The sequence below is a fragment of the Pseudomonas sp. 10B238 genome, from assembly GCF_000970615.1.
Lineage (GTDB): Bacteria > Pseudomonadota > Gammaproteobacteria > Pseudomonadales > Pseudomonadaceae > Stutzerimonas.
The window spans coordinates 1-42,069 of the sequence record NZ_KQ033946.1; the positions used below are offsets into that span (position 1 = coordinate 1).

General features: G+C 61.0%; 33 protein-coding genes. 12 read left to right on the forward strand and 21 right to left on the reverse strand.

The genetic code is table 11. From position 1 onward, the window contains the following. Both RT21_RS21470 and RT21_RS21475 read right to left on the reverse strand, forming a co-directional pair. The coding region (locus RT21_RS21470; protein ID WP_046164341.1) for an OprD family outer membrane porin at positions 1-662 on the reverse strand (662 nt) is incomplete at its 3' end. 293 nt (positions 663-955) lie between these two features. After that, a complete protein-coding gene (locus tag RT21_RS21475) occupies positions 956-2,683 on the reverse strand; it encodes a tannase/feruloyl esterase family alpha/beta hydrolase (protein WP_046164342.1) in 1,728 nt (575 codons plus the stop codon). Between the two features lie 514 nt (positions 2,684-3,197). On the opposite strand from RT21_RS21475, the gene RT21_RS21485 reads away from it, so the two are divergent. Then, a complete protein-coding gene (locus RT21_RS21485; protein WP_046164344.1) occupies positions 3,198-4,838 on the forward strand; it encodes a Na+/H+ antiporter in 1,641 nt (546 codons plus the stop codon). On the opposite strand, the gene RT21_RS21490 is transcribed toward RT21_RS21485, so the two are convergent. Both RT21_RS21490 and RT21_RS21495 read right to left on the reverse strand, forming a co-directional pair. After that, entirely contained in the window at positions 4,835-5,251 is a 417-nt protein-coding gene (locus RT21_RS21490) for a hypothetical protein (RefSeq protein WP_045426839.1), read from the reverse strand. The two genes, RT21_RS21485 and RT21_RS21490, sit on opposite strands and share 4 nt — an antisense overlap. Before the next feature lie 296 nt (positions 5,252-5,547). Beyond that, complete coding sequence (locus RT21_RS21495; protein WP_046164345.1) at positions 5,548-6,348, reverse strand: alpha/beta fold hydrolase; 801 nt, start codon at positions 6,346-6,348, stop codon at positions 5,548-5,550. Between the two features lie 211 nt (positions 6,349-6,559). On the opposite strand from RT21_RS21495, the gene RT21_RS21500 reads away from it, so the two are divergent. Then, complete coding sequence (locus tag RT21_RS21500) at positions 6,560-7,384, forward strand: AraC family transcriptional regulator (RefSeq protein WP_046164346.1); 825 nt, start codon at positions 6,560-6,562, stop codon at positions 7,382-7,384. A gap of 78 nt (positions 7,385-7,462) precedes the next feature. Here the strand turns inward: RT21_RS21500 and RT21_RS21505 are convergent, their stop codons facing one another. After that, positions 7,463-7,888 (reverse strand): VOC family protein, encoded by a 426-nt coding sequence (locus RT21_RS21505; protein ID WP_046164347.1) that lies wholly within the window; start codon positions 7,886-7,888, stop codon positions 7,463-7,465. 114 nt (positions 7,889-8,002) lie between these two features. Between RT21_RS21505 and RT21_RS21510 the strand changes: the two genes are divergently transcribed. The 3 genes from RT21_RS21510 (at position 8,003) to RT21_RS21520 (ending at position 14,081) form a co-directional block, all read left to right on the forward strand. Next, a complete protein-coding gene (locus RT21_RS21510; RefSeq protein ID WP_046164348.1) occupies positions 8,003-8,893 on the forward strand; it encodes a LysR family transcriptional regulator in 891 nt (296 codons plus the stop codon). A gap of 200 nt (positions 8,894-9,093) precedes the next feature. Continuing rightward, complete coding sequence (locus RT21_RS21515) at positions 9,094-11,679, forward strand: bifunctional diguanylate cyclase/phosphodiesterase (RefSeq protein ID WP_046164349.1); 2,586 nt, start codon at positions 9,094-9,096, stop codon at positions 11,677-11,679. Positions 11,680-11,969: 290 nt separating this feature from the next. After that, a complete protein-coding gene (locus RT21_RS21520) occupies positions 11,970-14,081 on the forward strand; it encodes a response regulator (protein WP_256203913.1) in 2,112 nt (703 codons plus the stop codon). A 54-nt stretch (positions 14,082-14,135) separates the two neighbouring features. On the opposite strand, the gene RT21_RS21525 is transcribed toward RT21_RS21520, so the two are convergent. Further along, positions 14,136-16,712 carry a bifunctional diguanylate cyclase/phosphodiesterase gene (locus RT21_RS21525; RefSeq protein WP_046164350.1) on the reverse strand — a complete coding sequence of 859 codons (2,577 nt, stop codon included), beginning with the start codon at positions 16,710-16,712 and terminating at the stop codon, positions 14,136-14,138. Between the two features lie 397 nt (positions 16,713-17,109). Here RT21_RS21525 and pgm point away from each other — a divergent pair, with 397 nt between their 5' ends. Further along, positions 17,110-18,774, forward strand: a complete 1,665-nt coding sequence (gene pgm / locus RT21_RS21530) for a phosphoglucomutase (alpha-D-glucose-1,6-bisphosphate-dependent) (RefSeq protein ID WP_046164351.1) — start codon at positions 17,110-17,112, stop codon at positions 18,772-18,774. Between the two features lie 114 nt (positions 18,775-18,888). Here pgm and RT21_RS21535 read toward each other — a convergent pair whose 3' ends face one another. Then, positions 18,889-19,293 carry a RidA family protein gene (locus tag RT21_RS21535; RefSeq protein WP_046164352.1) on the reverse strand — a complete coding sequence of 135 codons (405 nt, stop codon included), beginning with the start codon at positions 19,291-19,293 and terminating at the stop codon, positions 18,889-18,891. Positions 19,294-19,432: 139 nt separating this feature from the next. Here RT21_RS21535 and RT21_RS21540 point away from each other — a divergent pair, with 139 nt between their 5' ends. Continuing rightward, positions 19,433-20,350: a LysR family transcriptional regulator gene (locus RT21_RS21540; protein ID WP_046164353.1), complete on the forward strand. Its 918-nt coding sequence runs from the start codon at positions 19,433-19,435 to the stop codon at positions 20,348-20,350. A gap of 37 nt (positions 20,351-20,387) precedes the next feature. Here RT21_RS21540 and RT21_RS21545 read toward each other — a convergent pair whose 3' ends face one another. Further along, positions 20,388-20,996 carry a glutathione S-transferase N-terminal domain-containing protein gene (locus RT21_RS21545; RefSeq protein ID WP_046164366.1) on the reverse strand — a complete coding sequence of 203 codons (609 nt, stop codon included), beginning with the start codon at positions 20,994-20,996 and terminating at the stop codon, positions 20,388-20,390. 570 nt (positions 20,997-21,566) lie between these two features. Here RT21_RS21545 and RT21_RS21550 point away from each other — a divergent pair. Continuing rightward, on the forward strand, positions 21,567-22,337 hold the full coding sequence (locus RT21_RS21550) for a 3-hydroxybutyrate dehydrogenase (RefSeq protein ID WP_046164354.1): 771 nt from the start codon (positions 21,567-21,569) through the stop codon (positions 22,335-22,337). A 65-nt stretch (positions 22,338-22,402) separates the two neighbouring features. Here the strand turns inward: RT21_RS21550 and RT21_RS21555 are convergent, their stop codons facing one another. From RT21_RS21555 to RT21_RS21595, 9 genes are all read right to left on the reverse strand, one after another. Then, positions 22,403-22,894 carry a GNAT family N-acetyltransferase gene (locus RT21_RS21555; protein ID WP_046164355.1) on the reverse strand — a complete coding sequence of 164 codons (492 nt, stop codon included), beginning with the start codon at positions 22,892-22,894 and terminating at the stop codon, positions 22,403-22,405. Positions 22,895-22,995: 101 nt separating this feature from the next. Beyond that, on the reverse strand, positions 22,996-24,486 hold the full coding sequence (locus RT21_RS21560; RefSeq protein WP_046164367.1) for a sigma-54 interaction domain-containing protein: 1,491 nt from the start codon (positions 24,484-24,486) through the stop codon (positions 22,996-22,998). 77 nt (positions 24,487-24,563) lie between these two features. Further along, on the reverse strand, positions 24,564-25,931 hold the full coding sequence (locus RT21_RS21565; protein WP_046164356.1) for a TRAP transporter large permease: 1,368 nt from the start codon (positions 25,929-25,931) through the stop codon (positions 24,564-24,566). Positions 25,932-25,947: 16 nt separating this feature from the next. Beyond that, positions 25,948-26,562, reverse strand: a complete 615-nt coding sequence (locus tag RT21_RS21570; protein WP_046164368.1) for a TRAP transporter small permease subunit — start codon at positions 26,560-26,562, stop codon at positions 25,948-25,950. Between the two features lie 210 nt (positions 26,563-26,772). Continuing rightward, positions 26,773-27,858, reverse strand: coding sequence for a TRAP transporter substrate-binding protein (locus tag RT21_RS21575; protein ID WP_045426866.1), 1,086 nt, complete (start codon positions 27,856-27,858; stop codon positions 26,773-26,775). 406 nt (positions 27,859-28,264) lie between these two features. Continuing rightward, positions 28,265-28,660 (reverse strand): MerR family transcriptional regulator, encoded by a 396-nt coding sequence (locus RT21_RS21580; RefSeq protein ID WP_045426869.1) that lies wholly within the window; start codon positions 28,658-28,660, stop codon positions 28,265-28,267. A 132-nt stretch (positions 28,661-28,792) separates the two neighbouring features. Beyond that, positions 28,793-29,419, reverse strand: a complete 627-nt coding sequence (locus RT21_RS21585; RefSeq protein ID WP_045426872.1) for a CoA transferase subunit B — start codon at positions 29,417-29,419, stop codon at positions 28,793-28,795. 2 nt (positions 29,420-29,421) lie between these two features. Next, on the reverse strand, positions 29,422-30,117 hold the full coding sequence (locus RT21_RS21590; protein WP_046164357.1) for a CoA transferase subunit A: 696 nt from the start codon (positions 30,115-30,117) through the stop codon (positions 29,422-29,424). 40 nt (positions 30,118-30,157) lie between these two features. Further along, positions 30,158-31,054 (reverse strand): hydroxymethylglutaryl-CoA lyase, encoded by an 897-nt coding sequence (locus tag RT21_RS21595; RefSeq protein WP_046164369.1) that lies wholly within the window; start codon positions 31,052-31,054, stop codon positions 30,158-30,160. A gap of 170 nt (positions 31,055-31,224) precedes the next feature. On the opposite strand from RT21_RS21595, the gene RT21_RS21600 reads away from it, so the two are divergent. Next, positions 31,225-32,847, forward strand: a complete 1,623-nt coding sequence (locus tag RT21_RS21600; protein WP_046164358.1) for a methyl-accepting chemotaxis protein — start codon at positions 31,225-31,227, stop codon at positions 32,845-32,847. Positions 32,848-33,026: 179 nt separating this feature from the next. On the opposite strand, the gene RT21_RS21605 is transcribed toward RT21_RS21600, so the two are convergent. The 4 genes from RT21_RS21605 to RT21_RS21620 all read right to left on the reverse strand — a co-directional run bounded on the left by RT21_RS21605 (position 33,027) and on the right by RT21_RS21620 (position 38,736). After that, complete coding sequence (locus tag RT21_RS21605) at positions 33,027-34,940, reverse strand: acetyl/propionyl/methylcrotonyl-CoA carboxylase subunit alpha (RefSeq protein WP_046164359.1); 1,914 nt, start codon at positions 34,938-34,940, stop codon at positions 33,027-33,029. Beyond that, complete coding sequence (locus RT21_RS21610; RefSeq protein WP_046164360.1) at positions 34,937-35,740, reverse strand: gamma-carboxygeranoyl-CoA hydratase; 804 nt, start codon at positions 35,738-35,740, stop codon at positions 34,937-34,939. The genes RT21_RS21605 and RT21_RS21610 overlap by 4 nt, the downstream gene beginning before the upstream one ends. A gap of 86 nt (positions 35,741-35,826) precedes the next feature. Further along, complete coding sequence (locus RT21_RS21615; protein ID WP_046164361.1) at positions 35,827-37,434, reverse strand: carboxyl transferase domain-containing protein; 1,608 nt, start codon at positions 37,432-37,434, stop codon at positions 35,827-35,829. A gap of 138 nt (positions 37,435-37,572) precedes the next feature. Further along, complete coding sequence (locus tag RT21_RS21620; protein WP_046164362.1) at positions 37,573-38,736, reverse strand: isovaleryl-CoA dehydrogenase; 1,164 nt, start codon at positions 38,734-38,736, stop codon at positions 37,573-37,575. A gap of 232 nt (positions 38,737-38,968) precedes the next feature. Here RT21_RS21620 and RT21_RS21625 point away from each other — a divergent pair, with 232 nt between their 5' ends. From RT21_RS21625 to RT21_RS21635, 3 genes are all read left to right on the forward strand, one after another. Next, entirely contained in the window at positions 38,969-40,645 is a 1,677-nt protein-coding gene (locus tag RT21_RS21625) for an AMP-binding protein (protein ID WP_046164363.1), read from the forward strand. A gap of 58 nt (positions 40,646-40,703) precedes the next feature. Further along, positions 40,704-41,297 carry a peroxidase-related enzyme gene (locus tag RT21_RS21630; RefSeq protein WP_046164364.1) on the forward strand — a complete coding sequence of 198 codons (594 nt, stop codon included), beginning with the start codon at positions 40,704-40,706 and terminating at the stop codon, positions 41,295-41,297. A gap of 104 nt (positions 41,298-41,401) precedes the next feature. Beyond that, positions 41,402-42,069, forward strand: a 668-nt coding sequence (locus RT21_RS21635) for an OprD family outer membrane porin (RefSeq protein ID WP_046164370.1), incomplete at its 3' end; no start/stop codon positions are given.

Here is a 42,069-nt window from a genome sequence, read left to right on the forward strand (position 1 = left end):
GGCATGAACTGGTATTTGCCGCCGGCGAACATGAACTCGTCGCTGGTCTTGGCATTGCCCAAAACGATGTTGCGTGCTCCCGCGGTGAATACGGTCATCTCTTCGTAGTCCGAGGAGTCACGGTAGCTGGTGCGGTCGAGCATGCCGAGGTCGAGCGTAAGCCCGTCGACTTCCTTGCTCTGCAACCAGGCACCGCGATAGACGTTGGGCAGCAGACGACTGTCGTTACGCATCACCACCGGCATGATCGGCTGCAGGGTGCCAACGTGCAGGGTCGTGTTGGACATCTTCGCTTTCGCGGTCAGGCCGGCAGTGCCGTAGTCATCAGACGGCTGACCGGACGAATCGCGCCGCAGGATGCCAGTGCCGGAACGATCCGGGCTGGAGTCGAGCTTGACGCCCAACAGGCCGATCGCATCGACGCCGAAACCGACTGGTCCGTCGGTGTAACCCGACTCGATCTTCATGATGAAGCCTTGGGCCCACTCGTTCGCCTCAGACTGCGGTGCGCCACTCTGGCGGAAATCACGGTTCATGTAGAAGTTGCGCAGCTCGACGCTGGCTTTGCTGTCATCGAGGAACGCAGCGCTGGCCGGGCCGGTGATGCTCAGTGCAACGCTGGCACAGAGCAGGTTGCGGGAGAAATTGCGGAGGTCTTTCATGGTGCTTCCTTTTGTTGTTATTGGTTCGGTGTCGCCAGGTTTCCCTTCAGCGAATAGCGAATGCCGTGCCAGGCGCACCGGCGGTGCCGGCATTCCACCGGTATCGGGCGCGGAGCTCTAGCCAGAGCCCTGCAGCCACTACCTCAAGGACCGCACGGCCACAAAACCGGTAGGGCAGCACTGTCTGTCTGGCTGGACATGTTCGCCAGGGCAGGCCAAACGCTGTCCAATCGGCTGGAAGCCGGTCGCCGCGCACCACCAGGTGCTGCGTGGGGCGCGGCGTTGATGCGGCTCTAGTTGAGGCCTATGTGGCTCTTCACGCAGACAAAGCTGGAGGCATCGTTAACATCGCCGCGCCGCTTGTACTTCGGCCAGCCCGGGTATTCGCAAAGTGGGCGGGTGCGACCGGGTACGGCGACGGTGTCGGTGACGACCTGGCGCTTGGGTGTCACGCCGCGTTCGACCCAGTTCTCTAGCGCGGTCAGCGAATCCCAGGCGGCATTGAAGACGGTGCTGGCCGCGTGTGCGTAGCCGGGAATTTCGTAGTAGCGCATGAACCGGCGGGTCTGCCCGACGCCCATGTCCTGCTGCAGGCGCCGGTAATATTCAGCCGTGGCGCGGGTGCTGACCAGCTGATCCGAGGTGCCATGGGCCATCAGAATCTTGCCGCCGTTGGCAACGAACGCCGACAGATCGGTCTGGTTAACGTCCTGACGCAGCGACAGTGCATCGACTCGCGACTGCCACGGACCGAGGTCGGTCGGGTCCAGCGTCAGGGAGTTGAATGCCGGGTTGCGGGTCACGAAGTAGCGCACCCACTCGTCCCAGAACCCTGAATGGTAGGGCGCGCCTTCGGCGAAGCCGGTGCCATGCACGGGCATCGGATAATCGGGTTGCAGGGTATTCAACCCCAGCCGATTGACCACCAATTGCAGGCCTTCGCCGGGACGGCCCAGGTCGGTGCCCCAGGTATTGAAGCCGGGATAGCCGCGTTCACCACTGGCCAATGGTTGGCTGAAACGAATCGGCGTATCGAACACTTTGAGCGCGTTGATCTGTGCATCGGACAAGCAGCTGTTACCTGTGTCAGCCCCGTCACGGCAGCGCAAGGGACGGCCGTTGAGCTTGGCTGTTGCTGGATCGAATTGGGCATTGCATGCCGCCTGATGACTGATCACCCGATCGCGCACGCCATCGAGCCCGTCACAGGCCTGCATCGAGGCTTCCAGTAGCGCGGCGCGCTTTTCCAGGCTGGGATAGGCGCCTGGCGCAGCCAACGCGCGCGTAATGCGGCCAAACTGCAAATCCAGTGCGGCGGCGTTGTAGGCCGGGTAGAGCACGATTGCACCGTGAAAATCCTTCGGCCATTGCTGCACCACCGCCAGCGCCTCTCGGCCACCGGTGGAGCCACCGGCAAAATAGCTGCGAACCGGCGGCTGACCGTAACGTTGCTCGATCAGATACATCGCCGTATCTCGGGTTTTCTTCAGGGCGTCGTGGCCGTAGTTGGCCAAGGCTTCCTCGTTCCAGGCGAAGTCACCCGGATGAACCGGGTTGGCGACATGGCCCGAGTCGCTGGCAAATACCGCATAGCCGCGGCCCAGTGGCGTCGGCTGGTCGATCGGCCCGGCCGGGACGTTGCCGGCAACATTGGGAACGGTGCCGTTGTAGCCGCCACCGCCATACATCATCGCTTTGCTGTTCCATTGGTCAGGCAGGACGATGCGCATCTTGATGCTGGGTGCGCTTGGGTCGACCGGAGCGATGTCCACGCTCAGATCGCAATGTGGGCCAAACGTCTGTGGCGCGCTGCCACCGCCTGGGTTCAGGGTCGCGGCTGTGACCCTCGCGCCTGATGTGGGTAGAGCGATCGCCGAAGCAGGGATTTGCGCACCGGATAATTCGCTGCAGCTAGCGGCTAGGGTTGGCTCGGCAATTACCAACGCCAGCAGGGCGGGCGATGCCAACAGCAGCCGCGGAGAGGCTGCGCTGCGAAAACGCTTTGCACGGGATGCTTTCATGTGGGTTTCCTTGTTCTTGTTGTCATGCCTTCATGACTGACGCCACGAGGTGATGCCCGAGAACCACTGGCCGGGCGTAGTGGCTGAGCCAAAGCTGTGCCAGCTCAACAGAGCAAGGTTCAGCCGCCGATGACCGGTCACGAGATTGCAGCCGGACCGCTCTAGCATGAAGACGATCAGGCTGAACGCAGCGCTGCGACGAAGTTGTTTTCTGTCCAGTCCACGGGACATAGGTAGCCGCGTTGTCGTAGCGGCTGGACACTCTGTATGGCAGCTTGGACTTATTCGACGGGCGGTCCGGCCGTTGACTGAGAAATGCCGCCCCGAGGCGTGACGGGGTGCCGGCACGGTGACGTCTGTGCTTTAGCACCCGGGGAGTGGCGGTCGCAGCGTTTAGTTCGGACGGATCTGAACACCGAAGCGGATATTCCAAAACCTCCTGACTATACTTTCGTCGTATGTGCGCAACGGTCGCACGCCCCGCCTATTTTTCCTGTCGAGACCAGCCCGCCCCATGGAAACGCTTTACCTCATCTTCCTGCTGCTGCTTGCAGTCGGTGCAAGCCGCATTCTGGCCAATGTCGTTCCGCTGCCACTGCCAATTTTGCAGATCATCATGGGTAGCCTGCTGGCGCTTCCACCGTTCGGTATGGGCGTCGAGCTACGGCCTGAGATATTCATGCTGCTGTTCATCCCACCGTTGCTGTTTTATGACGGCTGGAAGATACCCAAGCGCGAGTTCACCGAGCACGGCGCGGAAATGACCGCCATGGCGCTGGTGCTCGTGCTGATCATTCTGGTGGTGGTGGGCTATTTCATTCACTGGCTGCTGCCAGCTATTCCACTCGGGGCGAGCTTCGCTCTGGCCGCCATCCTGTCGCCGACCGATGCGCTGGCGGTGATCGCCATTGCCCAGGGACGGCTGCCGCGGCATATGTCTCACCAGTTGGAAGGTGAGGCGATGATGAACGATGCCACCGGCCTGGTTTCCTTCAAGTTCGCGTTGGCTGCGGCTATCACCGGCTCTTTCTCGTTGGTCACCGTTACCGGCGAGTTCTTCGTCATCGCGCTGGGCGGTCTCGCGATTGGTGCGGGACTGAGCTGGTCGGTCGGCAAGGCCAAACAGTGGATGACCGCACGAGATCTGTTTGATCCTTCGACTTACGTGGTGATGATTCTCCTGCTGCCATTCGCCGCGTTCTTCCTGGCCGAACATGCCGGGATGTCCGGCATTCTCTCGGCGGTAGCGGCGGGGATGGTGCAGAGCCGTATCGACATGCTGCCGGTCAAGACCAGTACCCGGATCCTCAATCGCAGCATCTGGGAGATGCTCGACTTCAGCTTTAACGGCCTGGTATTCCTGCTGCTGGGTCTGCAGTTTCCGCGGATCGTCGAGCGCGTCTGGGAAGCGGCTGGGCACGAGTCCTACAGCATGCCGATGCTGGTTTTCAGCGCGCTGGCGATCATGGCGTTGCTGTTGGTGGTGCGCTTTGTCTTCGTCTTCGCCTATCACTGGAGCGAGGCACGTGTACGTCGCATGCTCGGCAAGACCGTCCAGCCCAAATCCCTTCGCTTGTTCTCTGCGCTGAGCGCCGTCGCCGGCGTGCGTGGTGCGATTACCCTGGCAGGTGTGCTGTCGATCCCGTTGATGATCGGCGATACACCGTTTCCAGGCCGTGATCTGATGATCTTCCTCGCCGCCGCAGTGATCATTTTGTCCTTGCTGATCGGTGCGCTGGGCATTCCCTATTTCCTCAAGCAGCTACCCAACAACGATTTTGAAGAACATCGGGAAGAGCTGAAAAAGGCACGACGGCTGGCCGCTCAGGCAGCGGTCAGCTGGCTGGAGGGCTGGAAGCAGGCCAACCCGGTGGAGGATGCGGATAGCGCACTGCTGCGCAGCGAGGTGACCGCGCGGGTCACCGAGTCATACCGTCACGACATCGAAGCGTTGATGGACCATCACGGTCGAGCAAACCAGGCCCGTGAAACCATGACGTTGGAGCGGGTCATTCGCGTTCAAGCCATCGCGGTGCAGCGCAAGGAAATGTACCGCATGAGGAAACGGCACGAGATCGACGAGCAGATGCTGCAAACCCTGCTGCGCGAACTCGATTATGAAGAGGCCGCGCTGGGGGCGGGTGAAACGGCTTAACGGCCGGCGAGGTCTTGCTGCGGTTCGGGTTCAAGCACGGCGATCGTATGGTCGCTGTGCTTGAACGTCACCAGCTGGGTCAGCCAGGCCTGCAGCACAGGCGATGGTGCTTTCTGGTTGCGCATCGCGATCGAAAGGATTTCCCGGGCGATAGTCACCACCGCGCTCTTGCTGCCGAGAAAGTGCCAGTTGAACCAGCCATCGCCGTAGGTCAGCGGCGTTTTCTGCCCTGACGGCAAGGGGATGTACACCTTGACCGAAAGGTCGAAAAGCACTTCGGGCTTGGAGATGATCAGCAGCTTCACGTCCGCTACCTTGCTCAACCAGTAGCGATGATCGAAGCGTCCTCCCGTCAGTTCCGCAGACTGGCTCAAGGCATCGTTGATCAACGCTCGGTTATCGATGAGTTGCACGGTAGGGGCTTCCGTCTGCAGGTGGGTGTTCCGCATTCGAACTGACGCGATCAATGCGCAACAGGTACGAAATCGGTGAAATAGACGCCGCGCGTGGCCGACAGCTTGGAGCCGTGCACGCCTCGCTTGGCATGTCGGGTTATCGGTTGATCGAGGTTTTTGTTTAGCCTTGCGTGAGTGAAAAGTTCGTTCGTCCAACAGCCCTGACCGATGGCGAACCCTGTCTAACAAGCGGCCTAGGCGCAAAAAGGCCGGTCGATGAACCAAGCTCATCGACCGGCCTTTTGCCGTAGCGGTTACTGGGCGCTGGCTTGCGCGGCTTCTGTGATCAGCGCAGCCACTTCATCTGGATGCGAGGTCATCACGACGTGGGAGGCGCCGGGGATGCTCAGGGTTTTCTTCAATCCCGCGCGGTCGGCCATGAACTTCAGCGCTGCCTCGGGGATGTTCTTGTCGCCGGTGCCGTAGACGAACCAGGAAGGCACGTACTCCCAGGCGGTGTTCTGGCTTTCTTCATTCAACGCGGCGGCTGTTATCGGGCGCTGCGTAGCCGCCATCAAGGCCGCCTCGGCCGCCGGCACATCGGAAGCAAACTGTTCGGCAAACTTATGCTGCTGGATGTAGAGATCCTGGTTGCCGTCGCTCAGCTGAACGGGTTCGGCCAGGGTCGGACCAAGCGTTCCGCCTGGAAACTTGCCGGCCAGCGTGGCAGCACTTTCGCCGGCTGCCGGTGCGAATGCAGCGACGTACACCAGCGCCTTGACCTTGTCGCTGCCATTCACTGCGTTGGTGATGACGCTACCGCCGTAGGAATGACCGACCAGCACGATAGGGCCTGAGGTGTGCTCGATGATGTCGGAGACGTATTTGGCATCGTTGGCCACGCCACGCAGCGGGTTGGCGGCGGCGATGACCGGATAACCTTGACCAATCAGCCGGGTGGCCACGCCGTTCCAGCTTGCTGCTTCGGCAAATGCACCGTGCACCAGAATCACGGTCGGTTTGTCGGCGGCGAAGCTGGCGACGCTGCCCAGCGTAGTGGCGGCGGCGAGAAGGGTGGCGGCTGCGGCGTTGCGGGTTTTCGATTCAGTGGTCATGACGTTGTTCTACCTTTTCGATTAGATACGGTTCGGGTTGTTGTGGCGGTGGCTGGCTCTGCTCAGCAGGCCGGAGCACCCACACAGGAAACGGCTTGGGACTTCGGAGCGACTTGCGTCAGGTGCAGGGTCATAATGCGCAGGCGGGTTGTCGTAAAGGACTCAAATTGTCTTAAATATGCAACTAATCGTCTAATCGAGGCAGGTAACCATGGATCGTCTATCGAGTCTGCTGTGCCACTTCGGCATGCACGCGGGCCTGTATCACAGCGGAGATCTCTGTGGCGTTGCGGCCTTCGAGACTGCGGACCAGGTGGGCTACATCCATGTGCTGCGCGAAGGCGCCATGACGTTGCGTCTGGCGGACAACAGTGAGGTGCGGTTGGCGGAGCCGACGGTGATGGTATTTCCCCGTCCGTATCGGCACCGGATGCTCGCCAACGAAGCGGATGGCGCGCGGCTGGTGTGCGCGACGCTGCAGTTCGACGGCGGGGCTAACAATCCGCTGGCCGCGGCGTTGCCTGATGTCTTGCTGCTGCCGGTGGCCGAAGCGCCGATCCTCGACGGTGCGCTGGCCTGGTTGTTTGAGGAAGCGGTCGCCGGCTACTGTGGCCGTGAGGCGGTCATGGGGCGCCTGTTCGAGTTGCTCATCGTGCAGATGCTGCGCCACTTGATGGCCAGTCAGACGATGAGTTCGGGAATGATGGCCGGGCTTGCCGACTTGCGCCTGGCGCGAGCGATCACGCTGATGCACGCCGAACCCGAGCGTGCATGGTCGGTGGCCGAACTGGCTGCCGAATCGAACATGTCACGGGCCAGCTTTGCCGCCAGTTTCCGCTCGGTGGTCGGGCAGACGCCCGCGGATTACCTCACCAGTTGGCGCATCAGCCTGGCACAGAAGCGCTTGCGCGAAGGTCGGCCGATCGCCCTGATTGCCGATGAGGTGGGTTACGAAAGCCCATCGGCGTTGGCTCGCGCCTTCCGCCGCAAGACCGGCGCCAGTCCGCGCGAATGGCAGGCCGCAGCGAGCGCGTGAAGGCGTGGCGGGATGCTCCCCGGCATCATCGTTCCGTCCGCGCTGCGTTGCTTGACCCATGATTGGCAGCGGCACAGCTCATTTGGCGAACAGCTGACTCATGTCCTTGAATGCCTTGAACTCCAACGCATTGCCGCAAGGGTCGAAGAGGAACATGGTCGCCTGCTCGCCGACCTGACCCTGGAAGCGTACATAGGGCTCGATAACGAACTTGGTATCCCGTGCGCGCAGACGCTCGGCCAGCGCTTCCCATTCCGGCCAGCTGAGCACGATGCCGAAGTGCGGCACTGGAACGTCGTGACCGTCTACGGCATTGGTGTGTGCAGCTTGCTGCGATGGCGTCTGCGGGTGCTCATGGATGACCAGTTGATGGCCGTAGAAATCGAAGTCGACCCAATGCTCGGACGAGCGGCCTTCGGCGAGACCGAAGACTTCGCCATAGAAGCGGCGCGCGGCGGGTAGGTCATGGACAGGGATCGCAAGGTGAAAAGGAGAGAGGCTCATCAAGGCTTCCTTCTGTTGTGGGGCCGTAACGATCATGTTGCCGATTTGTCGCCCTCATCAACAGCGGATATCGTTCGTGTCGAGCCTCGAATATTTCGATCAATCCAAGTCCCTATGATCCGCGAATTGAAAACCTTCCTTGCGATCGCCCGGTGCGGCAGCTTCGCCGCTGCAGGCCACAGAATCGGGCTGACCCAGTCTGCGGTCAGCGCCCAGATCAAGAATCTTGAGGAGGCGCTGGGCCTGCGCCTATTCGATCGAACAGGCCGCTCGGCGTATCTCAATGCCGCGGGCCTGCGGGCGCTGCCGCTGGCCGAGCAGATCCTCGAGACGTTCAGCTTGATGGGCCAACCGGAGTCGCTCGAAGACTACCGGGGCGAGCTGCGGATCGGTGCCATCGGTACGGTACAGACCGGCCTGCTGCCGCGGGTGCTGCTCCGTCTGCTGAAACAGGCGCCGGGCGTCGCGCCAAAGCTGGTTCCCGGTGTCTCGTTGAATCTGTTGTCGCAAGTCGATGCCGGCGAGATCGATCTGGCGATCATGATCCGACCGCCGTTTGCGCTGCCCAAGGAGCTCCATGCCGAGTTGGTTCAGCGCGAGCCGTTCGTGCTGATCACGCCGCTCGACGTGGCCGGTGATGACCCGTTGCAGCTCCTTATCGAGCAGCCGTTTGTGCGTTACGACCGCAGCTCCTTTGGCGGTCGGCAGGTGAGTCAGTTCTTGCGCAAACATCACCTGGACGTCCGCCCTGGCCTGGAACTCGACGAGTTGGATGCCATCGTCAAGATGGTCGCCTGCGGGCTGGGTGTAGCCCTGGTGCCAGAAGCCGGGTTATGGCTCGAAAGTACGCCGACCGTCCGCGTTCTCCGACTGGGCGGCGCAACCTTCTACCGGGAGCTGGTACTGATCGGCCGCCACAGCGCCCGGCAGCTGCCGGTGCAGCAGCTGTTTCACCGCTGTGTACGTGAAGTGTTGGCGGTGCAGGGCGGTCCGACTCTGGATTAGCGCGTCCGCTAAGGAAAAGCGCCCGCCAGCCACACCGAACGTCGGTTATAGACGGCGTCGCAGGGGGATATCGGGGCCGTGCACTACCCTTGATAGAGCGAGGATTCAACAATGGCTACGTATATCGGTCTAGCTCAGAACGGTGGCCAGCTCTATGGGTCCAAGTAGAAGCTCGTTTTACACACTTTTTGGATAACAGCATGGCCCAACCAGATCTGCAATCCCGGCTTGCTTTCACGCTGCAATCGGCTGGCTTGCTGGAGTGGTACGTCGAGCTGGACGATTCGCTGAACGATACCCAGGCGACGGTCGAGGCCGTCACCCATGCGCTCGATGCCTGTGCATTGGGCAGCACCTCGCTTACCGAATTTTTGGAACACATTCATCCCGATGATCGCGATCCGGTCGCCGAGCACGTGGCTGTCGCCCTCTCGACCGGTGACGAGGTGCGCTTCGATTGCCGTGTTCTGGTCGGCGACAGCAGTGTGCAAATGGTCAGCGTGACCGGTCGCTCCACCGCTCATCCCGAGCTGCGGGCGCTGCACTTCGTCAGTCAGGACGTGACCGACTGCCGCCGCTCCGAGGCCATAGCCGAAGGGCAGATGCGCTCACTGGAGCTGGCGGTGGCCGGTGCGCCCTTGACCGAAGTGTTGGTTGAACTTACCCGCTCGGCCCAAAGGCAGTCGGCTGGGACCATTCGCGCAGCCATCATGCGCCTGGATGAGGATGGCAGGCTGCGATTCGTTGAAGCGTCCAGCCTTCCTTCAGATTTCGTCGCTGCGCTCGATGCAATGGACGCAGGTTCCGATGAAACCACCTGCAGCGTGTCGGTACGCACCTGCAAGCCAAGTGTTGCCGTGGATATTGCCAGCGATCCGTACTGGGCCCGGCACCGAGACAAGGCGCTTGAGCACGGCCTGCGCGCTTGCTGGTCCACACCCGTTCTTTCTGACTGCGGCGAGGTGATGGGCACGATTGCCTGTTACAGCAGCGTATGCGCAGCGCCGTCGTCTGTGGAGCAAGAAGGAATCACTCTGCTCGCCAATACAGCGGCTCTGTTGGTGCAGCGCGAACGAGCCAATCGAGGGCGGGCCAAGGTCGAGCAAAAAATGGCAGCTAGTGAGCGCCGCTTCAAGGGACTGGTAAAGGCCACCAACAGCCTGGTCTGGTCGGCCAGTCTCCTGGTCGACATCGTCGAGTCACAACCCGACTGGAATGAATTCACCGGCCAGACGTTCGAGCAATCGCGCGGTAAGGGCTGGCTCGATGCCGTGCATCCGGAAGATCGTCCCGCGCTTGAAGCCATCATTGAGGAAATGTGTTCGGTTTATAGCAACAAGCGCGCTGAATACCGCATCCGCCGGGCGGACGGCCAGTATCGGCATATGACCGGTCACGCCGTGCCCATCTTCGATGACCACGGGAATATGAAGGAGTGGTCCGGTGGCTTGACTGACATCACCGACCGCAAGCAGGTCGAGCATCGCCTCCATCACATGGCGACTCACGATGCGCTGACCGGTCTGCCCAACCGAACCTATCTCAATGATCACCTGCGGGAACTGGTCAATTTCATCCCAGAAAATCAGCAACTGATGATCATGCTGATCGACCTTGATCGCTTCAAGGAAGTGAACGACTCGATGGGGCATGGCTACGGCGACGTGCTGTTGGTACAGATCGCCCATCGGCTGCGCGAGGCGCTGCCGTCCGGTGATCTGGTGGCGCGCCTGGGCGGTGACGAGTTTGTGGTGGTGGCTCATCTACCTGACGGCGTGCGCTCGGCCGAGCGGCTGGCAGCTGATCTGCTGCGGGCGATCCAAGTGCCCTGCGATGTGCTTGGCACACGTTACTACCCCTCGGCATCGATGGGCATGTGTCTGTATCCGGACCCGGACACCAGCATCGATGAGCTGCTGCAGCACGCCGATATCGCCATGTATCGCGCCAAGGATGCTGGCGGCACCGGGATGCAGTTCTTCTCGGCGGAGATGAGCATCGAGACCAAGAACCGCATGGCGCTTGAACTCGACCTGCGAGAAGCGCTGGAGCGCAATGAATTCGTGCTGCATTACCAGCCGCGTATTTGCCTGGACGATGACATTGCATGCGGTGTGGAGGCGCTGATCCGCTGGAACCACCCAAGCAAAGGGCTGGTGTCCCCGGCGGTGTTCATACCGATCGCCGAAACCACGGGACTGATCTGCAAAATCGGCAACTGGGTGCTGCAGCAGGCGTGCAAAGACATCCAGCAATTGACCGAACGCATCGGTACCGAGCTGATGTTGTCGGTGAACGTGTCACCGGTGCAGCTCAAATCGCCTACGCTGTGCAGCGAAGTCAGCGGCGCATTGCAGGCGGCCGGGATGGATACGCACCGTCTCGAACTGGAGCTGACCGAGTCCGGGTTGATCGAAGACACCGACGCTTCGCACCAGCTCCTGAGAAACCTGCGAACCGTCGGTGTCAGGCTTGCAATCGATGATTTCGGCACCGGGTACGCCGGCATCGCCTATTTGCGCCAATATCCCATCGATGTTGTGAAGCTTGATCGGACCTTCCTTTGCCCAACCGCCAAGGCTGATAACTGTCTCGATTTCATCAAGGCGGTGACCGAAATGTGCCATTCGCTTGGCATGCGCGTCGTGGCCGAAGGCGTAGAGGACGCCGATATGCTGCGACAGCTGATGCGGTCGGCATGCGACGAGGCACAGGGTTACCTGTTCGCAAAGCCTATGCCGCTGGCCCAGCTGGGTGACTACATCATCGATCGTCGGGCAAGTTGAGCACTTCAACATTTGGACTGCACTGAAGCCGCAACTCAATAATTGCCTGTATCGGATGCACGGTGTCTTCTGCCCGCACGGCCGGCTCTGTACCATTTGTCGACGCTATTACTCCCATGCTGGCCAAGCTGTTGTGGAGGCCGACTGTCGGGCTCGTGGCCAATCCAGCACAGCATCGCCTTCAGCCTTTGTGGCCGGCTTATCTATCGATTCTTCAAAGCAGACGTTTGAGTGCTAAACGGACGCGAAGGGAAACCTCACCTGCTCCTAACTACCGGAAGAGCACCGACGTGACTGCTGACATTTCATCCGAGGCCAGGCGGCTATTGATTGGCACCGGCTGTGGCGTCGATTTCTCTCGCCTGGTCCAACTGCTGGACGAAGAGGGGTATGAACTCGCTTTCTGCTCCGATAGCGAGAGCCTGTTTCAACAATTGGATCACCGAGTGGGTGCGGTGATCGCTACCGATCGATTCCTCGCGTCGGCGATGGCGAACGGGCCCGCCGTCGCCGAGCAAGGTGACGGGGCAGACATCCCCTTTATTGTGGTCACAGATACGCAGAGCGAATCACGCACTGATTTCCTGGCAATCAAGAAGCGGTTACCCGAATGGGTAGCGGACCTGGTCATTCTAGAACAACCCATCAGACCGGCAGCCCTGCTGAGCACCGTGGCGATGGCCTGGCGTTCCCGCCTGCGTCAGTTCGAGATTGCAGACCGTCTCGTGGAGCTGGCTGAGCAGCAGGCAACGCTTGAGAGGCTGGTCGAACACCTTCCGGTTGGCATCTGCCTGATCGATACAAACGGCACCACCGTGCTCAGCAATCCCACCTATGAGCGGTATGTCCCCAACCGAAGAATCCCGTCCACTGATGGTCGGCATGCTCAGCGATGGGTGGGCCTCGATAGCCAGGGTCAACGGATCCCGCCGGATCAATTTGCGGGCGCCCGCGCTTTGCGGGGAGAGATAGTGGAAGGTGCTGACTTCCGTTACTACCCCGACGACGGGCGTGAGCTATGGACACGCGTCAATGCGGTGCCGCTGTACGACAGCCAAGGGGAGATCCGAGGCGCCGCCTTGGTCGTCATTGATATAAATGCTGAAAAGCAGAACGAAGAAATGTTGCGCCGGTTCAACGATGATCTTGAGTTTCAGGTCAAGGCTCGTACCCGTGCGCTGGAAGAGGCGTTGGAGAAGCTGACGCTGGAAAGCCAAGAACGAGCCCGAACCGAAGAACAGCTGCGCCAATCCATGAAGATGGACGCGGTGGGCCAGCTCACCGGTGGCATCGCTCACGATTTCAACAACATGCTTACGGGCGTCATCGGCGCATTGGACCTCATGCGCCTCCGTATAGGCCGGCAGCAATACGGTGATCTGGATCGTTACATGACGGCCGCTCATACGTCCGCCAGCCGAGCGGCAGCCTTGACCCAGCGCTTGTTGGCGTTCTCCCGCCGGCAGTCGCTCGAAGCCCGCACCGTTTCAGTGAATCCGCTGATCCTATCGCTAAGCGACCTTCTCAAACGGACGCTGACAGAGCGAATCAAGCTTGAGCTGCAGCTTGATGACAGCGCCGGCTTGGCATTAGTCGACCCCAACCAGCTTGAAAACGCCTTGTTGAACCTAAGCATCAATGCGCGTGATGCCATGCCAGATGGCGGCATTCTGGCGATTGCCACCAGCCGAGCCGATTTCGACGAGACAGAGGCTGCTCGTCTGGGTGGTCACAGGGGGCGCTACGTCAGCATCAGGGTATCGGACACCGGGGTCGGTATTCCCGAGCCCGTGCTGGGGAAGATATTCGAACCCTTCTTCACCACCAAACCCTTGGGGCAAGGCACCGGGTTGGGTCTGTCCATGGTCTACGGATTCGTTCAACAGAGCAGCGGCTTCGTCTCGGTGACCAGCGAGGAGGGGGCCGGTACCTCGATCACCTTGTACATACCCCTGGCGCAGTCGTCGGCAGTCGAGAATGGGTCGATCGTCGCGCCCGTGGATCTGACCTCCGGACGAGGGCAGACGATCCTTGTGGTGGAGGATGATGATTCGGTACGCCTGTTGCTCGCCGCCGCGCTGGAGGACTTCGGCTACCAGGTGCACCTCGCTGAAGATGGTCAGCAGGCGCTGGGTTTGCTCGACGGCTTGCGTACGCTGGACCTGTTGATAACCGACGTCGGACTGCCCGGTCTGAACGGTCGCCAACTGGCCGAAATCATCCAGCAGAAACGGCCGGATCTGCCCGTTCTGTTCATCAGCGGTTACGCCGAAAACGCCGCGATTCGCTCGGAGTTTCTCGGGACGGGCATGAGCATGATGACCAAGCCGTTCACGCTTGAGCATCTGGCTGAAACAGTATCAGCCGCCTTGGACGCGCAGGCTGAAACGGGCGCTATTTGAGCGCGTAAGGCCAGGTCCTCCGGGTCGCCCTGTACGTACGGGTTCTACGAGCGCTTAGCACCCGCCCGCCGCGATGACACTTGCCACCTGGGCATCGGCCAGAACCTGCTGGAACAGCAGCGGTGACATGGGCCGGCCGAGGTAGAAGCCCTGAGCCTGATCGCAAGCAAGTTCGGTCAGCTTGCCAAGTTGAGCGACGGTCTCGATGCCTTCGGCTGTCACGGTCAGCGAGAGGGCGTGACCCATGCTGACAATGGCGTGGACAATCGCTTCGCTGCTTTGTGATTGGTCGAGCTCAGAGATAAAACTCCGATCAATCTTGATTCCATCGAATGGGTAGCTTCGCAGATAGCTCAACGAGGAATATCCGGTGCCGAAGTCATCCATGGACAGGCGAACGCCCAGCGCCTTGAGCTGGTTCATGGTCGTTAGCGCCGAGGCGGCATCTTCGAGCATGACGCTTTCGGTAATCTCCAGCTCCAGACGGTGCGGGGCGATGCCGGTGCCCTCAAGGACTTTCGCAACCCGATCCACCAAATCACTGCGCTGAAACTCCACCGGGGAAAGGTTCACCGAGACCATCAGCTCATCGCCCCAGCTCAGCGCGTTCAGGCAGGCTTCACGTAGCACCCAGTCGCTGAGCTCTACAATCAGGCCGGTTTCCTCGGCCAATGGGATGAAACAGGCGGGGCTGAGCAATTCGCGGATCGGATGCTGCCAGCGCACCAGCGCCTCTGCACCGACGATGGTTTGCGAAGGCGCATCGTAGCGCGGCTGGAAATCGAGACGGAACTCATGGCGGCGCAAGGCCTGACGCATGTCCATTTCGAGTTGCCTGCGCTCCATGATTCGCTCGTTCATCGCCGGTTCGTAGAACCTAAACAGATTGCGGCCGCTGGACTTGGCCTCGTACAGCGCGATGTCTGCGTAGCGCAGCAGGTCATCTGCGATAAGCCCGTCATAAGGCGCCGAGACGATACCGATGCTGGCGCCCACGCTGACCTCGTTCGCGCCAATTCTTATAGGTTGGTTGATTTGCTCGATCAGGCGCAGGCATAGCCGTTCTGCCTGTTCCAGGGTTCGACAGTCGGTTGCCACAACGATGAATTCGTCGCCGCCAAGCCTTGCTACCAGGTCCGTTTCTCGCGTGCCGCTGGTGAGCGCACTGGCCACTTCGCGCAGCACCACATCGCCCGCAGCGTGGCCAAAGGTGTCGTTGATTGGCTTGAAGCGGTCCAGGTCCAACGCCAGGACAAACACTGGACTCTCTCCACTCATCCCGTCGCTCAGGCAAGTGCTGAGGAAATGATTCAGGCGGTGACGATTGGCCAGCCCGGTCAGCGCGTCGTGCTGGCTGATGTGCTCGATACGCGCCTTGGTCTCGATCTCCTCGGTGATATCGCAGACCGTGCCCTGATATCCCCGTAGCAGGTCTGCGACTCGCACGGCACGGGACGAGAGCTGGCAGTGGCGCAGGCTCTGGTTGTCGTCGCGCATTTCACAGGGGATCGGTTTGCGCCCGGCAGCGTTGCCGGCCTCGGCGGAGGCAGCCATCAGCTGTTTGTCATAGGTTAGCAGGTCGGTGAGCGGCCGCCCGATCCAGGCGTGACACGGCAAACCCGTTACCTGGGTGAAGCGCTCGGACAGGAACGTCAGTCTTTGCTGAGAGTCGGTTTCCCAGATCCAGTCCGAGGATGCTTCGGAAATATTCTTGAAGCGCTGTTCGCTTACCCGCAGCGCCTGCTGAGCCGCATCGATCATGTCCGCTGCATGGATGACACGCCTGCGCAGCCAAAACATCAGTAAGGCGACCAGCGTGGCGAGCAGCAACAGCATCGGCAGAAATTTTTGCAGCACCGACCGGCCGAGCGCCTCGCTCTGCCATTGCAGCGTGATCGCGACGCCGAGGTCCTCTTGCAGTATTAGCCTGGGTCGCGGGCCGTCGGGAAGTGCGCCGATGGTCGCGGTGAGCCCGGTCAGATCGAATGCTTCGTCAATCGCTTTCAGCTTCGGGTGGGTCAGCACGTCAACATAGACGAGATAGGACAGGTTTTCGAAATCGTCGTACGAGCTGTCCGGCCGTATCACCGCCGCCGACACAACCGCCGGCATATTGGTGACCGAGAAATAGACCTGGGTGACACCATCTTGAGCAGACTTGCTACGTGCGCTGGCCAATAGCGCGGACAGGTCACCGGCTATCCAGTCGCTGGCATCCAGGTCGCTCAACTCGCCGTTGACGATGGCATAGCGGGTCGATGCGTCGGGACCCAGAACAAAGACGCCGTCCAGACCGTATGTCGAGAACAGCGAAGGGCCGATGTTGTCGCCATCGAAGGCCCAGGCGGCATCGACCTCGCCGCTCATGTGCTTGTGGGCGTCATTCCAGAAGGCATAGTCGGCCAGCGCGGTGCCGATTTTGTCTTGCCGGCTTTCCATTGCCAAGGCTGCGTCTGTTTCGCTGTGCTGCACTTGCTGCTCGTCCAGCGCAATGCACAGATAGACCAGCGCCAGGGCGACGGGGACGAAAAGCGCAGCGACCACATAGATGAAGCTGAGTGACGCTCTGCGGGTCATGGCGGTGTAGCCTGCCGCTTCGCTGGGGGTGCTAGTTGCGATGGTAATAGTCATCGATGATTGGCCGGGCTCGAAGAGTTGCGCTAAGTGGCTGCTTGCCCGTTTGTATCGGCTGAAGTCAGGCATGCCGCTGTTCTGGTTGGCGCATTCCGACCGGCGGCGGGAGACTCGATGGCTGAGCGCTGCACAAACGTTCTAGCTCGCCCGGCCCTTGGGGAGTCGACAATGCTCGTCGGATAGGCAGGCCCTTCGCGGCACGGCCGGCGCGCTCTATCATGCGCCACCGCTGCGCATGAGCTTTCGATGCAACTGTGGGGAACCAAAGCCCGAGGGTGCATGGTCGAAGCGCGTAGATAAGTGCCGGTTGCCACCGTCATTTTGCGTTCGACACCCTCGGCAGAACTCAGGGTTCTGCCTGAATCGACCTACTGATCTTCCAAAGGAACGACTGATGAGCCTCGACCTCAACGCAGGACGCCTCCCCGCCGAGCACACCCTGACCAACATTCCGCGGCTGATTTCGCGGTATTACAGCGAGCGCCCTGATCCATCCGATCCGGCGCAGCAAGTCGCTTTCGGCACCTCCGGCCACCGCGGCTCGTCACTGAAGAACAGCTTCAACGAGTGGCATATCCTGGCAACCACACAGGCGATCTGCGATTACCGCCGGGAGCAGGGCATCGACGGTCCGATCTTCGTCGGCATGGACACCCACGCGCTGTCCGAGCCGGCGTTCGTATCCGCCCTGGAAGTGTTGGCAGCCAACGGCGTCGAGACACGCATCGACGCAGGCTGCAGCGAAACCAATGGCGAGCCCGGATACACGCCGACCCCGGCCATCTCCAACGCCATCCTCGAATACAACGCCGGCCGCAGCAGCGGCCTGGCTGACGGCATCGTCATCACGCCGTCGCACAACCCACCTGCCGATGGCGGCTTCAAGTACAACCCCACCAACGGCGGCCCGGCCGACACCGGCGTGACCAAGTGGATCCAGGAGCGCGCCAATGCGCTGCTGGTTGCCGGGCTCAAGGGTGTGCAGCGGATGGATTATTCGCAAGCGTTGAAGGCACCCACCACCCAACGCTTCGATTTCATCGAACATTACGTAGCTGGGCTGGAGCAGGTGATCGACCTGGAGGCCATTCGCAACTCCGGCCTGAAGTTTGGCGTTGACCCACTCGGCGGCGCTGGCGTGCATTATTGGACGCGCATTGCCGAACGCTACGGCCTGCCGCTCGAAGTGCTCTCGACCCGCGTCGATCCAACCTTCCGCTTCATGCGACTGGACTGGGACGGCAAGATCCGCATGGATTGCAGCTCGCCCCACGCCATGGCCGGTCTGATCGAGAACAAGGACCGCTTTGACGTCTCCTTCGCCTGCGACACCGACCATGACCGCCACGGCATCGTTGCGCGTTCGGTGGGGCTGCTGAACCCCAACCATTACCTGGCCGTAGCCATCGAATACCTCTTCACTCACCGCCCCGAGTGGAGCGCTGGGGCGGGCATCGGCAAGACCTTGGTGTCGTCCTCGATGATCGACCGTGTTGCCAAGGGCATTGACCGCAAGGTGGTCGAGGTGCCGGTGGGCTTCAAGTGGTTCGTTGATGGCTTGATGGACGGCAGCCTGGGCTTCGGCGGTGAAGAATCCGCTGGTGCTTCTTTCCTGCGCAAGCAAGGCGGTGCGTGGTCCACCGACAAGGATGGTCTGATTCTCGGCCTGCTGGCTGCTGAGATCACCGCGGTGACCGGCAAGGATCCTGGCGAGCGCTACCAGGCGCTGACGGAGCGCTTCGGTTCCCCGGTCTATCAGCGCATCGATGCTGCCGCAGACCGCGAGCAGAAGGCCAAGCTCGGCAAGCTGTCGGCTTCGCAGGTCACCGCCAGCGAGCTGGCCGGCCAGCCAATCACCCAGATTCTCACCGAAGCACCGGGCAACGGCGCCGCAATTGGCGGCCTTAAGGTGGTGACTGGCAACGGCTGGTTTGCGGCGCGGCCTTCCGGTACCGAGGACGTCTACAAGATCTACGCCGAAAGCTTCGAGGGCGAGGCGCACCTCAAGCGCATCCAGGAAGAGGCTAAGGCGCTGGTGGACGGCGTGTTGAACAGCTGACAGCCAGCGCGCCATGGACAGCGGGCAGTCTTTATGCTCGCTTGATCGCGAAGGCAGCCGTCGAGGCCGTTCGCCTAGGCGAATTGACCGGCTCCAGTCGCTCGACAAGCGGGGTCAGGCGCCGCTGGCCTCGGGCAGTTTCGCGATGACCTTGATCTCGAATTGAAAACCGTACAGCCAGGTTACGCCCAGCGCTGTCAGTGTCGGGTGAGGCGCGTTGCCCCAATACTCCGGGACGACTTCCCAGACCTTCTCGAACTGGGTTTGCGGATCGACCATAAAGACAGTCACGTCAATGACGTCCTCGAATGTGCAGCCAGCCTCCTTGAGGATCGCATTTAGATTTTCGAAAGCCAGCCGAACCTGCGCTTGCAGATCTGCTTCGGGTGAGCCGTCTTCGCGGCTGCCCACCTGTCCTGAAACGAACAGGAATCCATTGCTGCGGATCGCTGGCGAGTAACGATTGCGCTCGTACAGGGCCTGGCGGCCAGCCGGAAATACTACGTCGCGGATTGTCATGATGGGCTCCTTCGGCAAGGGCGTGATTGCCCCGTTGCGGTTTGAGCCAGCACTGTAGAAGGCTGTGCGGCACGGATAAACGCGATAGTCTGATCAGCACTGTTCTTGAATCCCAAACAATTACAACGCTGGAGCTAACATGGACCGTTTTGTCGCGATGCAGGCCTTTGCCTCCGTGGTCGAAACCGGCAGCTTCACCAAGGCTGCCCAGACGCTGCACCTGAGCAAAACCAGCGTCACGCAGCTGGTCCAGCAACTCGAGGCACGTCTGCGCGTCCAGCTGCTCAATCGCACCACGCGCAAGGTCAATGTCACGGCCGATGGCGCCGCTTACTACGAGCGGGTGGTGCGGTTGCTGGCGGACATGGACGATGCTGAAACCAGCCTGTCCAGCGCGTCGACGTCGCCACGGGGACGTCTGCGCGTGGACGTCCCGAGTCCGTTTGCACGCTTGATCCTGATTCCAGCACTGCCCGCATTTCATGCCAGATACCCCGAGATTCAGCTGGATCTGGGCGTGAGTGATCGTAAGGTTGACCTGATCGATGAACGAGTGGATTGCGTTGTGCGCGGCGGCGACCTAACCGATCTATCACTGATGGCTCGGCACATAGGCGATCTTCGCCTGGGTGTGTACGCGGCGCCGGATTATCTGTCGCGTGCCGGCATGCCGCTGCATCCTCGGGAACTGGAGGACACGCATCACCGCATCGTTGGTGTTATCTGGGCGCGCACCGGGAAGACCTTCCCCTATGCGATGCACCGCGGGGATGAACGCGTCAATGTGCAAGGCCGCTACGTGCTATCCGTGGACGATGGTAATGCCTATCTGGCTGCGGGCCTGGCGGGATTAGGGGTGTTCTGGCTGCCGGACTACATGGCCGAACAACCGCTGGCGCGCAGCGAGCTGGTGCCCCTGTTCAACGATTGGCAACTCGAGCCGATGCCCATGTACCTCGCATACGCGCCGAACCGGCATGTGAGCGCCAAGCTGCGCGTATTTATCGACTGGGTCGTTGAGTTAATGGCGCAGCGAGCACAGGCATTGGAGCGGTGACGCCGCCATTCCGAGGTGCCATCACCTGCTTCGAGAGTTAGGCAGGCTCGCTGAGCTGCATTGACTCGCGCTGTGAGAGTGCGTCCTGAAAGGTCACCAACGCCGGGAACTCGTTTCGCCAGCTCAGCTCGGCGAAGCGAAAATCCAAATAACCCAGGGCGCAGGCAATCCCGATCTGAGCGATGTCCAGCGGGCCTTGTAGCGATTCGCTGTCGTCGTTCAACGCGCTGAGGGCACGGCGAACCTTGCCGAGCTGTCCATCGATCCAGTCATCCCACTGCCGCTCCATCGGCCGTGCGGCGCGCTCGTACCGGGTGATCACAGCCGCTTCCATCACCCCATCGGCCAGCGCTGCGAGACGCAGCGTTTTCCAGCGTATGGCGGGTTCAGCAGGGAACAGCTTCGGCCGGTCATGCAGGCTATCGAAGTATTCGCAGATTACGCGACTGTCGTACAGCACCTCGCCATCGTCGAGCATCAGTACTGGAATCTTGCCCAACGGGTTAAGCGTATTCACGCGCTCATTGAGGGAGATCGGCAGCACTGCTGTTTCGATTAGCTGCAGGCGGGGTAGCAGGCCGGTTTCGCTGGCCAGTACGCGGACCTTGCGGGCGAAGGGTGACGCTGGTGCATAGATCAGTTGCATGATGGGCTCGGCTGAGAGGGCTGGGGGAGGCGGCAACGAACCGGCCTCACGGCTGAGATTGAGCATAGACAACAATCCCACATGCAAACGGTCGGGCTATCTGGCTTTCGCAACGCTGGTCTGTTGCTCAAGAGGGCTCGATACCATCCAGCCAACGGGACATAACATGCGCCGGCATGTGTGGCCAGATTGGCATGTCCAGCAATTTGGACATTCCTATCTGGGTGGTCCACGGCGTCGGGGCCGATCTGATGCCATGGAGAGGCGGTTTTGCTGTGCGTGCGACATTCGGTGGAGTCTGGCACGGCTTTCGCTGGGTTCGACTGTCTCGCTTGCTCGCTCCGTGCTCCATCGAGGCGGTGGCGCCTGAACCCGGCGCGATCAGAACAACAAGGAAAACCTCATGACAGCCTTACCCGAACCGATCAATCGGTCCAACGCGAATCATCGTCCGCCCCTTTTCGCCGTCGTGGTGCCCGTCACCCGTCTTACCTGTCGCTATGCTGAAGAACAGCCAGGCGGGGTACCTTCCGCAGGTTTGGTAGCCCTTCGCAGCCAACGGAGCCCGTCATGAACTTGAAAGGCAAGACCGCGCTGATCACCGGCTCGACAAGCGGCATTGGCCTGGGTATCGCTTGCAAGCTGGCCGAGGCGGGCGCACAGGTGATGCTAAATGGCTTCGGCGATGTTGATGCCGCCCTCGAACGCGTCTCGGCATACGGCACGCGAGTGCTGCACCATCCTGCCGACGTGTCCGATGTGGATCAGATCGCCGATTTGGTCAGCCGGACGGAGCGCGACCTCGGCGCGGTCGATGTGCTGGTCAACAATGCTGGCATCCAGCATGTCGCTCCCATCGAAACATTCCCCGTTGAGCGCTGGGACACCATCATTGCCATCAATCTATCCTCGGCGTTTCACACCATGCGCCTCGCGTTGCCGGGCATGCGTGAGCGCAACTGGGGGCGGATCATCAACATCGCCTCGGTTCATGGCCTGGTGGCCTCGGCGCAGAAGGCTGCTTACGTGGCCGCCAAGCACGGCCTGGTCGGTCTGACCAAAACCGTGGCGTTGGAAACAGCTACCACCGGCATTACCTGTAACGCGCTTTGTCCTGGCTGGGTATTGACGCCCCTGGTGCAGCAGCAGATCGATAGCAAGGCCCAGGCCCACGGCGACCCGAGCCAGGCGACCCGTGAGCTGCTGATGGAAAAACAACCGTCGCTGGATTTCGTGACGCCGGAACAGCTGGGGGAGCTGGCCGTCTTCCTGTGCAGCGATGCTGCTCGCCAGGTCCGCGGCGTTGCGTGGAATGTCGACGGCGGCTGGCTGGCGCAATAGTCATTCGGGCCATCCATAGCCGCAGCGGGTGTGTCGTCTGCGGCTACCGGTGGCAAAACAGTTTGTTATTGCCCTGCCGATGTCGGGTTGCGACGGAGATGAACTAACGCGATGCGTTCACCGGCCCGACTCTGTCTTTCCTCGATCGCGAATGGCACGAATCCGAGTTTCGGATAGAGCAGCAGGCCCGCTGTGTTCAGGCTGAAACAGGAGATCTGCACCTGGGCGGCCGCAAATTTCGAGAAGGCAACTGCGCAAAGGTGGTCGACGAGGAAACCTGCAGCCCCGGACCTCCGCGCGCTTGGCGCAACGATAACGTTCCCGATTGAGCAAACCCCACCCTGATCCCATCGGTAGAAGTTCGCGAATGCTACGGGCCGGCCTGATTGGACGACGACGGACGACTCGGCGCGTTGAGCGATCGCCTCGAGCAGTTGGTCCTCAGTGAGTGGGTAATGAGCTTTTGGAAAGCAATAGAAGAGTTCTGCTTCGTCCTGCGGCCATTCACAGATAGCCGGCAGATCTTCGTGGCAAACCGGGCGAATCGTAAATGTCATTCTTTGCGCATCCTGCGACAGTCAACGGTTCGTTACGTTAACGACGGACATCAGCCGCAGCAAGGCACCCATCATTGCTTATCGAACTTCTAGCTGTCGCGCTACCGTTCGCTCAGTCCATGTAACTGCAACTTCGAATACAGACTGGCTCGGGATATGCCCAGCTCCGTCGCGGCTCGGCGGCGGTTGCCTTTGCAGGCGAGCAGGGCGGTCTGCAAGGCGCGGCGCTCGGCCTGGGCGATGCTTTCGGCCAGACGTTGCAATGGGGCGTTGGGTTCCGGTGCCGGTTCAGCAAGCATCGGCTCACTGGGCATAGCGGCAGCCTGCGGCGCGGCGGTGGTCGTCGAGCCGAGCAGCGGTGAGAAATGGCGTGCTTCCAGCGGGCTGCCATCCGTGCTCAGCTGGGCGCGTTCCAGCAGATTGCCCAGCTCGCGTACGTTGCCCCGCCACGGCTGATTGCACAGCAATGCGATGGCGCTCGGCGCAAGTTCCATGGGTGCCTGACCGGAGCGGTTGGCAATGTCGTCGAGCAGGTGCTCGATTACGGCTGGGATGTCAGCAGCGCGTTCGCGCAGCGGCGGCACCTGTAGCGCCAGCACGTTGAGCCGGTAGTAAAGGTCATCGCGGAACTCGCCAGCGGCGACCTTGGCTTCCAGGTCGATGTGTGTGGCAGCGATCACCCGCACATTCAGTGGCTTGACCTGGTTGGAGCCCAACGGCTCGATTTCCTGCTCCTGCAGCACGCGCAACAGCTTGGCCTGCAGTGCCAACGGCAGGTCGCCGATTTCATCGAGGAAGAGGGTGCCGCCGTTCGCCACTTCGAACTTGCCGATGCGCGCTTTGCGATCAGCGCCTGTGAAGGCCCCGGGCGCAGTACCGAACAACTCGGCTTCAACCAGCGTTTCCGGAATTGCCGCGACGTTGACTGCAACAAAGGGTCCATTGGCACGCGGCGACAGGTTGTGGATGCCTTGGGCCAACAGCTCCTTGCCGGTACCGGTCTCGCCACGGATCAGCACTGTGGCGTCCAGCTGGGCGGCACGCCGTGCTTGGCGTTTCACTTCGCTGGCGGCCGGGCTGGTGCCGATGAAGCCGGCGATGGTGTAGCGCGCCCGGCGAGCCTTGGCCAGTTCGTTCTGGGTGGCGACCAGCTGCGTCTGCAGCGTGGTGAACTTGGACATCAACGGTTTGAGATGTCGGGCGCGGTCGAACAGGACGAAACCCAGCGCGCCGACCAGGGTGCCGTCTTCGTCACGAAGCGGAATGCGAGTGACGACGAAATGCTCGCTGCCGAAGGCCATCAGGTCGAGCATGCTCGGCTGGCCGCTTTCCACTACCTCGCGCAAGCGGCTGGCGGGCAGCACCTCTTCGATTTCCTTGCCGAGTACGCTACGCGGGTCGCTGATGCCGATCTTCTCGGCGTACTTATCGTTGATCCAGACAATGCGTGCCTGGCGGTTGACCGCGATGGTGCCTTCGCATTGGGCATTGAGGTGGTCGAATAGCAGCGGCATGGCCACCGCACGGAAACGTTCGGGAGATACGCCGATGGTCAGGCCGTTGAGATCAAGGTCGTTGCGGGCGATTGCCATGGGTTCGAGCTGTCCGGTGAGGTTCGGCCGATTATGGAAGGCGCCGGCTGCCAGGGGCAAGGCAGCCGGGTCCGGGCTCAGAGTCCGTACACCTCGTTGGGCAGCCATGTCGCCAATGGCGCGAAGAAGAAAACCAGTGCCAGGCCCAGCAGCTGGATCAGGATGTAGGGCATGACGCCGAGATAGACGTCCCGCGTCGTGACTTCCGGCGGGCAGACTCCCTTGATATAGAACAACGCGAAGCCCACCGGCGGGGTAAGAAACGAGGTCTGCAGGCACAGCGCGAAGAGCACGGCAAACCACAGCGGATCCACGCCCATGGAAAACAGCACCGGCGCCACCAGCGGCAGGATGATCAGGGTGATCTCCACCCAATCCAGGAAAAAGCCCAGCAAGAACGTGATGAACAGGACGGTCAGCAACACCCCAGTCTGGCCGAATGGCAGGCCGGTGAGCGCCGCGCGGATCACGTCATCGCCGCCCAGTCCACGCAACACGGCGGCGAACACCGTGGCACCGATGAAGATGCCGAAGATGAATGCTGAGGTGCGGCTGGTCTGGTAGAGCGCTTCCTTCAGCACCGCCATGTTCAACTTACGGCTGAGGGCAGCCATCAATACCGCGCCGAATGCACCTACAGCAGAGGCCTCGGTGGTGGTGGCGATGCCGAAGAAGATCGAGCCCAGCACGGCCAGAATCAGGACGAAGGGTGGCACCACCGCCCAGAACACATCGATCAGCGCCTTTGCATCGAGCTTTTGGCGATTGGCCGGAGCAGGCGCAAAGTCCTTCTTCAGCCACGACACCACAACGATGTAGAGGATGTACATCAGTGCCAGCATCATCCCGGGTATCAGCGCACCCATGAACAGCTTGCCCACTGAGGCTTCCGACGTACCGAGTCGGTCGGCCATCAGGACCAACATGATGCTTGGCGGAATCAGAATGCCCAGGGTGCCAACCGAACAGGCGGTGCCGACGGCGAGGCTCTTGTTGTACTTGGCCTGCAGCATCGGCCCAATCGAGAGCATGCCGAGCAGGGCCACCGAGGCGCCGACGATACCGGTGGATGCGGCCAGCAAGATGCCCACCAGCACGACCGTTACGGCGTAACCGCCACGCAACGGACCGAGTATGCGAACGAGGCTGTGCATCAGTCGCTCGGCGATGCCGGAGCGGTCAAGCATGATGCCCATAAAGATAAACAGCGGCAGAGCGACCATCAGCTCATTGGCGACGATGCCGTAGATGCGGGCATCCAGAACGCCGATGGTACCGTCCCAGGTGAACCAGAGATCGGCGTCGAAGTGTTCGACCATCACGTGGCCGAGTACGGCGAACAGCAGCCCGATGCCGGCCAGCGACCAGGCAACGGGGAAGCCAAGCAGCAGCAGCCCCATGAAGGTGGCGAACATGCTGATGACGAGAATTTCTTCCAGACCCATGATTACGGCTACTCCATCAGGGCTGCGAATGGCCGCGGTCGCGGACATGCGTCGGGGCTACAAAGGCCCGCGGAAAATTGAACAGCAGCGTGCTGCAACGCGTGGCCCGTGAAAGCAGCGCCAGTGCTACTAGCGCCAGGCCGATGGGCAATACGCTTTTGAAAATGTAACGATGTGGCAGGCCGCTCGGCGCCTGCGAGCGCTCGTCATAGATGAAAGCCTGGTAGGCGAACGGCACCAGTGCGTCGACCATCAGCACCACGATCGGCAATGCCAGTATCAGGATCGCCAGCAGTTCGATGATGGCCTGGCTGCGCAGCGTGAATTTCTCACGCAGTACATCGACGCGGACATGGTCATCGCGCACCACGGCGTACGCCAGGGCGAGCATCAGGGCTGCACCGAACAGGTGCCAGGACAGTTCTTCCAGCGCGATCGAGCCGCGAGAGAGGACAAAGCGACTGAACACGTTGGTCAACACGACCGCCAAAACCAATAGCCAGATCCATGCACTGGCTTCGCCGATGGCGACCAGCGCTTTGTCCAGCCACCAGGACAGCTTGTTGTGAGGCAATGCATCCGCTTGAGCGGCGGGCACGGCTTCGTTAGGGGAAACGGGATGAGCGGACACGGCCACCTCGGAGATCCGAAACCAGGGGAAGACACGGCACGCAGGCCGTGCCGCTAGAGCTTGTCAGGTCGGCCAGATTCTTCACCTGTTGTGCTAAGACTGCGTGACTGCGCTTCGGCAGTTGCCAACCGACCGCAGAGAACCTCAGCACACCAGGCCATACGTAACTGACAAGGCAGCCCTAGCGGGCGCTAGGCTTTGATGAGTGGATCACTCGTACTTGTAATAATCGCGCGGCAAGTAGCCTTTGCCGTGCCAGATCGAGTGGTGCTTCATGAAGTCACGCTGGCTGGTCAGGACGCGATTGAACATTTCGTCCTTGGCCGCGATTTCATCGAGCACTTCGTTGGTCACGCGCTCCAGCTCACGCAGCACTTCTTCTGGCAACACCTGCGCTTTCACGCCCTGCTTTTCGTACTCGCGCAAGGCGGTCGGCTGGGCCCATTCGCTTTCAGCAAAACCTTTGAGGGTGGCCGATTCGCAACCCATCTCGATCAGCGCGCGGCTTTGTGGCTCAAGCTTGTCCCAGACACCCTTGTTCACCAACAGGTGCGAAGTGGTCAGCGTCTGGTGCCAGCCGGGCATGATGTAGTTCTTAATGATTTGGTCGAGGCCCAACATCTTGTCGATCGCCGGCTGCGAGAACTCGGTGGCGTCGATGGTCTTGCGCTCCAGCGCCTGATAGATCTCGCCACCAGGGATCATCGTGACCGAGGCGCCTAGTTTTTCCAGCACCTTGCCGCCGATGCCGGCAAAGCGAATACGCAGGCCGTCGAAGTCTTCCAGCTTCTCGACTGGCTTGGCGAACCAGCCGGCGCCTTCCGGGCCGATGATGCTGCAGAGCATCGGGTGGATGTTGCGCTCGGCATAGATTTCTTCCAGCAGTTTCTTGCCGTCACCTTCGTAGTACCAGGCCAGATAGGCTGGCGGCTCCATGTTGAACGGCGCGCCGGAGTAAAGAGGCAGTGACGCGATGGTGCCCTGATCGTAGCCGATCCAGGTATAGCCAGCCGGGTACTTGCCGTTGCTGACCGCATCCATGATTTCGAATGGCGGCACCAGTTCGCCGGGCTCGTAATAGCGCAGCTGGATATCGCCGCCGGAAATGGCCTTGAGCGACTCGGACAGGTGTTTGATTGGAGTGGTTAGACCGACCAGGTGCGACGGGAAGGCCAACGGCACTTGCCAGCGGATCTTCTCGACAGCCATGGCGTCAGCGCTGATCAGGCTGGCGCTGAGAACGGTGGTGGCACCGATGGCGCAGGCGAGACGGGACAGCTTTTTGGATATCGACATTGCAGGTTTCCTTCTTTTTTTTGTTTTGGTAACCAGAGGCGCAGACCGGCATTCAGTAGGCCGGAAAGCGGGACGGGAGCAGCAGCGCTTTTTCGTCCCGCCAGGTGTTCTGGCGTCGTGCATGTATTACTTAGCAGGTTTTGTGCCTGACTGTTAGAAAACCTGGTAACCCGCGGGACAGGGGCTTCTCGGGGTGCTGCCGAATTGACGGGTGTCCAATTGGCCGGACACTCACCAGGGTCGATAGGAGGGCTGTCCAGATCGTTGGACTGGTGTCTATTTCTCTGGACAGCGACAGCCGGTAAGCCAGCAACCATTGCGACGCCATTTGGCGCCCGAGCTGACCTCAAACAATGACGATTCGGTGGGAGGCGTCAGATGCCAATGACGGAAGCGTTAGCCGAGCTCAGCCCGCATCCTTGTCCACGGTCGCTTTAAGGGCGGTGAGGCAGCGTTCCTCGGCTGTATCGAGTTCCAGCTGCATCTGCTGGATATCCAGCAGCTGTTGTTCGAGCTGTTGGCGGCGTTCAGCAATCATGCCTAGCATGATGTTCAGCTGCTTCTGATTGCCGGCCTTGGGATCGTAGAGTTCGATCAGCGTCTTGCATTCGGCGAGGGAGAAGCCGATGCGTTTGCCGCGCAAGATGAGCTTCAGGGCAACACGATCCTTGGGGGTGTAGATGCGCTCCTGACCGCGCCGCTTCGGCGAGAGCATGCCTTGTTCTTCGTAGAAGCGTATGGCGCGGGTGGTGATATCGAGCTCGTTGGCCAAATCGGAAATGCTGTACGTCTGCTTTGCCATGAAGGTATCCAGTCCTGCCTATCCACCCACGGCTCGCGATGAGCCGGGCGCGCGTTTACTACGGTTTAAAGCGAGTCAAGGCTACACGCTGCGCTGGCCCGATGCACAGTGGCACCGGGCCATTTGCGGCGCTCAGTGCTGGATTGTGCAGCCGGTGGCGTCTTGCATCTCCTCGAAGCTAACGCCGTCGGCCAGCTCCACCAGTTTCAAGCCCTGCTCGGTAACATCCAGCACACCCAGGTCGGTGATGATCCGGTCGACTACCCCGACGCCGGTCAGCGGCAGGTCGCACTGCTTGATGATCTTGTGCGCGCCCTTGGCGGTGTGCTCCATCAGCACGACAACCCGCTTGACCCCGGCCACCAGATCCATCGCGCCGCCCATGCCCTTGACCATCTTGCCCGGGATCATCCAGTTCGCCAGGTCGCCTTTTTCGGAAACCTGCATGGCGCCGAGAATTGCCAGGTTGATATGGCCGCCGCGGATCATGCCGAAGCTCATGGCGTTGTCGAAAAAGGCACTGCCGGGTAGGGCGGTGACGGTCTGCTTGCCGGCGTTGATCAGGTCCGGGTCGATCTCGTCCTCGGTGGGGAAGGGGCCGATGCCGAGCAGCCCATTCTCGCTCTGCAGCCAGACGTCCATGCCGTCCGGAATGTAGTTGGCGACGAGGGTTGGCAGGCCGATGCCGAGGTTGACGTAGAAGCCGTCCTGCAATTCCTGTGCGGCGCGTTGCGCCATCTGTTCGCGTGTCCAGGCCATGATCAGCTCCTCACCGTACGTTTTTCGATGCGCTTCTCAGCGTTCGGGTTGTGGATGATGCGCTGCACGTAGATGCCCGGCAGGTGAATCTGGTCGGCGTCCAGCTCGCCGGTTTCGACCAGATGATCGACCTCCACCACACAAACCTTGCCGGCCATGGCGGCGAGCGGGTTGAAGTTGCGCGCGGTCTTGTTGAATACAAGATTGCCAGCCTTGTCGGCCTTGAAGGCTTTGACCAGCGATACATCGGCGGGCAGCGACTCTTCCATCACGTACCACTCACCGTTGAATTGGCGAGTTTCCTTGCCCTCGGCGATCAGCGTGCCGTATCCGGTGCGGGTGTAGAACGCCGGTATGCCCGAGCCTGCGGCGCGTAGCTTCTCGGCCAGAGTGCCTTGCGGCGTGAATTCGAGGTCGAGCTCGCCAGCCAGGTACTGACGCTCGAACTCCTTGTTCTCACCGACGTAGGAGGAAACCATTTTGCGCACCTGGCGCGTCTCGAGCAGCAGGCCGAGGCCGAAGCCGTCGACGCCGGCATTGTTGCTGATCACCGTAAGGTCTTTCTTGCCGGTGTCGCGCAGCGCTTTGATCAGCGCTTCGGGAATGCCGCACAGGCCGAAACCGCCAACGGCAAGTGTCATGCCGTCTTCGACCAGGCCGTCGAGTGCCTGCTGGGCGTTGGGGTAGATCTTGTTCATGGAGGCCTCTTGTTATTTGAGTGAGGGCGATGGCGTTGGGTTATTGCGCGGCGAGGCGCGCCCGAGCGACCCGCGATCCGTTGGGACGACCCAGTACGTCACTGATGCGTTGCCCTGCGGCGATCAGCATGTCCAGGTCAATCCCGGTCTCGATACCCAGGCCGTTAAGCATGTAGAGCACGTCTTCGCTGGCGACGTTGCCACTCGCGCCTTTGGCATAGGGGCAGCCGCCGAGCCCGGCGACCGAACTGTCGAAGGTACAGACGCCCTCTTGCAGACTGGCATAGATGTTCGCCAGCGCCTGCCCATAGGTATCGTGGAAATGCCCGGCGAGCTTGTCACGCGGGACCTCACGGCCAACGGCTTCGAACAGCTGACGGGTCTTGCCTGGGGTGCCGGTGCCGATAGTGTCGCCCAGCGATACCTCATAGCAGCCCATGGCGAACAGCTCATGCGCGACATGCGCGACACGCTTAGGGTCGACCTCGCCTTCGTAAGGGCAGCCCAACACGCAAGAGACGTAGCCGCGTACCTGAATGCCGTTTTCGCGCGCGGCGATCATCAGCGGGGCAAAGCGCGCCAGGCTCTCATCAATGGAGCAGTTGATGTTCTTCTGCGAAAACGCTTCCGAGGCGGCGCCAAACACGGCCACTTCGCTGACGCCGGCTTCGATGGCAGCTTCCAGCCCCTTCAGGTTCGGCGTCAACGCCGCGTAGGTCACGCCAGGCTTCTGCCTGATCTGAGCAAAGACGTCAGACGAGCCCGCCATTTGCGGCACCCACTTAGGCGACACGAAACTGCCCACCTCGATATAGCGCACCCCGGCAGCACTCAGGTCGTCCACCAGGCGCACCTTGTCCGCGACGCTGATCGGCTGTTTTTCGTTCTGCAAGCCGTCTCGCGGGCCGACTTCGACCAGGCGTACCCGGCGTGGCATTTCAGTGGTAGTGGTCATCGGTTTTCCTCATGACAAGTACGGGTGCCTTCCCGGTAAAAAGGGGGTGACCATCGGGTCATACAGAGACCCTCGATGCTCAAGTTCCGAACAGCGTGGCAGATAAGGTTAGAAGACCCGGCCCTTCCGGGGCACCACGTCCGAGAATCGCCATGCTACGCAAATTGAAAATCTCCCATCGCACGCTGTTGTTCTTTGCGCTTGTCGCTGTGCTGCTGACTGCGCTTGGGTTGTTCAGTCTGATGCAGATGGCCGCTATACGTGCGGCGGGCAGCGAGATTGATGCCGACTGGATGCCAAGCCAGGCAGCCGCAGACGATATGGCGTTGCACTTCGCGCACGTACAGATCGAGTCCATGCGTGAGCTTGCCTTTCACGATGCCGAAACGCTTCGTAAGAGTAGTGAGCAAATCGCTGCGGCAATGAATGAGATCGGTCAGCTGATGGTTCGTTACGAAAGCCACATCTCCAACCCTGACGAGGCTCGCACATTTAGCGTAGTCAAAGAGGTATACGCGACCTATCCCAAGGCGCTTCAGGAACGGCAGCGCGTGATTGATGGCAACGCGAGCGCTGAACAAGTCGCCACGGCTAACGCGCGGGTTACCGAGCTGAGTCACCAGTTCGAGCAGGCCTTGTCGAAGCTTCGATCCTTCAACGAAGAGGGCGCTCACCATGCTGTAGAGGCGGCTACTGCCGTTTACCAGAAAGCCCAGATCGTGATCGCGTTGGTGATCCTCGTTGCGCTGATCTCCACCGTAGCGTTGGCCGTGTTGTTGACCGCCAGTATCGTGCGGCCCATGCGCCGGGCGGTCGCTGTTTCTAATCAGATTGCCAAAGGAGACCTGACGCAGGACGTGCATATCGATGGCCATGATGAGGCCACCGAGCTGCTGACCTCGCTGAGCGAAATGCAGACCAACCTGCGCGATATCATTGGCCAAATCAACGACTCGGCCCATGTGCTGACGGCCTCGGCGGAAGAGATGAGCGCTGTCATGCTGGACAGTACCGAGGGCCTGCAACGGCAGAACGACCAGATTGAACAGGCCGCCACGGCGGTGAATGAAATGACTTGTGCGGTCGAAGAGGTAGCCAGCAACGCGGTGTCTACCTCTGAAGCGTCGCGGGCGTCGAGCGAGTCGGCTCAGCAGGGACGCAAACAGCTTGAAGACGCCATCACGTCGATCCAGGCGTTGGCGGACGACGTGGTCAGCGCTTCGGCACGTGCCGGCGAACTGGCCAATCAGACCCACAACATCACCCGAGTGCTGGATGTGATCCGCGCCGTGGCCGAACAAACCAACCTGCTCGCGCTCAACGCGGCGATTGAAGCTGCGCGCGCCGGCGATGCTGGTCGTGGATTCGCCGTTGTGGCAGACGAAGTGCGAGCGCTGGCGAAGCGCACCGGGGAGTCGACCCGCGAGATCGAGTCGATGATTGGCAGCATCCAGAACGGCACGACGCTGACGGTTGAAGCATTGCAACAAGGTGCCTCTCGCGCTCAGGGCACGCTCGATAAAGCCGAGGCTGCGGGGGTTGCCCTGGCGCGGATCGCCGAGACGGTGGCCGGAATCAACGAGCGCAACCTGGTTATCGCCAGCGCCTCTGAGGAGCAGGCGCAAGTCGCCCGTGAAATTGACCGGAACCTGGTCAGCATTCGCGACCTCTCGGTGCAAACGTCCGCTGGCGCCCAGCAGACCAGTGTGGCGACGCAGGAACTGTCGCGCCTGGCGGTGGGATTGAACGGACTGGTACGCCGTTTCCGGATGTAGCCACGCGGCAACGTTGGTGCGTTGGTAGCGGCGAGGGGGATGCTTATCCAAGCCGCATTTGCGAGCAACCGCCTCTCTATCGCAGGCTTGTTTAACGTGGGTCGAGCGTCCACGTCGCCCGCCACCGCGCGGCAAAACCGGCGGTCGCTGCCCGGTTTGCCGGCCGCCAGTAGCGGTCATTACTCAAGCTCCACCAGCGTAGTGCCTTCGCTGATCATTTCGCCTTCGGCGCAGTAGACGGCTTTTACCACGCCTGCTTCGGCGGCTCGGATGCTGTGCTCCATCTTCATCGCTTCAAGCACGACCAATGTGGCGCCGGCCTCGACGCTTTGCCCGGCCTCGACCAGCACACGAACGATGCTGCCGTTCATGGGCGCGGTGAGGCCGCCGTGGTGCTGGTGGCTGGCTTCGACGTCAGCGATGGGGTCGAATGCGGTGACGGCTTGCAGCTCGCCATTCCATTCCAGGTACAAGGTTTGGTCCTTGCGAATCACTTTGGGCTGGCGGCTGACGTTTGAAGGGGCACGCTCGCCCGTGTTGGCGGCCGCATCGATGCGCACCAGCCGGCTTTCACCGTTGCATTGCAGATGCACACCAATTCGCGCCGGCATACCGAAGCGCAGGCCGTCGCGCTTTGCCCAGGGCGAATGGAGGTCGTCCTCGCGGATCTTGGCTGGTTCGGTCTGCACGAACAGCTCGCCCGCCTGCTGCCAGAAGTCATCCGGAAGTTCGCCGGGTGTGCGCATCAAATCGGGTTCGAGGCGTGGGATGAAGCCCGTATCGAGCTCGGCGGCGGCGAAAGCCGGGTGACCGACCACACGGCGCAGGAAGGCAAGGTTGGTACGCACGCCGCCAACGCAGGTTTCGTCGAGCATCGCCAGCAAACGCAGGCGTGCTTCCTCACGATTCTCGCCCCAGGCAATCAACTTGCCGAGCATCGGATCGTAGAAGGGTGATACCTGGTCGCCTTCGGCTACGCCGCTGTCGACGCGTCGACCCGGTCCAGCAGCGGATTCGCGGTAAAGGTCTAACGTGCCGGTGGCGGGGAGGAAATCATTGTCCGGGTCTTCGGCATACAGCCGCACTTCGATGGCGTGGCCGTTGAGCGGCACCTGATCCTGTGTGATCGGGAGCGGCTCGCCACGCGCGACACGGATCTGCCAGGCCACCAGATCCAGGCCGGTGATGGCTTCGGTGACTGGGTGTTCGACCTGCAGGCGGGTGTTCATCTCCATAAAGAAGAACTCACCGCGCGCGTCGAGCAGAAATTCCACCGTGCCGGCGCCCACATAGCCGATGGCTTGAGCCGCCTTGACCGCTGCTTCGCCCATGGCGCGACGCAGCTCGGGCGAAAGTCCTGGCGCGGGAGCTTCCTCGACGACCTTCTGGTGGCGGCGCTGGATCGAACAGTCACGCTCGTTCAGGTACAGGCAGTTACCGTGTTGATCGGCAAATACCTGGATCTCCACGTGGCGCGGTTTGAGCACGTATTTCTCAACCAGCATCCGCGAGTCGCCAAAGGACGACTGCGCCTCACGCTGAGCCGATTGCAGCGCTTCGGCCAGATCCGCCTCTCGCTCGACCACCTTCATGCCTTTGCCGCCACCACCGGCGGTGGCCTTGAGCAGCACCGGGTAGCCAATCTTCTCTGCAGCGACGCGGAAGGTTTCCACGTCCTGCGCTTCACCGTGATAGCCAGGCACGAGCGGCACGCCGGCTTTTTCCATCAGCGCCTTGGCGGCGGATTTGCTGCCCATGGCATCAATGGCCGAGGCGGGCGGGCCGAGGAAGATTAGGCCGGCATCCTCAATGGCGCGAGCGAAGCCCGCGTTCTCCGAGAGGAAGCCGTAGCCGGGATGGATTGCTTGTGCGCCGCTGGCTTTGGCGGCATCAATCAGCTTGTCGATCAAAAGGTAACTGTCGGCCGGCTTGGCGCCGCCGAGGTTTACACGAATGTCGGCCTCGCGGGCATGCCTCGCATCGCGGTCGATGGCGCTGTGCACGGCAACGGTGGTCAGGCCCATGGCCTTGGCGGTGCGCATCACGCGGCAGGCGATTTCGCCCCGGTTCGCGACCAGCAGGGTGGTTATCATTGTTCTGGCTCCTGCGTCCAATTCGGTTTGCGCTTTTCGAGAAAGGCATTGAGGCCTTCCTGTCCTTCGGGGCTGACCCGTATGCGCGCAATGGCGTTTTCGGTGTAGCGGCGTAGCGCGGGGCTCAGCGAAATACTGGCGGCTTCGCGCAACAGGTCCTTGCTGGCACGCATGGCTTGCGGGCTGTTAAGCAGTAGGTTGTCGAGCCAGCCGAGCAAGGCATCGTCCAGTTCGGCGACGGCGTAGGTTTCTGACAACAGACCGAGGTCGCGGGCGCGCTCGCCACTGAAGCGCTCGCCGGTCATGGCGTAGCGACGCGTGGCGCGTTCACCCATGGCCTTGACGACGAAGGGGCTGATCACTGCCGGCGCAAGGCCGATGCGCACTTCGGAGAGGGAAAACAGCGCATCATGCGCACCGATGGCCATGTCGCAGCAGGCAACCAGCCCGACCGCACCACCGAAGGCTGCGCCTTGCACCACTGCCAACGTGGGCAGCTTGAGGTGGTAGAGGCTGTACATCAGTTCGGCCAGCTCACGGGCGTCGGTGAGGTTGGCATCGAAATCCAGCTTCGCCGACTGTTGCATCCAGGCCAGATCCGCCCCGGCCGAAAAGTGCTTACCACGGCCGCGCAGCAGCAAGAAGCGCAGGCTCTTGTCCGCCTGCACCGCGTCGATTGCCAGTACCAGCTCGCGAATCATTTCGGCGTTGAAGGCGTTGTTCTTTTCCGGTCGGTTTAGCCATAGGGTGGCGAAGCCGCGCGGGTCTTTGTTCAATTCGATGGTCTGGAAATCGGTCATCTGCTTCTCCTGTACGAGCCAGCCTGCGGTCAATACGCGCCGCGACTGGCCGCTTTGGCCAGCGCACTGCGTGCGGGATCGCAGGCTTACATCCGGAATACGCCGAATCGGGTCGGTTCGATCGGTGCGTTGAGACTCGCTGAGAGTGCCAGGCCCAGTAGATCGCGCGTCTGCGCCGGATCAATAACCCCGTCATCCCACAGTCGTGCGCTGGAATAGTAGGGATGTCCCTGGCGCTCGTACTGTTCAAGGATCGGCTGCTTGAGCTGGGCCTCGTCCTCATCGGAAAAGGTCTGCCCGCTGCGCTCGGCCTGCTCACGCTTGACCTGCACCAGCACACCCGCGGCCTGTTCCCCACCCATCACGCCGATGCGCGCATTCGGCCACATCCACAGAAAGCGCGGATCATAGGCACGACCGCACATGCCGTAGTTGCCAGCGCCAAAGCTGCCGCCAATCACCACGGTGAACTTAGGCACCTGAGCGCAGGCTACTGCTGTGACCAGCTTTGCACCGTGCTTGGCGATACCGCCGGTCTCGTACTTCTGGCCAACCATGAAGCCGGTGATGTTCTGCAGGAACAGCAGCGGTATACCGCGCTGGCAGGCCAGCTCGATGAAGTGCGCGCCTTTCTGAGCGGCTTCGGCGAAAAGGATTCCGTTGTTCGCCAGGATCGCGATCGGGTAGCCGTGCAATGTGGCGAACCCGCAGACCAGGGTGGTGCCGAACAGCGCCTTGAATTCATCGAACTCGCTGCCGTCGACGAGCCGCGCGATGACCTCGCGCACGTCGTAGGGCTGCTTGGCTTGTGCTGGAATCACACCGTAAAGCTCGTCCGCGGCATAGAGTGGTGCGCGCGGTTGGCGGGTCTGCACCTGGCCAAGCTTTTTCCAGTTGAGGTTGGCGACGCAGCGCCGGGCGATGGCCAGCGCGTGCTCGTCATTCTCGGCGTAATGGTCGGCCACACCGGACGTTTTACAGTGCACATCGGCACCGCCGAGATCTTCGGCGGTGACCACTTCGCCCGTTGCGGCTTTGACCAGCGGCGGGCCGGCGAGAAAGATCGTCGCCTGGTTGCGCACCATGATGGTTTCGTCCGCCATGGCTGGTACATAGGCGCCACCGGCGGTGCAGGAGCCCATCACCACCGCAAGCTGCGGAATGCCCATGGCACTCATATTGGCCTGGTTGAAGAAGATGCGACCGAAGTGTTCACGGTCGGGGAAGACCTCATCCTGGCGCGGCAGGTTGGCGCCGCCGGAATCCACCAGATAGATGCACGGCAAACGATTCTGCTGGGCGATGGATTGCGCGCGCAGGTGTTTTTTCACCGTGAGTGGGTAGTAGCTGCCACCTTTTACCGTGGCGTCATTGGCGATGATCACGCATTCGACGCCCTCGACTCGGCCGATGCCAGCCACCACACCCGCAGCAGCAACGTCTTCACCGTAGACCTCGTAAGCCGCCAGGGGAGCAACCTCGAGAAAGGCCGAACCGGGGTCGAGGAGGGCGTTGATGCGGTCACGCACCAGCAGCTTGCCGCGCGAGACATGACGCTGCTGCGGTTTCTCGCCGCCACCTTCGCTGACGCGCCCGAGCAGCGTGCGCAGGTTGGTCACCTGTTCGAGCATCGCGGCGCTGTTGGCCGCGAACTCCGGTGAACGGGTATTGATCTGGGTATTCAGGATGGCCATGTTCGGCTCCGGTTCAATCCGCGGGGTGGGTGCGCTCGGTCGCGTAGGGTGGGCCGGGCGGCGTTCCGCTTTAGCCCACCGCCGTGCCGGGGAAAGGTGGGTTAAAGCCCACCCTACTGAGTTCGCCTCCAGCGCCTTTTATTTGGTTTCGTTGAACAGCTCGCGACCGATCAGCATCCGGCGAATCTCGCTGGTGCCGGCGCCGATTTCGTAAAGCTTCGCGTCGCGCAGCAGGCGGCCGGTAGGAAATTCGTTGATGTAGCCGTTGCCGCCGAGAATCTGGATCGCCTGCAAGGCCATCTGCGTCGCCGCTTCGGCGGTGTAGAGGATCACCCCGGCGGCATCCTTGCGAGTGGTCTCGCCACGGTCACAGGCTTGCGCCACGGTGTAGAGGTAGGCGCGGCTGGCGTTGAGCTGGGTGTACATGTCGGCCACCTTGCCCTGGATGAACTGGAATTCGCCGATGCTTTGGCCGAACTGCTTGCGGTCGTGGATATAGGGCACCACCACATCGAGGCACGCCTGCATGATCCCGACCGGGCCGCCTGCCAGCACCACGCGCTCGTAGTCCAGGCCGCTCATCAGCACCTTCACGCCACCATTTTCGACGCCAAGCACGTTCTCTTCCGGAACCTCGACGTCATCGAAGAACAGCTCGCAGGTGTTGGAGCCGCGCATGCCGAGCTTGTCGAACTTGCTGCCGCGCGAGAAACCCTTCCAGTCGCGCTCGACGATGAAAGCGGTGATGCCGTGCGCACCCTTGTCGAGATCGGTCTTGGCATAGATCACATAGGTGTTGGCGTCCGGACCGTTGGTGATCCAGGTCTTGCTGCCGTTCAGCACGAAGCGGTCACCCTTGCGATCGGCACGCAGCTTCATCGAAACCACGTCCGAACCTGCATTCGGCTCGCTCATGGCCAGCGCACCGACGTGCTCACCGGATATCAGCCTGGGCAGGTATTTCGCTTTCTGCTCCGCCGTGCCGTTACGGTTGATCTGGTTGACGCAGAGGTTGGAGTGCGCGCCGTAGGACAGACCCACCGAGGCCGAGCCACGGCTGATTTCTTCGATAGCGATGACATGTGCCAAGTAACCCATGCCAGCGCCGCCGTATTCCTCGTCTATGGTGATACCGAGCAGGCCCATGTCGCCAAACTTGCGCCACATGTCGCTGGGGAAGAGGTTGTCACGGTCGATGGCTTCGGCGCGGGGCGCCAGTTCGTTCGCAACGAAACCGCGGATCTGGTCGCGGAGCATGTCCACGGTTTCACCGAGCGCGAAGTTGAGGCCTGAATAGTTCATGTGCCACCTGTCTATTTTGTAGTTGTTCTGATCCGACCGCCGATCAAAAGCTGGATTTCGCCTGCGGCTCAGCCTGTTTTTGTCACGCTTGCGCACCGACTTTTGGCGTAGGGTGCGGTGGGTTGTCACGCTGTTACCTTTACGTTAACGTAACCACGTCCCGAATGACTGTCAACAACAGCGCGCGGGACAGTAAGGCCTCATAACAAACATAAGACTGAGGAATTTCGACATGAGTCTTCCGAGCTACACCTGCGGACCGCAGACCAAACCCCTGTTGCCGATGACCATCGGTGCGGCGTTCGACCGGGCTGTCGAGCGGTTCTCCGACCGTGAGGCCTTGGTCGTTCGTCACCAGAACCTGCGCTACACATGGGCCCAGCTGGCCGAAGAGGTGGACCGGTGCGCACGGGGCTTGCTGGCACTCGGCCTCAAACCTGGCGAGCGGGTGGGCATCTGGTCACCTAACAATGCGCAGTGGTGCATCGCTCAGTTTGCGACCGCCAAGGTGGGTGTGGTGCTGGTTAACATCAACCCGGCCTATCGCCTCAACGAACTTGAATATGCACTGAAGCAGTCCGGCTGCCGCTGGTTGATCTGCGCCGATGCGTTCAAGACATCCGACTATCACGCGATGCTGCATGAGCTGCTGCCGGAGCTGGAGCGCTCGGCCATCGGCGCCTTGCAGAGCCACATGCTGCCCGAGCTGCGTGGGGTGATCAGCCTGTGCGACACGCCGGTGGACGGCATGCTCCTGTGGAAAGGGCTGATGGACATGGCGGAAAACGTCGGCCCGGAGCAGCTGCGCCAATGCGGCGAGCAGCTGCAATTCGATGACCCCATCAATATTCAGTACACGTCCGGCACCACGGGTTTCCCCAAGGGCGCCACGCTGAGCCACTACAACATCCTTAATAACGGCTACATGGTCGGTGAGAGTCTTAAGCTCAGCGAGCACGACCGGCTGGTAATTCCAGTCCCGCTCTATCACTGCTTTGGCATGGTCATGGGCAATCTTGGTTGCGTCACCCATGGCACCACGATGATCTATCCGAGCGCCGCCTTCGAACCGCTCGCGGCATTGCAAGCGGCAGCCGAAGAAAAGGCCACCGGTATGTACGGCGTGCCGACCATGTTCATCGCCATGCTCGACCACCCGGAGCGTCAATCGCTGGATTTGAGCAATCTGCGCACCGGGATCATGGCCGGTTCCACCTGTCCGATCGAAGTCATGAAGCGCGTCATCGACGACATGCACCTGGCTGAGATGCAGATTGCGTATGGCATGACCGAAACCAGCCCCGTCTCGACTCAGACCGGCCCGGATGATGACCTTGAACGCCGTGTCACCAGTGTCGGGCGCACCCAGCCGCACCTGGAAAGTAAGGTAGTCGACGAACACAACCGCATCGTCCCGCGCGGGCAGATCGGCGAACTCTGCACCCGCGGTTACAGCGTCATGCTCGGTTACTGGAACAATCCGGAGGCCACCGCCGGTGCTATCGACGGCGCGCGCTGGATGCACACCGGTGACCTGGCGACCATGGACGAGGAGGGCTACATCAAGATCGTCGGGCGCAACAAAGACATGATCATTCGCGGCGGTGAGAATGTGTATCCACGGGAGGTCGAGGAGTTCCTGTTCACCCACGCGGCGGTGGCTGACGTGCAGGTGATCGGCGTACCAGACAAGACTTACGGTGAAGAGATCGTTGCCTGGGTCAAGTTGCACCCCGGGCATTCAGCAACTGCCGACGATCTGCGCGAGTTCTGCAAAGGTCGGATCGCACATTTCAAGACGCCGCGACATATCAAGTTCGTCGAGGAGTTCCCGATGACGATCAGCGGCAAGGTGCAGAAGTTCAAGATGCGCGAGGTCAGCGTCGCAGAGCTCGGCATTGCCGAGTGATGACCCAGCGGCTGGTTTCGACTAGCCGCTTCATTTTCTGAACGATACGGAGCCCTCCATGACCCAGCCCATCAGTCGCTTTCCGCTCGTTGATGACTTCGCTTCGCTGCCGGACGATGTGCGTGAGCGCGTTCTGGCGGTACAAGAGAAAGCCGGCTTCATACCCAATGTTTTTCTGATGTTGGCTCATAGACCAGATGAATTTAGGGCTTTTTTTTCCTATCACGATGCGCTGATGGATCGAGAATCGGACAGTCTGACCAAAGCCGAGAAAGAAATGATCGTGGTGGCGGTGAGCGCCGATCATGGCTGTCTGTACTGCGTAGTGGCGCATGGTGCGATTCTGCGAATCCTGGCCAAGGATCCACTGATTGCCGATCAGATTGCAGTGAACTACCGCACCGCCGGGCTCAGCGAGCGCCAGCGGGTCATGCTCGATTTTGCGCTGCACTTGGCTGCACAACGTGGCGTACTGGATGACGCTTGGCAGGCGCGATTGGAAAAGATGGGCTTCACTCAGAGCGACATCTGGGACATTGGCGCGATTGCTGCGCTGTTTGGTCTTTCCAACCGTCTGGTGTCGATGGCGCGAACGCCGCCCAACGACGAATTTTATTTGCTGGGTCGTGTGCCCAGAGCTGCCGCGAACTGAGCGGTAGCCATGGATTTACCGCATAACGCGGTAAACGAGACCCGACAGGAGCGAGGTCGGGTCCATCAGCTGCATCAACCAAGACAATAACAAGAGAGATGATCATGCAATTGAAACCCCTGAGCCGTTTCTTCCTCTTCAGCAGCCTGGCAGCTTCAGCGCTTGGCACCTCAACCATGGCATCCGCCGCGTTTCTCGATGACAGCAAAGCCAGTGCCGAGCTGCGCAACTTCTACATGAACCGTGATTTCCGCCAGTCCGGGGCGTCTCAATCCAAGGCCGACGAATGGGCGCAGGGCTTCATTCTGAAGATGGAATCGGGCTACACCGAAGGGCCGGTCGGCTTTGGCGTGGATGCGCTCGGCTTGCTGGGCGTCAAGCTCGACTCCAGCCCGGATCGCTCCGGCACCGGCATCCTGCAGCGCGATTCGTCCGGTCAGCCGTCTGATGACTACGGCACCGCCGGTCTGACCGCCAAAGCGAAGATGTCCAACACAACCCTGCACGTCGGCACTCTGCAGCCGATCATCCCAGTGGTGATGCGCAACGACAGCCGCCTGCTGCCCAGCATCTTCCGTGGGGGCTGGTTGCAGAGCAAGGAAATCGAGGGACTTACGCTTGATGTCGGTATGCTCGATCGCATCAGCTACCGTGACTCGTCGGATTATGAAGAGCTGACGGTGTTCAATGTTGGCGCTCGGAATATTCAATTAGGCAGTGCAAAAACCAGCGACGAGTTCCTGTTCGCCGGCGGCAAATACCAGTTCATGCC

Coding starts and splice junctions, on each gene's coding strand:
- RT21_RS21515 (WP_046164349.1), top strand. CDS start 9,094: ATGGCCCAACCAGATCTGCAATCCCGGCTTGCTTTCACGCTGCAATCG.
- RT21_RS21600 (WP_046164358.1), top strand. CDS start 31,225: ATGCTACGCAAATTGAAAATCTCCCATCGCACGCTGTTGTTCTTTGCG.
- RT21_RS21590 (WP_046164357.1), bottom strand. CDS start 30,117: ATGAACAAGATCTACCCCAACGCCCAGCAGGCACTCGACGGCCTGGTC.
- RT21_RS21605 (WP_046164359.1), bottom strand. CDS start 34,940: ATGATAACCACCCTGCTGGTCGCGAACCGGGGCGAAATCGCCTGCCGC.
- RT21_RS21540 (WP_046164353.1), top strand. CDS start 19,433: ATGGACCGTTTTGTCGCGATGCAGGCCTTTGCCTCCGTGGTCGAAACC.
- RT21_RS21630 (WP_046164364.1), top strand. CDS start 40,704: ATGACCCAGCCCATCAGTCGCTTTCCGCTCGTTGATGACTTCGCTTCG.
- RT21_RS21620 (WP_046164362.1), bottom strand. CDS start 38,736: ATGAACTATTCAGGCCTCAACTTCGCGCTCGGTGAAACCGTGGACATG.
- RT21_RS21610 (WP_046164360.1), bottom strand. CDS start 35,740: ATGACCGATTTCCAGACCATCGAATTGAACAAAGACCCGCGCGGCTTC.
- RT21_RS21500 (WP_046164346.1), top strand. CDS start 6,560: ATGGATCGTCTATCGAGTCTGCTGTGCCACTTCGGCATGCACGCGGGC.
- RT21_RS21585 (WP_045426872.1), bottom strand. CDS start 29,419: ATGGCCTGGACACGCGAACAGATGGCGCAACGCGCCGCACAGGAATTG.
- RT21_RS21560 (WP_046164367.1), bottom strand. CDS start 24,486: ATGGCAATCGCCCGCAACGACCTTGATCTCAACGGCCTGACCATCGGC.
- RT21_RS21565 (WP_046164356.1), bottom strand. CDS start 25,931: ATGGGTCTGGAAGAAATTCTCGTCATCAGCATGTTCGCCACCTTCATG.
- RT21_RS21575 (WP_045426866.1), bottom strand. CDS start 27,858: ATGTCGATATCCAAAAAGCTGTCCCGTCTCGCCTGCGCCATCGGTGCC.
- RT21_RS21625 (WP_046164363.1), top strand. CDS start 38,969: ATGAGTCTTCCGAGCTACACCTGCGGACCGCAGACCAAACCCCTGTTG.
- RT21_RS21485 (WP_046164344.1), top strand. CDS start 3,198: ATGGAAACGCTTTACCTCATCTTCCTGCTGCTGCTTGCAGTCGGTGCA.
- RT21_RS21495 (WP_046164345.1), bottom strand. CDS start 6,348: ATGACCACTGAATCGAAAACCCGCAACGCCGCAGCCGCCACCCTTCTC.
- RT21_RS21615 (WP_046164361.1), bottom strand. CDS start 37,434: ATGGCCATCCTGAATACCCAGATCAATACCCGTTCACCGGAGTTCGCG.
- RT21_RS21505 (WP_046164347.1), bottom strand. CDS start 7,888: ATGAGCCTCTCTCCTTTTCACCTTGCGATCCCTGTCCATGACCTACCC.
- RT21_RS21535 (WP_046164352.1), bottom strand. CDS start 19,293: ATGACAATCCGCGACGTAGTATTTCCGGCTGGCCGCCAGGCCCTGTAC.
- RT21_RS21555 (WP_046164355.1), bottom strand. CDS start 22,894: ATGACATTTACGATTCGCCCGGTTTGCCACGAAGATCTGCCGGCTATC.
- RT21_RS21550 (WP_046164354.1), top strand. CDS start 21,567: ATGAACTTGAAAGGCAAGACCGCGCTGATCACCGGCTCGACAAGCGGC.
- RT21_RS21580 (WP_045426869.1), bottom strand. CDS start 28,660: ATGGCAAAGCAGACGTACAGCATTTCCGATTTGGCCAACGAGCTCGAT.
- RT21_RS21525 (WP_046164350.1), bottom strand. CDS start 16,712: ATGACTATTACCATCGCAACTAGCACCCCCAGCGAAGCGGCAGGCTAC.
- RT21_RS21595 (WP_046164369.1), bottom strand. CDS start 31,054: ATGCCACGCCGGGTACGCCTGGTCGAAGTCGGCCCGCGAGACGGCTTG.
- pgm (WP_046164351.1), top strand. CDS start 17,110: ATGAGCCTCGACCTCAACGCAGGACGCCTCCCCGCCGAGCACACCCTG.
- RT21_RS21475 (WP_046164342.1), bottom strand. CDS start 2,683: ATGAAAGCATCCCGTGCAAAGCGTTTTCGCAGCGCAGCCTCTCCGCGG.
- RT21_RS21545 (WP_046164366.1), bottom strand. CDS start 20,996: ATGCAACTGATCTATGCACCAGCGTCACCCTTCGCCCGCAAGGTCCGC.
- RT21_RS21510 (WP_046164348.1), top strand. CDS start 8,003: ATGATCCGCGAATTGAAAACCTTCCTTGCGATCGCCCGGTGCGGCAGC.